This is a genomic window from Cupriavidus metallidurans CH34, from assembly GCF_000196015.1.
GTDB classification, from domain to species: Bacteria; Pseudomonadota; Gammaproteobacteria; order Burkholderiales; family Burkholderiaceae; genus Cupriavidus; species Cupriavidus metallidurans.
In genome coordinates this window covers 1,601,664-1,659,334 of the sequence record NC_007974.2, presented here as the reverse complement: position 1 = coordinate 1,659,334, position 57,671 = coordinate 1,601,664, and the positions used below count along the sequence as shown (strand labels likewise).

Below are 57,671 nucleotides of genomic sequence, written 5' to 3'. Positions count from 1 at the left end.
CCGTGGCGATGGAAATAGACGCGCCGGAGTAGGCCGAGAACAGCAACAGCCAGTTGGCGACGATGGCCAGGCCGCCAGCGACTGCCAGCGCCAGTTGCCGCCGGCTGATTCTGCCGGGACGGAGATAGCTGTCATTTTCAGAAGACGACTGCACCAATTGTCAGGAGTCGATAACACTACATCGGCGAGAGCGAAAACTTCCCGGCTCAGTGCGAGCTAAGTCTGCCTGCGTACCTTCTCCACTGTGCAAATCCCTGCACTCTTCTGGAGAAGCATCATGTACCGCTATACCAAACTTTCCCTTCTGGCCGTCGCCATCGCTGCAACCGGCGCGGTCGCCTACGCCGCCAATGGCGGTATGGAAAACGACGCACTGGCAATCAGCAAGGCCAAGATTCCCCTCACTCAGGCGGTCACCGTCGCCGAGCAGCACGCCAATGGCAAGGCGTCACGCGCCGAGTACGAGAACTCGAAGCAAGGCTGGGTCTACGACGTGGAAGTCGTCAGCGGGGCCAAGGTCTTCGATGTCCGGGTCGATGCCGACAAGGGCACGGTCATCTCGTCTACCGAGGACAAGGCGGATCACGATGATGACCACGACAAGCGGGACTGACTCCCGACAGTATGGCCGGATCGTTTCCCTCGGAGGCGATCCGGCCCGGAGACCTCATGGAATCACTCAACCATACATTTTTTCTCTGGCTCAACGCACCGGAGCATCCCAGTGCTTTGGCTCTGACGTTGGCCACCTTCTTTGCCGAACAGCTCATCTGGGCGGTTCCACTCCTGATCGGCATCGGCTGGCTTCGCGGCGGCGAGCCTACCCGCAAGACGATGCTCGTTGCTAGCGCATCGGGATTGCTGGGCCTGCTCATCAACCAGATCATCGGCCTGGCTTGGTTGCATCCTCGACCTTTCATGATCGGCCTGGGTCACACCCTCATCCCTCATGTTGCCGATTCGTCTTTCCCAAGCGATCACCTGACGCTGTGGTGGGCGGTTGCCTTCAGCCTCGCGCTGCAACGAGGCCCACGAATTGCAGGCGTGACTTTGGCTTTGCTGGGCGTTCCCATTGCCTGGGCGCGCATCTACCTTGGAGTGCACTTCCCATTCGACATGCTCGGGGCCATCGCCGTTGCTGCAATCTGTGCCTGGCTGACGTTACGTGAAGCACACTGGTATCTATTGCCAAGTTATCAACTTTCCACCGGAATCCATCGGCGGCTTTTCAGCGGGTTGATCGCGCTTGGATGGGTGCGCGAGTGAGCCTATGGGCGGGCTAAGTCAGCATGTTCAAACTGCTGGCAAACCATTTCACCCCCGGCAGGAGAACACCATGAACAAATTGCCCACGAGCAGCACCACTGGCTGGCTCAATAAAGTCCCGGAAGTCGCGCTGTCGTTCTGGATCATCAAGATCATGTCCACCACGGTGGGCGAGACGGGAGCCGATTTCCTGGCGGTCAACGCAGGGTGGGGGCAAGGCGTGACTCGAACCGTCATGGCTGCCCTGTTGGCGGCCGCCTTGTTCATGCAGTTGCGCACCCGACGCTATACCCCTTGGATTTACTGGCTGACGGTGGTACTGGTCAGCGTGGTCGGCACCCAGATCACCGATCTGCTGACCGATGGCCTTGGCGTCAGCCTGTACATCAGCACCTCGGCGTTCGCCGTTGCGCTCGCCGCGATCTTCTTCGTCTGGTATCGGATCGAGCGCACCCTGTCCATTCACGACATTGTGACGCGCAGCCGGGAGCTGTTCTATTGGGCTGCCATCCTCTGCACGTTCGCGCTGGGCACGGCTGCTGGCGATTTGGCGACCGAGGCATTGGGCTTGGGCTTTACCTGGGGCGCGGTGGCGTTCGGTGTGCTGATTGGCATCACCTATACCGCCTGGCGCATGGGCGGCAACGCCGTTCTGACCTTCTGGATCGCCTACATATTGACCCGCCCCTTCGGGGCCGCACTCGGCGACTTGCTGACTCAGGCCAAGACCTATGGCGGCCTTGGCATGGGTGCCATGTGGACAAGCGCCTTGTTCCTCACGGTGATCGTCATGCTGGTGGCCGTCGCGCAGATCGGCATGAATGGACGCCGCTCGGCCCAGCTCGTCGAATAACCATCTTCGCTCTACACAAGGAGAAAAACATGCTCATAAAGCACTCAATCGCTCGCCCTGTTGCCGCCATTTCGGCCGCCGTGCTCGTGGTCCTCGCGGCTGGTTGTTCCAAATCTGCCGATCAGAACAACGCAAGCTCGGCATCAACTACACCGGCCCAGACTGTCTCGGCCTTGCAAGTCAAAACTGCATCCAAGCTGGGCGACCTGTCGGCCTTCCGCAGCATCGCCACTGATGTCGCCGCCATCGTTGACAAGGGCGATCTGCCTGCTGCCAAGTCACGCATCAAGGACTTGGAAGTCGCATGGGATTCGGCCGAAGCCGGACTCAAACCGCGCGCGGCAGATGACTGGCATCTGCTCGACAAGGCCATCGACAAGTCGCTTGCGACGCTTCGCGCAGACACGCCAAGCCAGGCTGACTGCAAGGCTGCGATGGATGCCCTGCTGAAAACCTTTAACACGCTCGAAGGAAAGTGAGCGCGCCCCATGAAAACATCCACTGAACACGCGCTGGCCAAGGTGCCCGAAGTCACGCTGGGCTTCTGGCTCATCAAGATTGCCGCCACGACGCTCGGTGAAACTGGCGGTGATGCGGTTTCGATGTCCATGAACCTGGGCTACCTGGTCGGTACAGCCATCTTCGCGGCGATCTTCCTGGCTGCCGTCGTCGCGCAGGTCAAGGCCAAAGGCTTCCATCCCTTCCTGTACTGGACAACCATCATCGCCACGACCACGGTCGGCACGACATTGGCCGATTTTGCGGATCGATCGCTGGGAATCGGGTACGCTGGAGGTTCGAGCTTGCTGCTGGCCTTGCTGCTCGGCTCGCTCTTCGTCTGGCATCGCACCCTCGGCTCCGTGTCGGTGAGCACGGTCAGCTCGCCCAAGGCAGAAGCCTTCTACTGGCTGACGATCATGTTCTCCCAAACGCTGGGCACCGCGTTAGGCGACTGGACAGCCGACACGGCGGGCTTGGGCTACACGGGTGCGGCCGTCGTGTTCGGCGGGCTGCTCGCGCTGGTCGTGGCAGCCTACTACTGGACGAGCGTGTCCCGCACGCTGCTGTTCTGGGCGGCGTTCATCCTGACTCGCCCGCTGGGTGCCGTGGTCGGGGATTTTCTGGACAAGCCACTGAGCGCGGGTGGTCTGGCGTTGAGCCGCTATTCGGCATCGGCCGCACTGTTGGCCTTCATGCTGACTGCGATCCTGCTGTTCAGGCAGAGAGCAGCCAGGACGGCACATTGAACAACGATTGAACGGAGGGGGAATGCGGGTATTGCTTGTCGAAGACGATCCCATGATCGGTGACGCGATCCAGGGCGCATTGAAGGATGCGTCCTACGCCGCCGACTGGGTGAAGGACGGGCAGACGGCGCTCACCACGCTGGGCTGCCAGCATTACGACCTGGTGCTACTCGACCTCGGTCTGCCCGGAAAGGATGGGCTGGAGGTGCTGGCCAGCATCCGAGCCAAGGACAACCCGGTTCCCCTGCTCATCATCACGGCTCGCGATGGTCTGGATGATCGCCTGCGCGGCCTGGATGGCGGGGCCGACGACTATGTGTCCAAGCCCTTTCAGATGGCGGAACTGCTGGCCCGGATGCGCGCCGTCCTGAGGCGCAAAGGTGGCACGGCAGCTCCCGTGCTCAGCAACGGCGTGGTGACGCTTGACCCGGCCACCAAAGAGGCTTGTGCCAATGATGGCCCCCAAGTGCAACTGTCCAACCGCGAGTTCTCGTTACTGCAAGCCTTGCTGGTTCGGCCTGGTGCCATCCTTTCGCGCAGCGAACTGGAGGATCGCATCTATGGCTGGGGGGAAGAAGTCGAAAGCAATGCCGTCGAATATCTAATCCACGCACTGCGGCGCAAGCTCGGTGGCGAGGTCATCAAGAACGTCAGGGGGGTCGGATGGATGGTCTCAAAAGGCGCTTGAACGAATCAGTTCAGCTCAAGCTGTCCTTCACCTTGTCGCTGGCCATCCTCGTGGTGGCCGTTGTGGCGGGCGTATTCTCGTTCCTGTCCGCCTTCGATGAAGCGCACGAACTACAGGACGATGTACTGCGCCAGGTGGCGCAGCTCATGGATCGCCAGCGCTTGTTGCCTGCCGTGCCAACCACCGATATCCGTCTCAAGGATGTCGATGAAGAGTCGCGCGTGATCGTCCAGCGCTTGGGTGAGGTCAGTCCCTCTACGGTAGGCGTGGATGCAGGAGGCGTGCTCCCGCTCCCGGCGACCTTGGCGGATGGATTGCACACGCTGGAAGTTGGTGGCGAGACGTTTCGCGTGCTGGTCAAGACCACGGCGAGCGGCGAACGCATTGCTGTGGCTCAGGAGTCCGGTTTCCGCAATGAAATTGCCCGCGACGGGGCACTGCGCACGGTGATGCCTTTCTTGATTCTCGTGCCGGTGCTGCTGTTGATCGTTGCTGACCTGGTGCGCAAGATGTTCCAGCCCATCGCGGCGCTGTCCAAGGAAATAGACCAGCGGGCAGAGCAGGAACTGCATCCCGTCGAAGACCGCCACCTTCCGGTCGAGGTACGTCCGTTTGTCGTGGCGATCAATCGCCTGCTCGCTCGTGTCAGCCAGTCGATGGAATCTCAGCGCCGCTTTGTGGCGGATGCCGCGCACGAGCTACGTTCGCCGCTGACAGCCATGTCGCTGCAAGCAGAACGGCTCGCGGAAGCGGAAATGTCCAGCGTGGCGCGCGAACGGCTGACGGTTTTGCGCCAAGGGATCGAGCGCGGCCGCAGCCTGCTCGATCAACTCTTGACCTTGGCCAAGGCACAGTCGGCCACCGACCTGCCGAAGTCGCCTGTATCTGTCCAGAGCATCTACCGCCGCGTGCTGGAAGACCTCATGCCGCTGGCCGAGGCCAAGCACATCGACATCGGTGTCGAAGGCGCGCTGGACGCCGAAGTGTGGGCAAGCGAGCTGGACATGATCGCTGTGGTCAAGAACCTAGTCGATAACGCCATCCGCTACACGCCAGAGGGAGGGCGTGTTGATCTTTCTGTGGGTGTTTCGGAAGGGAAGGTCGTACTACGTATTCAGGACAGTGGGCCTGGCATTCCGTTGGCTGAACGGGATCGAGTGTTTGATCCCTTCTACCGCACGCTGGGGAGCGAGCAGATCGGCTCGGGTCTGGGACTATCCATTGTCCAGACGATTGCCAATCGCATCGGTGCTGAAATCCGCCTCGACTTCTCAGATCAAGAGAAGCAAACTGGCTTAAATGTTGCCGTTATCGCTCCCATGCGGTAGCGGTTTGAGAAACGCGGAGGCAGGCTAAATGGTTAATTCGGCGGGGTGGTTTTATTGGGCTTTGCTGTCCGCTATCCTTGCGGCACTGACGGCTATTTTTGCCAAGGTTGGCATTCAGGGAGTTGATTCCGATCTGGCCACCTTGATCCGCACGGCCATCATCATCGTCGTCCTGTCGGCGTTTGTTGCCTACACGGGGAAATGGACCAACCCCTTGGAGTTATCACCCAAGACATGGCTTTTTCTCGGGCTGTCCGGCTTGGCGACAGGGGCATCGTGGGTCTGCTACTTCCGCGCACTCAAGATTGGCGATGCATCCAAGGTTGCGCCAGTGGATAAACTCAGTCTTGTCCTGGTGGCGGTATTTGCTTTCGCCTTTTTGGGCGAACGCCCGTCACTGAGGGAGTGGTCCGGCATTTCGATGGTCGCCGGAGGCGTTCTGTTATTGGCGTTCAAGTGATAACAGGTAGGACATACTGACTCAACCAGTCGTCACGATTCGTCTACAGTAACCGCTGTCCTGTCATCAAATTTGACTGAGCAGTTTCTCGCCATCAAGGCGCAACTCGCCCTTCGGCGAAATGTGCCGATACAAGGTCTGTCTTGTGATGCCCAGTTCCTGACATAGATCGCCGACCTTGGTTTCGGGCTGCCCCATAGCGGCCATCGCCAGCCGCAACTTGGCGGCAGTCATCTTGAAGGGCCGGCCGCCCTTCCTACCGCGCGCCCTCGCCGAAGCCAATCCTGCAATCGTGCGCTCGGTAATCAGTTCGCGCTCGAACTCGGCCAGCGCGGCGAAGATGCCGAAGACCAACTTGCCGGCGGCCGTCGTGGTGTCAATGGCTGCACCGTGCCCAGTCAACACTTTCAGACCGATGCCTCGCCCGGTCAGGTCATGCACGGTGTTGATGAGATGCCGCAGATCGCGCCCGAGCCGGTCAAGTTTCCACACCATCAACGTATCCCCCGGTCGTAGCGCCTTCAGGCAGCTCAACAGGCCGGGACGATCCTCGCGTTTGCCCGACGCTTGATCCTCGTAGAGATGGGCCGGATCGACGCCGGCAGCGATCAGTGCATCACGCTGCAAGTCGGTGGCCTGTGAGCCGTCTGCTTTCGATACCCGCATGTAGCCAATCAGCATCTTGCACCTGTCACATATACGTTCGATTATGTGACAGTGTGCACCGGAAAGTTCTGGTCGTCAAAATTTGTCACTTAACCCGTCATTCTGTCTAAGACATGCAAAGGGTCCATCAGCCTCGTAATGTGACAGAAATTCCGGGGGAATGCCTTCCTTTGCAAAGGTGGCGCGCAACTGTTCCAGGGAAGCGGGATCGCGCCGACCATAGGAAGCCAACGCGAACAGCGAGCGTGCCGTCTCGGGGTCGTGCCGGGCTTCAATGATCGCCTCACTGATAGCTTGGACCGCCCGTTGCCAATGATTGACGGGTTCGGGCTTCGGCGGTTTCGCCGGCAGACCACTGGTGAACCCGGTTTGGAGCTCGGACCAGAACAGCTTTGCATGCTCGCCTGGCGGGCTGATATCCCTCACCTCGATCAAGCTGATTGCCGTTGCCGCCGCCTCCAGCATCTGCAACCGTATTGCCGGGTTCAGGGTTTCATACGGTCGCCACAGACTTTGCCCAGCACGCAGCGGATGCCCGCAGCCTTGCCAGACTTGGCGGAGATACCCCGCGTAGGTTCCGCACGCCGAAAGCGGGGTGTTCAGCTCATCGAGCAGCGTGCGTAGCAGTCGAAACCACAATCCAGCGTGGATGCGTCGGCACGGCAGTTCCACATGGCCGGTCGTCAGTGCCTGCCAGGTACGCCGGTCCATCACTGCAATCGCGTCGCTGGCGGTGCGCGACGCAGTGTCGGCGTTCTCCCAGCCGAGAAACCGCCCAGGCACGCCCCAATAGGATTCCAGCCAGCAGCCATGCAGCGGGCAGCTCAGCATCAGGGGCAGCTTCCATGCAAGCAGTACGGCTTGGTTTGCCGGGTCGTTCAGACAGAGAGGACAGGCGCGATGTATCGGCTGGCTGGGCAGCCAGGCACGCCAGCTCGTGATGGATCGCGTCCTACGGCGGAGTTTCGGCAGCAGCACCGAGAGCTGGAACGCATAGGTTTCCAATGCGTCTGGAATCTGATCATCAAGGCTGTCCAGTAGCCAAGGCACCCAGCCGGCGAAACTCATGCAACGCAGCCGGTCCGGCTCGATGCCGCTCCGCTGGGAGAGCATCGCCAACAGCGCCAGTGGTGGCGCGGTATCCAGGTCATCAACCTGAGCGTGACCAAGATCGTGCTCCAGCAGCTCGGACACCTCCATGTGATAGCAAAGGGCCACGCGGTTGAGCCACGAAGACAAGGCTTCGCCTTCTCTGGGGGCCGGATGCAGTGGCCAGCGTGGCGCTGGCTTCACATCAGTTCCCGCTCGAATTGCCGCCGCCGCTCGCTGGGACCGGTGTAATCGGCCATGCTCAGCGTGCGATGGTTGATCGCTTCCTCGCCGCTCTCCACGGCGACGATGGCCGCCGCCATCAGCAAGTGCGCCAGTTCGCCGATGGTGCCCTCGCTGCGTGTGAGCAGGTAGCGGGCCATGTCCAGCGTGGCAATCGACGAGGGTCGCCGCAGTGGAAGCGAAGCGGCGAAACTGGCCAGCAGTGAGCAGCAATCGTGATTGGCCTCCCATACCGGCAGCATCATCGGCTCGAAGCGATTTTCCAACTGGTCATCGGAGCGGATGGCCAGGTAGGCGTCGCGCGTGCCGACCCCGACCAGTGGGATGCGCAGTTCATTGCCGAGGAAGCGCAGGAGATTGAGGAATTCCCGGCGATTGACGCTGTTACCGGCCAGGACGTTGTGCAACTCGTCGATCACCAGCATGCGCACGCCGACCTTGCGCAGCAGTGCCAGCGCCAGTTGTTCCATTTCTGGCAGCCGTGGGCGCGGTCGCAATGGCGCACCCATCGCCGCGAGCAGCGCGACGTAGAAGCGGATTACCGACGGTTCGGATGGCATCTGCACGACCAGTACCGGAATGTGCTCCTGGTCGGCGTCGGCTCTGGCCGGATGCGTGCGCCGGAACTTCTCGACGATCATCGACTTGCCGTTGTTGGTCGGGCCGACCAGCAGCAGGTTGGGCATGCGTTGCTTGTTTGGCCACGTATACAGGATTTCCAGCCGGTTCAGCGCCTCGACTGCTCGCGGATAGCCGATCCAGCGGTCGGCGCGAAGGCGATGGATGCGTTCGTCCGCCGGGAGACGGGCCAAGCCCTGGGCCGCCGGCAGCAGGTGGGACAAGTCGATGATGGGATATTCTTCCACGGCTACCACTCCTCAATCTGGTCGAACGGTTTGGCCGGCGGCTGGTTGTCTGCCTGCTGCCCATCCATGTCAGCGCCCGGTGGTGGCGTGGTTTTGACAGGCGTTGCCGTTGCCTTGAGATGCTGGCGTCGATCCGCGTCGCGCCGCGCCTTGCGCGTAGCCTTCTGCGCGGTGGTAACGATTTCGCGCATCTGGCCGATCATGCGGAACAACGCCGACTCATCCACCTGTTCGCGCCCTTGCTGCCGCAATTTCGCCAGCGCCTGTCGTTGTTCCCAGAGGGTGACAGCCGGGTGCGACAAGGTACGGTAGGGAATTTCCAGGTAGTGCTGCCCCTCTGGTTCCAGCACCCATATGCGGCTGATGTCGCGCGGGTCGCGCCGGATCAGGAACGCAGGCAAGCGGTCCCGCCGAGCTATCCACGGCTTGAGCGCATCGGCGTAGTAGTGGATGTGGTCGATGACGAAGCCGGTGCGGGTCAGCGTGCGGCGGATGATGGGCAGAAAATCGACCAGAAAAGCCGTAGCGCGAGTGATGACGGTTGGCACGCCGGTCCGCGTGATAGCTTCGGCCCAGCGCGCGGCCGGCGGTTGGAGCAGGCCGTTGTGCACGGAGCCGTGATAGGTGCCGACCGCCAATGTGAGCCAGCGCTCCAGCTCGCGCAGTGTCAGGGCGGCCATCTTCTCGGAGGCGTATTCCCCGCGCTGGTCAGGATTGGAGAAGGTCGTCCCCGGCAATTCGTCGTGGATCATCTGCATCGCCGTGCCGATGATCCGTTCCACGATACCGCCGTAGTGCGGCTGCCCAAGCGGGCGATAGTCCAACCGGATGCCATGCTGCTCGCAGCCACGGCGCAGCGCCTCGCTCTTGAACTCAGCCGCGTTGTCCAAGTAGAGCAGTCTGGGCTTGCCGCTCATCGGCCAATCCATCTCTACGTTCAACCCTTCCAACCAAGGGCGCTTGTCGCAGGCGGCATGCACCAAGCACAAGCCGACCGAGACGGCGGACGGGGCTTCCAGCGTAACGACCATGCCAACCACGCAGCGGGTGAATACGTCGATGGCGAGGGTCAGGTATGGACGGCCAATCGGTTGCCGGTCGCGCTCGTCCACCACGATCAGGTCGATGACTGTGTGGTCGATCTGCACCTGCTCCAGCGGCGCGGAGACGGGTGGCGGAACACCACCAACACCTTGCAGGTCGCGGGCGGCATCTTGTCCTTCCCGGCGGTGAGTGACCTCGCGCGGATCGAGGCCGGCGATCCGCAGAGCCACCGTGTTGCGCGCCGGCACCCGCAGCTTTTGCAGCTTGCACGCCCGCACAACTTCGCGGTGGAACGCCGCCAAGCTACGCTTCTGCTTGGTCAGGAAGCGCTTTTGCAGTAACTCGCGGATGATTCGTTCGACCGACTCCGGCAAGCGGCCTTTACCTTTGCCACCGCTCGACTGCCCAAGAGCCAAGTCAGTGACCAGCCCCGATCCTAGCCGGGCACGGCGGATCAGGACGTAGACCTGCCGCCGGGACAGCCCCAATGCCTGGGCTGCCGCGTCGGCCGCTTCATGCCCAACCGTCTCCGACTGCGCCAACGGCCCAATGATCTCCGCGCGACGACGCGCACGCTCCCATGCCTGTTCTGGCAGGGTGGCCACGCCGTGCTCGGTAATCGGTGCGGTATCGGTCGCCATGCTCATCTCGCTTTGGTGCACACGAGTATTGAGCATAGACGAGTTTCGTGCAGAGGAGTCCTGATATCTGGCTGTCAGGAGCCGTATGCACAAGAGGCTTCAAACCGCGCTGAATGGTGCAGTCGTCTTCTGAAAATGACAACTGAATTGAAGAAGCTGTTGATCGCCAACCGCGGAGAGATTGCATTGCGCGTCCAGCGCGCCGCACGCGACCTGGATATTGGCACCGTCGCGGTGTACTCGCAGGACGACGCGGGCTGCCGCCATCGGATGCTGGCCGACGAAGCGATTGCGCTGGACGGTGCGGGCCCTGCTGCGTACATCGACATCGCGGGAATCATCGCTGCCGCGAAGGCATCGGGCAGCGATGCCGTACACCCGGGCTACGGCTTTCTGAGTGAGCGGGCCGATTTTGCGCAGGCGTGCATCGATGCCGGCATCCGGTTCATCGGACCGACGGTCGAGCATCTCGCGCTGTTCGGCGACAAGGGCCGCGCGCTGCAATTGGCGGCCGAGTGCGACGTGCCGGTCATGCCCGCCACGCATGGCGGCGCGTCCCTGGAGGAGATCGAACGCTTCTTCGATGCACAGGGCGACGCCGGCATTGTCATCAAGGCGGTTGGCGGTGGCGGCGGGCGCGGCATGCGCGTGGTGCGCAGACGCGAGGATCTGGCGGAGGCCTATGCGCGCTGCCGGTCCGAGGCCAGTTCCGCGTTTGGCGTGGATGCGCTGTACGCCGAGCGGCTGGTCAGCCGGGCACGCCATATCGAAGTGCAGATCGCTGGCGACGGCCAGCACGTTATTGCGCTGGGCGAGCGGGACTGCACGCTGCAGCGCCGTTTCCAGAAACTGGTGGAGATTGCCCCGAGCCCGGTGCTCAAGCCGGAGCTGCGCGCGGAGATTATCAAGGCCGCGCTGCGGCTGGCGCGTCGCGTCAACTACCAGAGCCTGGGCACGTTCGAATTTCTGGTCGAGGAAAGCGAGTCGGGCGAGCAGAAGCGCTTCGTCTTTATCGAAGCCAATCCCCGGCTGCAGGTGGAGCACACCATCACCGAGCAGGTGACCGGCGTGGATCTCGTGGCGCTGCAGATCGGGCTGGCCTCCGGGCGGACGCTCGTCGAACTTGGGCTCGATCCGGCTTCGCCGCCGCAACCCCGGGGCTATGCGATCCAGGTGCGCGTCAATGCCGAAATGACCGATGCGCAAGGGCTTGCGCGTCCGGCATTTGGCCGTCTGGAGCGCTTCGAGCCGCCCGCCGGTCCGGATGTGCGGGTGGACTCCCACGGCTACGCCGGCTACGAGCCGTCGCCGAACTTCGACACCCTGCTGGCCAAGCTGATCGTAAGCAGCGCCGCACCCGGGTTCGAAGCTGCCGTGCGCCGGCTGCAGCGCAGTCTCGCGGAATTCCGCATCGTTGGCGTGCCGACCAACCTCAACCTGTTGCGGGCGCTTGCCCAACGCGAGGACTTCCTGACGCAGGACGTCCACACGCGTCTTTTCGAGTCGATCCTGCCGGCGCTGATGGCGTCGGCGGAAACCATCGCCGAAGCCGAGCGCGCGCAGGACGCGCGTTTCGGCGGCGCATCCCATGCAACGCCCGTCCACGCGAGCCACGCGACCCGCGCGCCGGAGGCTGAAGAGGAACTGGAAGAAGGGCTCGTGGCGATCCGCGCGCCGCTGACTGGCCGCGTGGTCGACATCCCGGTGCAACTGGACGAGATCGTCAAGCCTGGGCAGACGGTGGCCGTGCTAGATGCGATGAAGATGGAGCATGCGATTGTCGCGCCGTGCGCGGGCCGTGTGGTCGATCTGCGCCCGGAGAAGGGTGCGCTGGTGTCCGAAGGCCACATGCTGATCGTGCTCGAGCAGGCAGAGGCCGACGGCGTGGCCGTGGATGCCGCGCGGAATGTCGATCCGAATGCGATCCGTGCGGATCTGCAGCGTGTGCTGGACCGGCACGCCTATCTGTATGACGCGGCGCGTCCCGATGCGGTGGCCAAACGCCGTTCGCGCGGGCAGCGCACGGCGCGGGAGAACATCGCCGACCTGTGCGATGGCGACTCCTTCGTGGAATATGGCGCGCTCGCGCTGGCCGCGCAGGCATCCCGCCGCAGCAAGGAAGACCTGATCGTCAACACGCCCGCGGATGGCCTGATCACCGGTATCGGCGAGATCAACCGGGAACTGGTCGCGAAGGAACGGGCGCGCAGCGCGGTGATGGCGTACGACGCCACGGTGCTGGCCGGCACGCAGGGCAAGCGCAATCACATCAAGACGGACCGCATCGTCGAGGTGGCGCTCCGTGACGAACTGCCGCTCGTGCTGTTTGCCGAAGGCGGCGGCGGGCGGCCTGGTGACGTGGATTTTCCGTCCGTCTCCGGCCTGTATCAGCCGTCGTTCGCGGCGTTTGCCGAACTCAGCGGACACGTGCCGGTGGTCGGCATCGTGTCGGGCCGTTGCTTTGCCGGCAATGCCGCGTTCCTGGGCTGCTGCGACGTGATCATTGCCGATCGCTCGGCGAACATCGGCATGGCCGGGCCGGCCATGATCGAGGGCGGTGGCCTTGGCATCTTCCGTCCGGAAGACGTGGGTCCCGCGTCGGTGCAGTTCGCCAATGGCGTGGTCGACGTGCTGGTCGAGAATGAGGCCGAGGCCGTGGTGGTCGCCAAGCACTACCTGTCGATGTTCCAGGGCCGCGTGACGCACTGGAGCGCGCCTGACGCGCTGGCGTTGCGCCAGGTCGTGCCCGAGAACCGCCTGCGCGTGTACGACACCCGCAAGGCCATCGAAGGCATCGCCGACGTCGGCAGCGTGCTGATGCTGCGCGGCGGGTTCGGCGCGGGCATTCACACCGCACTGGCCCGTGTGGAGGGGCAGCCGGTCGGCATCATGGCCAACAACCCGTATCACCTTGGTGGCGCGATCGACGCGGATGCCGCGGACAAGGCAACGCGTTTCATGCAACTCTGCGATGCGCATGGCTTGCCGATCATCTCGCTGATTGATACCCCGGGGTTCATGGTCGGACCCGAGATCGAGGCCCAGGCCCAGGTGCGTCACGTGTCGCGGATGTTCCTGGCTGCTGCCAAGCTGCGCGTGGCGCTGCTGGCCGTCACGCTGCGCAAGGGCTACGGCCTCGGCGCGATGGCGATGGCAGGCGGTGGCTTCCGCTCGGCAAACTTCACGATCTCGTGGCCGACCGGCGAATTCGGTCCGATGGGGCTGGAGGGCGCGGTCAGGCTCGGCTTCAAGAAGGAACTCGAAGCGGTGCCCGATGGCCCGGAGCGCAAGGCGCTGTTCGACAAACTGGTGGCGCAGTCCTACGAGCGTGGCCACGCGATCAACACGGCCGCTGCAGTGGAGATCGATGCCGTGATCGACCCGGCCGAGACGCGCAAATGGATCGCCCAGGGCATTGCCTCGGCCGACGTTCGCAGCCGCAGGGCGCGCCAGTCGTTCGTCGATGCATGGTGAGCGTGGTGATTGTCACTGTGATGAGTGAAACGCGGGCACTGTTCGGCAGGCCCGATCCACGTCCACACGCGAGGGATTCAAGATGAAGGATGCTGCTGCCCCGGCGCCGCTTGCGCTGGGTGGGCTGCGCGTACTCGAGGTCGGCACGGGTCCGGCGCTTGCGTACGCGGGCAAGTTGTTCGCCGATTTCGGCGCCGAAGTCATCAAGGTCGAGCGCCCGGAGGGCGATGTCTGGCGGCAGATGCCGCCGCTGGTTTCCAGTGCCGAAGCGCCGCCGGAGAGCGCGCTCTTCGCCTGGCTGAACACCAACAAGCGCAGCGTGACCGCTGATTCGGCGGATGCCGCTGACCGCGCGTGGCTTGCCCGGCTGGCAAGAACCTGCGATGTCGTTCTCGATGCCCGCGCGCTGACCGAAGGCGTGGGCGTGCTGTCCGCACCCGTCTGGGCCGCGGCCGCAGACGCAGACTGTAAAGGGGGACACGAGCCAATCGAGGTCGCGCTCACGTGGTTCGGTGAAAGCGGGCCATATAGCGAGTTCGCGGGTTCGGAAGCCGTGTGCCGTTGCCTGGCCGGCGCTGTGCACGGAAGCGGTCCGGTGGACGGGCCGCCGCACATGCCGCATGACGTACAGACCGCGATCGTGGGTGGGCTGATGGCGTACTCGGCTGCGGTGGCCGCCCTGATCGGCGGGGCGCAAGGCAGCCGTCGCTATGTGCTGAGCCTGCACGAAGCGGTGTTCAGCGTGGTCGAGATGGAAGCCGGCATGGTGCCCGACAAGCGGCACCCGCTGCGCCGTTTGGGCGTCAACCGCTTCTGCGGCACGCATCCGGCCGGTATCTACGAGACCGCATCGGGCTGGATCGGCATCTTCACGCACACGCTGCCGCAGTGGACGGCGCTGTGCGAAGCCATCGGACGGCCCGAACTGGCCCGCGACCCGCGTTTCGCGAACGGGCAGGAGCGCATGAACCGGGCCGACGAGATCGACGCGATCCTGATCCCGGCGTTCCGCACGCGAACTGCGCAGGAATGGTTCGAGCTGCTCGGGGACATGAAGCATCCCACCGTACTGGTGCCAACGATGCAGGAACTGCTCGGCCAGGCGGTGCACCGGGAGCGTAGGGCGTTCGTGCCGGTACGAATCGGCGGGACGACGTTCGAAGGTCCCGTGGTGCCACTCCGGCTCGACGCAGCCGGTCCGCTGGCCGGTGGCGACGCGCCGCTGAAGGGCGCGGACGATGCGTTCTATCGTGCGTCGGGTCTCGATCATCGACCGCTGCGCCAGTTTCAACGCGCCACCACGGCCAAGGGGCCGCTGGAAGGAATCCGTGTCATCGACCTGACGATGGGCTGGGCCGGGCCGCTTGCATCGCGCACGCTGGCCGATTTCGGCGCCGAGGTCATCAAGGTCGAGAGCACGAGCTACCCCGACTGGTGGCGCGGCGCGAACTTTACCGAGGAGTTCTATCGGGAGCGGTTGTACGAGAAGAACTCGAATTTCAACCTGATGAACCGCAACAAGCAGGGCATCACGCTCGATCTGACGCGCGAGGAGGGCAAGCGGCTGTTGCTCGAACTGGTAGAGGGCGCGGACGCTGTCATCGAGAACTACTCGGCGGAGGTGTTGCCGAAGCTCGGGCTCGACTACGAGGCCTTGCGCGCCCGGAACAAGCGGTTGGTCATGGTGTCGATGCCGGCCTTCGGACTCGGTAACGCGTGGAGCAACACCCGGGCCTACGGCGGCACGCTCGAGCAGGCCAGCGGGCTGCCGCTCTACACCGGACACCCGGATGGGCCGCCCGCCATGACCTCCTATGCCTATGGCGACCCGATTGGCGGGCTGAACGCGGGCGCGGCGATGCTGCTGGCGCTTTTCGCGCAGCAGGCCACGGGCGCGGGGCGGCACGTCAACCTGTCGCAGGTGGAGGCCATGCTGCCGATGGCCGCGCCGTTCATGATCGAGCAGTCGATCTCCGGAGCGGTATCGCCACGCCAGGGCAATCGTCATCCGATGCTGTTTCCGTATGGGTGCTTCCGCTGCGACGGGGACGATGCGTGGGTCGTCCTGTCTGCCACGGACGCACACTGGCCCGCCCTTTGCCGCGTTATCGAGCGCGACGATCTCGCCGCTGATGCGCAACTCGCCAGCGTGTCTGGCCGACGCGCGCGGGGGAGTGAGATCGACGCGGCAATCAGCGCCTGGTGCGCGGGCCGCGATCCCGAGGCTGCGATGCAGACGCTGCAGCACGCCGGTATCCCGGCGGGCGTGGTGCGTCCCATGTCGCAGGTACTTCAGGATGCCCATCTGCACGCACGCGGATTCTGGCGCGACATTGACCGTGCCCATAGCGGGCCGTACCGGGCCACGACCGCCTGGTTCCGCACGGGCAGCGAGCCGCAGGCAATCCGATATGCCGCCCCAACGCTTGGCGAGCACACTGAATCGGTGCTGGCGCGCGTGCTCGCGCTCGGCCCGGCTCAGATCGCGGAACTGGAGCGTATTGGCGTGACAGGGAAAACCGCGCAGCCCAAGGTATCGAAGGGGCGCGCATGACGCAGGAACTCAGCAGGACCACCGAGAACGACATCGAGAACGACAAGGAGACACACATGAAAGAACGCGAAATCACTGCACGCCGCCGCGCCATCAAGGGCGGGATGAAGCTGGTGGCAGCGGCGCTGGCCGTCATGGCAGGGACGATGGCGGCACCGGCTGGCGCGCAGACGGCCACACAGACAGCCAACTGGCCCAACAAGCCGATCCGGATCGTCGTGCCGTTCCCGGCAGGGTCCACCACCGATACCGTCGCGCGCGTGCTGTCGGAGCAGCTCAGCAAGTCGCTGGGGCAGCCGGTCATCGTCGAGAACAAGCCGGGCGCGAACGGCCTGATCGGCGTTGCCGAGGTCGCCAAGTCGCCCGCGGACGGCTATACGCTGCTGGTCACGAACTCGAGCAGCATCACCATCAACCCGCAGGTGTACAAGCGGAGCAACTACAAGCCCAAGGATCTGGCGCCGGTCGCGCTGGTAGTGGAGGCGCCGTTCGTGCTGGTGGCGAACCCCGAGTGGGCAAAGAAGAACAGTATCGGTTCGGTTGGCGATCTGGTTCGCTACGCCACGCGCAATCCGGGCAAGCTTAGCTATGGCTCGGCGGGGCCGGGCAACATCGCGCATCTGAGCTTCGCCATGCTGAACAACCGGGAGAAGATCCAGACCACGCACGTGCCGTACAAATCGGCCTCGCAGGCGGAGATGGCTGTGATCAGCGGTGAACTGGAGACTGCTTTCGACGCGTGGAATGGGCTGCCGCAGATCAAGGCTGGCAAGCTGAAGCCGCTTGCAGTGACATCGCCCAAGCGGATGCCGCAGTTGCCCGACGTGCCGTCGCTGGAGGAAGCCGGTGTCAAGCCGTTCGATGTCAGCTTCTGGCTCGGCATGCTGGCGCCGGCCGGCACGCCGCCGCAGATCGTGCAGAAGCTGTATGAGATCACCAAGGGTGTGGCCAACGATGCCCGCGCAAAGTCGGTTCTGAGTCAGCAGGGTGAAGTGGTCATGATCGACCCGGCGAACTTTGCCAAGCGCGTCGAGAAGGAAGAGGCCAACTGGGCGGTGGTGATCCAGCGCGAGGGCATCACGCTGGACTGACGCGCCGTTGATGTACTGCTGACGCACAACGGGTGACGGGCCAGCCGGGCATGCCAATCGTTCGGCGACGATGGGCATGTCCGGCTGGCTGCGACGCATCGGGGACGAAATCGAGCCCGATTTGATATGTGTCGTACCCGTTCGTTTCATCCTCCAAAGCGGTTGATAGCTATCAACACCTGGATGGAACCAAAAGTGCCTAATCCGGCTTGCGGTCCGCGTCTCGCGGTCCGATCAACAAGACGGAGTCCCCATGAAATCCAGCCGAAGCAGAGTCCTGTCGACGTTTTCGACGGCGACGTTCATAACGGTGCTGTTTGCCGCTACCGTATCCAGTGCGCACGCCGCCGAGCCGCAAGCCGAACCTATCCAGCCCATCGCACCTGCCAAGGTCCAGCACCCGGAACGCGTGGCGCTGGGCGAAAAGCTCTGGTTCGATCCTCGTCTTTCGCGCTCTGGCTTTATCTCGTGCAACTCGTGCCATAACCTCAGCATGGGTGGCTCGGATAACCTCAAGACGTCCATCGGCGACAAGTGGAAGCAGGGCGGCATCAACTCGCCGACCGTCCTGAATTCCAGCCTGAACTTCGTGCAGTTCTGGGATGGCCGGGCGAAAGATTTGCCAGAGCAGGCGCGCGGGCCGATTGCCAATCCAATCGAGATGGCCTTCACGCACGAGTTGGCGGTCGACACGCTCCGATCCATCCCCGGATACGTCGACGAATTTCGCAAGGTCTTCAAGTCGGTCAAGCTGACGATATCCGAGATCACACTGGCCATTGCCGCATTCGAGGAAACGCTGGTCACGCCGAATGCGCGATTCGACAAATGGCTGAAGGGTGACAAGACGGCTATCAACGCGCAGGAGTTGCGCGGCTACCAGTTGTTCAAGGGCTCGGGCTGCGTTGCCTGCCACAACGGCCAGAACATCGGCGGCAACTCGTTCCAGAAGATGGGTCTCGTGGAGCCGTACAAGACCGGGAATCCGTCGGAGGGCCGTGCCGCGGTGACGGGCAAGGACGCTGATCGCTTCAATTTCAAGGTGCCGACCCTGCGCAACGTGGCGCTGACCTACCCGTACTTCCACGATGGCGAGGCGGCCACGCTGAGTCAGGCGGTGGATACGATGGGTCGACTGCAACTGGCACGCAAGTTCACGCCGGAAGAGAACGCCGACATCGTGGCGTTCCTGAAGACGCTGACCGGCGATCAGCCGAAGATCGTGCTGCCGATGCTGCCGCCATCGAGCGACAAGACGCCGAAGTCGAAGCCTTTCGAGTAAGGCGCCGCTGACGGCGCCCGCGCGCGTTGGGGCCCCGTCCCGTCCCCGTCCCCGTCCTCTTTCCCCCTTGGGGGCCCCGCGTCAACGTGCTTGCGCCTCGGCGGGTTTGGCCGCTGCGTCGGACCCCTTGCCGAACCGCGCGGCGAGTTGGTCCTGGACCTTGGCCAGCGCCTCGGCCTGAGCCTTGGCGTCCTGCGCCTCCTTGGCCTTCCTGGCTTCGGCGGCCTGCTGTTGTTCCGGCGTTGGCGGCGGGAGCTTGGCGATGGCCGGTGCGGCCAGCAGGCAGCCGAGAGACAGCGCGAGCGCGCGCAGCGAAGCAGGAACGGACGTGGATTCGTGTTTCATGGGTTTCGTCTCCCTGAGGTGGTTGGGACGCTATCCAGCAGCTTGCGTGCGCGGGTCAGTGTCTGCCGTACTGCATTGTAGCCATCCCATGGATCATGGCGGGCGATCTCGTCGAGCCGCGCGCCGCGCGGCCACTGCCAGTTGTCGAACGGGTGGCACTTGCAATCGCGTATGACACCACCTAATCGCGCAGTGGAGTAGCATACAAATCCCATATTGGTGAACGCCGGGGCGAACTGCTGACGAACGTGGCCGCCATCCCGGGCGCTAGGAGGAAGGCATGTGGCATTCCAGTCCGACGCGGATTGCCCGTCGACGCGTGGCTTCGTTCACCCTCATGCTGGCAGCGGTGCTGCTGCCGGTTGCGGCGTCCGCGGCAGCCGGTGAAGCGTCGGGGCGCCACGTTTATTTCCCGGCGGCGCAGCCAGTCGCTTTGGACGGCTCCAAGCCGCAGGATTCCGTTGTGGCCGGCACACCAGCGCAGGCGGCGGCGCCGTTGGGTGAAGACGAGCGGCGCTACCTGGCCTCCCTGCCTCGGCTGCGCGTGCAATTGCTGACTCAGTGGGCGCCGTTCACCTACGAGGACGAGGATGGTCAGCCCACCGGAATACTGAGCGCCTACCTGGCCTACCTGAGTGAGACCCTGGGCCTGCGTTTCGATGTGAGTTCCGTCGCGGAGCCGGCCGAGTCCGGCCGGTTGAGGGCGGCCGGGCAGATCGATCTCAATCAGTATGTCGAGCCGGCGGAGATGGCGAATCGGCATCTCCCGACCCGTACCCGTGCCGTCGAGTCCTATCCCCTTGTGATCGTTGGACGAACCGATTCCCCGGCCATCGGCGAACTGTCCGAGCTTGCAGGCTTTCGGGTTGCCGTGGCCGCCAAGTCGGTCATGGCCGATCTGGTGCGCGCGGCGGTACCGTCGGCGCCGATCGTGACTGCTGCCTCGCCCGAGGCGGCGCTGGAGATGGTGCGGGACAACAAGGCCGATCTCTACATTGGCAATCTGGCTGCGCTGGATCGCGCTATTCAGAGCCGCTACGTGGGCCAACTCAAGGTTGTGGGCGCTACCAGGCTGCGGCAGCTCATCGGATTCGATGTGCGGCCGGGGCTGGAGCCGCTCGTGCCGCTGATCGATCGCGCCATCGAGGCCATGCCACCGGAGCGGCGACAGGCGATCCGCAATCGATACCTGACCACGACCTATCAGTTCGGTTTGTCGGGTAGCGAAATCCGGCGGCGTGCCGCACCGTACGTGGCGCTGGTCGTCACGGCGCTGGCGCTTCTGGCTCTCGGCTACTGGCGTCAGCGGCGGCAGGTCGCCATCCGCCTGCAGGCCGAGCGCGAACTCCAGCGGGCTCATCGACTGGCCGAGGATGCGAACGCAGCCAAGTCGATCTTTCTGGCGGCGATGAGCCACGAGATGCGGACGCCGTTGTACGGCATGTTGGGTACGCTGGAATTGTTGTCCCTGACCGCGCTGGATGATCGGCAGCGCCAGGACGTCGGGACGATTCAGACGTCGTCGGCCACATTGCTGTCGATCATCGACGATCTGCTGGACTACACCAAGTTCGAGGGCGGGCAGCTCACTCTGGAGTCCGTGGCGTTCGATCCCGTGGAACTGGTGGAGGCCGTAGCTCGATCCCACGCGCCGCTCGCACTGCGCAAGGGATTGGCGCTGACCTGCTATGTGCAGGCCGATCTACCCTGGCTCATCGGCGATCCGGTCCGTGTCAGGCAGGCCCTCGACAATTTTCTAACCAACGCGTTGAAGTTTACGTCGGAAGGGCACGTTGGCATCCGGGCCTTCCGCGCCGCTTCGACGCCCTCGGACGAGACGACGCTGTGTCTGGTGCTGGAAGTCCTCGATACCGGTATCGGCATGTCGCCAGGCACGCAGGCACAACTCTTCGAACCATTCGTTCAGGGTGATGCCACCACGGCCCGGCGTTTCGGTGGGTCGGGCCTCGGCCTTTCGATCTGCAGGAGGCTGGCCCGCCGGATGGGGGCCAGCATTGTCGTCGAGAGCGAGCTTGGGCGCGGCAGCCGCTTTTCCTTTTCCGTGCCCCTGGAGATTGGGGAGGCACGACAGTCGGTCGAACCGGCATTGCCCAATGTCGTCGTCCGGGCGCAGGACCCCGTATGGCGCGCGGATGTCATCGCCATGATCCGCCAGTCAGGAGGAAGGGCAATTGCCTGCCAGGGCGACGCCACCGACCCGGGCACTATCCTGCTGATAGCGGACGAGACGCAGGGCCCCGTGCCGAACGGATACGCCGGAGTGGTCAGGCTCAAGGCAAGTGGGCCGCTGGAGGCCGTGGCAAGGCCCGATGGCCTGGTTGTATCCGCCTATCATCAGGCCGGCATCGTGCGCGCGCTGTGTCGGGCGGCAGGCATCCCGCTGACCAGCACGGCGTCTCCGGTTCAACGTTCGACGCAGATGTTGAAGCTGGATCTGCAGGTGCTGGCGGTGGACGACCATCCGGTCAATCGCCGGCTGATGCAGCAGCAACTAGAACAGCTGGGTTGCCGGACGACCATGGTCAGTAGTGGCGAGGACGCATTGCTTGCTTGCAGGCAGGGCCAATTCGATGCGGTGCTGACCGATGTGCACATGCCAGGGATGGACGGCTATGCACTTGCGCATGCCTTGCGCGCGGACGGCTTCACCATCCCGATCATCGGCGTCACCGCCAGCGTGGCCACCGGAGAGGCCGAGCGCTGCGTGGCATCGGGGATGAACGGACATCTCACCAAGCCTGTTCTGTTGCAGGCCCTTGCCGATAGCCTCAGGCAGGTGTTGCCGGACCGAAGTGAAGCGCTGGCGACGGCAGCCAGGAGCGCCGCCGAACTGCCTCAGGGCGACGTCTCGCAAGATGACCGGTTGCTGCTGATACGCACGGTCTGGGAAGACGCGCGGGCCATCAGGCAGGCTGTCGAGCAGAAGAATCTCGGGACCGTGGCCGAGCGCGCGCATCGCGTTCGCGGCGCCGTCGCGCATTTGCATGACTGGGAGGAGGTGGCGGACCTGTGCAGGGAACTCGAAGCCGTGGCGCGCGACGCGTTCGATGGCGCCAAACAGCTCGCCGATGACCTGGACGGCTACCTGCAGGTGTACCTCGAAGCCGAGTCATAGCTCGCCGATGTGCCGCGCAAGACTTGGCCATTGATGATGATGGCTTGTGGATTTAAGGCTTTCCCTAGGACTCATATCTCGTAGAACTTCTATTATCTCGACATGGCGACCCGGCCATACAAGGGCAATGTGATCCATATATCTCATTCAATCGACCGGGTCCGAAGGGGCAAGATGATTCAGGTACTAATTGCCGACGATCACCCGGTAGTCGTCAATGGCATCCGTAGAGAACTAGGTGACGAGGTTGGGTTTGAAGTCGTTGGCACGGCGCATAGCTCCACCGAGCTGCTGCGTCTGCTCGACACCACCCAGTGCGATGTGCTGGTGACCGACTATTCCATGCCGGGGAGTGCGACTGGCGACGGCTTGCCGATGCTGCAGTTGATTCGCAGGCGCCATCCGGCCGTACGCATTGTCGTGATCACGATGCTCGACAATCCCGCCCTGCTGCGGAACATTCAGAAGGCAGGCATCTCGGTGATCCTGAGCAAGTCCGATCACCTTGGCCATCTCGCCCCCGCGATCCGGGCGGCCTTCGTCGGTATCGCTTATCTGGCGCCTGCGGTGCAGGCGTTGCTCGGCGATGCCAGCGACGACGGCGGCGCGCCGGAGCCAAAGCTCTCGAAGCGGGAACTGGAGGTCGTGCGCAAATGCGCGGCTGGTGTGCCCCTGGTCGAGATCGCCCGGCAGGCCAATCGCAGCAGCAAGACCATCAGCGCCCAGAAGAGCATGGCGATGCGCAAGCTGGGTCTGACATCGGATTACGAGCTTTATCAGTACGCCGTCACCCACGGCATGCTTGCGGCCGCCCAGTAATCGGGCCCGGTCATTGCCGCTGCCACCGCCATTGGCGTAATCGCAGCCGGCACGCGGGTCCTCGGACCCGCTCTTTCTCGCTACTTCTTGCTCCCTCCCGCAGTTCCGTCGACTCTCCGTGTCGGCCATCGCATCACGCACCATTCCGGTGCGGATGCATTGACGTAACCCCGTCACCTGCATGCATTGCGCCCAAATTTAATCGTTGCCTTATAGTCCCGGCCGCTCCCGTGAACCAACATGGATGCAGGCAGATATTGAATCGGGATAGTAGGAAATGAAGAAAGTCAGGCTATGCATCGCAAGTGATCGACCTGCAGTCTGTCAGGCTCTGGCGCGACGTCTTGAGTCCTTGCCGTGCATTGAGCTCGTCGGAAACAGCGGGCGTGCCGAGGAGGTTCTCGCAATCACGCAGCGCGCGGGATGCGACGTCGTGCTTCAGGTCCGGGAGCCGGAATCCGGCCTTGATCAATCCGCACTGTTTCTCCGGCTGGTTGACTCCACGATGGCGCCGCCGGCAACGCTGGTCGTCCAGGCCGATCTGACGCGCCGGGCCGATGTGTTGACGCTGCTCGGCAGCGGTGTAAAGAACATCGTCAGTGCGCTGGATGACGCCGATGCCGTGGCGCAGGCGGTATTGATGGCGCACATGGGCATCGGTTCGCTCTCCCCGCGGGCGATGGACGTGATGTGGGGTTCATGGCGTGCCGCGCCGCGCGCCGTCGACGAGGTTCGCCACAGCGTCGACGAGATTCGCCACAGCCTTTCCCGGCGCGAACTGGAAGTCCTGCGGCTTTACCTGGCCGGCGTGCCGATCTCGAAGATTGCCCGCGACACTGGCCGCAGCGTCAACACGGTCAGCGCGCAGAAGAAGAGTCTGATGCGCAAGATGAATGTGCAAGATCACGTGCAGCTTGTGGCGATGTCGATCCAGTACGGCCTGGTGTAGCACGATGTAGCCTGGCGCGGGCCGTAACGTCCCGCCAGGTTGAAGCGAATGCCAGCCCCGATCGAGGGTTGGCCACCATGGGTACCAAAGCCCCGGGGATAACGCCCCGCTCGGCACTGCGGCCAAACTCGACGGCGCTTGGCAGTGTTCCAGACCCACGACACGACACACCGTATCGCGCAACCATGCGCTGCGGATGGGGGAGCGTGTCGGCCCGAGCCGGAATGCCCCCCAAGTAGTAAGGGAAATCATCATGAGGAAGCTGATCAAAGGAGAGAAGCTGGCCGCGTTGCCATTGAGCATCTCTCAGATCCGCAATCTGGTTTATGTCTTTGTCACCTGCCTGCTGGTGCTGATCGGGCTGTCGTGGTTCGTGTTGCTCAAGTACCGCATGGACGAAGCCGTCGACCGGCAGAAGATCCTGTTCCAGGCACGTGCGGAACAGGTGGAGGCAAATCTGACTGCGGTGCGGAGAATGACGCTGCGCGCGCAAGGCACGCTCGAACGTCTGATCGAGGTTGGCGTCGGTAAGCCTATGGCGCAGACCACCAGTCGCGACTGGATCGACCATCTGCAGAAGCGTGGCGAACGACCGTACGTGGCGTTGCCCATTTCCGCTGGACGGGAGGCGATACCGGCCGATGCCAGCATTGCGCCGCTGGCGAACGTGCTGGCGTTCATGTTGCGCGTGAGCAGTGTCCAGTATCAGGGCCTGGAGAACGTCTGGCTCGTTGACCTCAATGCCGATCGTTTCTATGTCACGCCACGCAATCTGCCGCAAGCCAGGGAGACGCTGCGGAACGACGCGACGTACCAGGCCTTCGTCGAAGGGAGTATTGCGCGATTGCGCAGCCGGAAGCTGCTGGAGCAGTTGAAGGCGGCCCCCGGCCGCGTCGTGATGCTGGAGCCGGGCTACGACTGGGTGTCTCGCACCCCCATCGTTACGGTGGCGACCCTGATCCATGTAGATGGCGAACCGCGCGCCGTGTTTGCGATGGACTTTCCGCTGAGCGCGATCTTTCCCGAGGATGACGACCTTGAGGACGGCTTCTTCGTGCAGACCGCGGAAGGGACGATCCTCCGGCCGGATTCCATGTCCCGGGATCCGCTGCCGCCGGCAGTGAGCCAGGCGCTCGTGAAGCGAGCCCATGTCGCGACGAACTTGCCGACGTTCGTGGGCAGCGGGCTACTACCCAGCGTCATGGTGCTGGACGGTCCGGTGGATCGCTCCGGATGGCGAGCCGTGGAGGTGGTGGAGACCGGCATGCTGTGGGAGAGCCTGCGGCGGAACACGCTTTGGCTGTTCGCGTTGACTGGGCTGACCTGCACCTTGATGCTGGCATGGGTCCGGCTGGTGGACAGACGCATCATGCGGCCTACGCAAACGCAATCATTGCGCCTGCAGGAGAGCGAAGTCCTTGGGCGCACCATCATCGAGTCGACCGGCGTCGGGCTCGTGATCCTCGACAGTACGAACGCCGCGGTGTTGATGGAGAACGATGTCTCCGATCGGATCACGGCTCACGCAAAGCCCGGAGAACTGGCGCGCTTTCACCGCGCGGCCTGCAATGCGCTGGCGGATGGCGAGCGCGGCAATACGGTTGGCCGGCATGGGAAGTTCAACTTCGAGCTGGCGCATACCGATGAAACGGTGAGCTATCTTACCGTCCGTGTGGTCGAGTCAACGTATCAGGGCAAGCCGGCGAAGCTCTGCGCCATGGACGACGTGACCGCCGCCCGGCAGAGCGAATCCACGCTGCTCCAGGCCATCCATGACGCGGATGCGGCGAACCGGGCAAAGTCCGCCTTTCTCGCGACGATGAGCCATGAGATTCGCACGCCGTTGAACGGCATGCTCGGCAGCATCGAACTGCTGGAGGTGAGCGCGCTCGACGCGGCCCAGCGCGACCAGCTGGAGGTCATGCAGCAATCGGCGCAGTCGCTCATCCAGATCATCAACGACGTGCTCGACTTCAGCAAGATCGAGGCCGGGCAGATGGCATTGCAGGCGCGCCCCTGCCAGATCGATAGCCTTGTCGAGGACGTTTGCCGGCGGTTTGCCCCGGATGCGGAGCGCAGGTCGTTGCAGCTACTTTGCGTGATCGATCCCGCGTTGCACGCCCCAATCCTGCTCGACCCACTCAAGACGGAGCAGGTGCTCGGCAATCTCGTCAGCAACGCGATCAAGTTCACGGAGCAGGGAAAGGTTGTGGTCGAGGCTACCACCATGACGGAAGGTGGTAGGGACTGGCTCAAGCTGCGCGTGATCGACACCGGCATTGGTATCGCCATCGAGGATCAGCAGCGCCTGTTCGCGCCATTCGTGCAGGCCGAGCAGTCGGACTCCCGCCGTTTTGGCGGCACGGGGCTGGGGCTCTCCATCTGCAACCGGCTCGTCGGGCTCATGAACGGTTCCATTCGCCTGGTGAGTGAGCCGGGGCTCGGCAGTTGTTTCGATGTGCGCATTCCGATGGAGCCGGTGACGGTCACGCAGCCGGCCGACATCGTGCAGACCGGTCTCTTGAACGATTTGTACATCGCGAACGGCCTGAGTGGTCTGACCGTCGGGCTGTGCAGTCCCTCGCGCGAGACTTACCACGGGATCGAGCACCTGTTGCAGCACTATGGTGCGGTGGTGGTCAGGTTCGATTCCTCGCAGCCGCCCGCCACGCCCGTGGATGTGGTGGTCTGCGAGCACGGGGATATCCATGCCTGTCCCGATGCCGACGTCGTGATCGAGAGCAACGCGTCCCTGTTGCCAGACACGAGTCAGACGCCGATCCGTGCCTCGCGGTACGCGTGGCGCGGCCTGGTTCAGGCGATTCTGACCGCCGCAGGGCTTGAACTCCCGATGCCAGTGCAGCGGCGTGCCGACTCTGCGCAGGGGCATCTCGCGCTCAAGTCGCTGCGCATCCTGCTGGTGGAGGATCATCGCGTCAACCAGGTTGTCATGCGCCGGCTGCTCGAATGGCTCGGGCAGCGGGTGGATGTTGCCGGCGATGGACGGGAAGCGCTGGCGCTGACCGCGAGCCAGTCCTACGACCTGATCCTCACCGACCTCCAGATGCCGTCCATGGATGGATACGAACTTGCGCGGACGATGCGCGAACGTGGGATCACCGTTCCCATCATTGCCGTGACCGCCAGCGTTGGCCCCGACCTGCAGAGTGCGTGCCAGAAGGCCGGCATCAACCGCTGCCTGACCAAGCCGGTACGGCTCGCGGCGCTTCGGGAACTGATCGAGCCCTTGGATGCTTCACCACCCTTGCCGGGTACGGAACCGTCACTAATCCCGAAGGAAGCCATGATGTCCTTGAGCGAGTACCTCGGCGAGGACCTGGCGGAACTGTCGGAGGCGGCGGCCGCAGGCGATACCGTCCGCCTGATGCGCAAGCTTCATGCCCTGGCCGGCGCGCTGGCCACGCTTGGTCATGCGTCGGAGTCCCAGGCATGTCGGTGGCTCGAGCGAACCATCGAGGAGTCCGGTCTTGCGGGCATGGAGGAACAATGGATTGCCCTGCGCACGGCCCTGGAAACGCTGATCGCGCAGTACGCGGGCGTGGATCTCGGGCAGCCCGTCCGCCGCGCGTCGGCTCCCGGGCTGCCCTTGCCCGATCGATAATGTCTGATCGTGACATTAAATATCGCGCCCAAATTTAAGGGGTTTCCAATAGCGTCGTGGGAATTATCCGAGTCATTATTGGAAAAGGTGATGGGGATTTTGTGAATCGATGAAGTTTCTCCGATTCATGGTGACGGCATTCGTTCAGGCGAGGTATCTGTGCTGTCGTGGATAGATTGGCAAGGGTAAAACGTTCGAGAGGTAATAGCAGCATGTCATGGATGCAAGAGATGCACGCCAGACCCCGCGAGTCTGGTAAATCCGAGTGTCCTCAAATGCAGGTCGCCGAGGACACCATGGAATCCTGGTGGGCGCCGGAATTGCTACAGGTGGAAGTGCTACGCAACGCGATAGATTGTGGCGAATTCGTGGCTTGCTATCAGCCGCAGTTCGATCTGGATGGGGGGCATTTGCGCGGAGTAGAAGCGCTCGCGCGCTGGGCGCGTCCCGGCTTCGGCATGATTCCGCCGGCCGCATTCCTGGGGGCGTTGCGTGAGCACGATCTGCTGTCCGAACTGACGATCGTGATGATCTGGCACGCAGCCGCGGCGGTGCGCCGTTGGGAGAAGGGCGGACTTGCGCTTCCGATCTCGATCAATGCGGAGTGGCGCTGCCTGGAAACCGGCAGGCTGCACGTGGCGCTGCGATCCGCCTGCCAGCATTTCGGCATCTCCATGCGTAGCCTGCATGTCGAAGTGTCCGAGCAAACGGAAGTCAATGACCTAATGACGGCGCGGGACGCCATTCGGGCGCTCAGGGCAGAAGGCGTGAGCATCGCGCTGGACGACTTCGGGACGGGCACCACTTCATTGCAGCTGCTTCGCCATATCGAGTGTGACTCGATCAAGCTCGACCAGTCGCTGGTGAAGAACATTGGACGTGACCCGCGCGCCGCATCCCTGCTGGGCAGCGTTATCGGCATGGTGCGCGCAATGGGCCTCAAGGCCATCGCCGAAGGGGTGGAAAACTTCGATGACCTGGAGTGCCTGATCAGACTTGGCTGCCATCAGGCTCAGGGATTTCTGCTGGGAGCGCCGATGCCGGAGGCCCGCCTGGCCCATCAGTTCTTTAAGCGCCAGGTATCGGCGCGCTGGAAACCGGAAATGTGAGGTTTTCGCCGGGTCACGAATAACTGATTCTCATGATTCGGATTTTCTCTATTTGAGCAGGAAACGTCGCTCAATGGGGTTGATGGATTATCTACTGCAGGATTGAATGACATTGCAGCGAATTTTAAGGCTTGCCCTATTTGAGTGCAATGTCGGTTGAACCAATAATGTTGTTGGGGGCCGGCGGAGAATGAGAGGTGGAAAGGAAGTGCATTCTCCGATCCGCGGCAGCATTTTGTTTTCGATCTCTGGCTAGGCCCTCCGTCTATATTTTTGATTCCTGTCTCTTGATAATTCCGATATGAAAACCAAGCTTATTTCCGCCACGATCGTAGCCATCGCCGCCATGGGTGCCCAACTCGCCCATGCCGCGCCGGACGGCACTATCACGTTCAACGGCAACATCACCGCCACGACCTGCAAGATCAACGGTGGCACCGCGCCGGTGAACTTCACGGTCACGATGCCGACCGTTTCGACGACCACGCTGAACGCCCTGGACGCGACCGCCGGCCGCACGGGCTTCCGGATTGCGCTGACGAACTGCACGCCGGCCACGGGCAACGTCCACACGTTCTTCGAGGCAGGTTCCACCGTCAATCTGGGCACTGGTCGACTGATCAACGCTGGCTCGGCCACGGCAGTCGAAATCGAACTGCTGAACAAGGACACCTCGGTCATCACCGTGGGTGCCTCGGATGGCGTTGGTGCCGGTCTGCAGAACTCGAAGTCGGTGCCGATCACCGCTGGCGCCGCCAATCTGGACTACTACGCGCAGTATCACTCGACCTCGGCCGCCGGCTCGGGTGCGGGCGCCGTCAGCTCGACGGTGACGTACGACATTTCCTACAACTAAGCAGTCTGCCGGGATGGCGCCTTGGCGTCTGTCAGGGGGCCATCCGGCTTCAGCACACCGAATTCGCATTAGCTGTCATGAAAACTAGGTCAACGATTCAATCCGCGTTGGCCGCCGGGATGCTTGTATTGGGCCTTACGGGTTCTGCAGCGCACGCCTCGGTGGTCCTGGGCGGCACGCGCGTCATACTCGACGAGAAAGACAAGGAAGCCACGATCCGGGCATCCAATGAAGGCAATACGCCGGCATTGATCCAGACGTGGGTGGACAAGGGCGATCCGAAGGCTTCGCCGACATCCATCGAAGTGCCATTTACGGTGATGCCTCCGGTGGCGCGTATCGATCCGAGCAAGGGGCAGACACTGCGCGTGCTCTACACCGGCGAGCCACTGCCAACGGACAAGGAGTCCGTGTTCTGGCTGAACGTGCTGGAAATCCCCCCGAAAGCCACGGGTGACCTAGCGGAAGCCAATCGTCTGCAACTTGCGTTCCGCACCCGCGTCAAGCTCTTCTACCGACCCACCGGCCTGGTGGGCACCGCAGCGGAAGCTCCGTCGCGCGTGACCTGGCGCATCAAGCCTGCGGGCAAGACACTGGCGCTTGAAGCGACCAATCCGACGGGCTATCACGTCTCGTACGCCGGCATGGATGTGTCCGCGGGAGGCAAGACGGTTCGCAATCAGGAGGGCGGCATGATCGGCCCCGGCGAAACGAAGACGTTTCCTCTCGATGGTGAAGCGGGTTTGGGTGCCAATGGCAGCGTGCACTATCGCGCGATCAATGACTGGGGTGGCCCGATAGAGGGCGATGCTCCGGTAGTCCCGGCCAGTTGATCCATCAGCGCTGGCGCTGACAGCCGGCGTCCGAGGTTTCCTTTCAAGACAGTCCACCGATGCGGGCCGCGTGCTCCGCAGGGGCGGCCGTTTGTCCAAATTCTCCGAGTGGCCATGAAGCCGGTATCAAGAATCCCTCATTCGATCCCAAGTCGCCTGTGTCAGGTGAGCGCAGTCGTGCTCTCGATGTTCGCGGGGGCGGTAGTCACGCCCGCCATGGCCACTTCCACGGACGCGCCGGTGGGCGTGACGATAGCCGCCGTGGAATTTAACGATACCTTTCTTCATAGCCCGGACGGGATGCGGCTGGATATCTCCCGATTCAATCAGGGCAACTTCGCGACCCCAGGCAGCTACCGTGCCGACCTGTATGTCAATGATGCCTGGCTGGGCCGCGCCGAAGTCAACCTTCGCGCGATTGGGGATGACGCGCACAACGTGCAGCCTTGCTTCGATCACGACATGCTCGAACGTATGGGCGTCGATCTCGCCAAGCTGCCGCCAGAGGCAATCGCGCGGCTCCAGGATGGGTCTGGCTGCGAACAGATTCCCGCGCTGATCCCCGCGGCCACCGCGACGTTCGATACTGGAGAGCAACGTCTTGACGTGAGCATCCCGCAGCTCTATATGAGGCGTTCTGCGCGCGGTTATGTCGACCCGAAATACTGGGATAACGGTATTCCCGCCGCGCGGTTGCAGTACAACGCCAATGCCTACCATTCGGATAGCGCCGGGGTCTCGTACACGCAGGGCTTCGTGGGGCTCGACGCAGGTTTGAACCTGGGACCATGGAGGTTCCACCACAACGGCAATCTGTCGTATAGCAGTGGCGGAGGGCAGCCGGGCGCCACGCACTACCAGGCGGTGCAGACCAACCTGCAACGGTCGATTAATGAGATCAAGAGCCAGCTCACGCTGGGCGATGCCTTCACCGATGGCCGGATGTTCGACAGTTTCGGCTTTCGCGGTGTCCAGCTGGCGACCGATGACCGCATGTATCCGGACTCGCAACGCGGATACGCGCCGACGATCCATGGCATCGCCAACAGCAACGCGCGGGTACAGATTCGCCAGAACGGCAACATCATTTACGAAACCACGGTCGCCCCGGGCGCGTTCGAGATCAACGATCTGTATCCAACCGGCTACGGCGGCGACATCGACGTGGTGGTGACCGAAGCCGATGGGTCGCAGCATGTCTCCCGCGTGCCGTTCGCGCCGATGGCCAATGCGCTGCGCCCGGGCGTAACGCGCTATGGCGTGACGGCCGGTCAGTTCCGCAATACCAGCATCTCAAGCAAGCCCGGCGTGTTCCAGGCCACGATCCAACACGGCCTGTCGAACATGTTCACCGCCTACGGTGGCGCGCTGGTGTCCGAGGGCTACTGGTCCGCGCTGGCGGGTCTGGCCATGAGCACGGACTTTGGCGCGATCGGCCTCGATGTCACGCAAGCGTCGACACACCTGACTTCGGAGCCGGATCGTAGCGGGCAAAGCATCCGGCTGTCGTACAGCAAGCTGGTTGCCCCGACCAATACCAACCTGACGCTGGCGGCCTATCGTTACTCGACGCGCGGCTATCTGGGCTTTTCCGACGCGGTGATACTGCGCGATCTCGATTCGCGCGGACTCGGCTTTTCCGCGGTGGGCACGGTGCGTGGCCGGTTGCAGGTGATGCTCAATCAGATGCTTTCGGCGGGATACGGCAGCTTCTATCTGTCGGGATCGACCCAGGACTACTGGAACCGGGATGGCCGGGACACGCAGTTCCAGGCCGGTTACAGCAATATCTACAGGGGTGTCAGCTACGGGATTTCGGCGGCCAGGCAGCTCAGCCTCAATACCGGCAAGTGGGACAACCGCGTGATGCTGACGCTGACGCTGCCGCTCGGCAAGTCACCGTTCGCGCCGTACTCGACGACCAGCCTCCAGAAGGACTCGCAGGGGGCAACTACCTTGCAGGAGACCCTTTCCGGGACGCTCGGCGCCGATCATGCGCTGTCGTACTCGGTCTCCGCCAATCATGCCAGCGGTGGCGACGCGCCTACCAACAACAGCGCCAGCCTCAATGCCTCCTACATATCGAGGATGGCGACGCTATCGGGCAACGTGAGTAAGGGCACGAACTACACGCAGGCGGGCGTGGGCATCTCAGGCGGTGTGGTGGCTTACCAGGGCGGTGTCACGTTCGCCCCGCGCTTCGGCGATACCGTCGCGGTCATCGAGGCCAAGGATGCGGTGGGCGCGCAGGTGCTCAACGATACGGGCCTGCGTATCGATCGATGGGGGCACGCGGTGGTCTCGAATCTGACCCCGTTCTCTCGCAACGAGATCAACCTCGATCCGAAGGGATTACCGCTGAACGTCGAACTGAAGTCGACCATGCAGAACGTTGCCCCGACAGCCGGCGCCGTGGTGAAGGTGCTGTTCGAAACCGATAACCCGGGTCGTGCCGTGGCGCTGCGCATCAAGCTACCAGACGGCAGCCCGTTGCCGTTCGGTGCGGAAGTGCTGGACGACAATGGCCGGTCCTTCGGCACGGTGGCCCAGGGTGGATTGGCGATCCTACGTGGCGTGAAGGACGACAGCGGAACGTTGCTGGCCAAGTGGGGCGCGGGCCCGAAGGATTCGTGCTCGCTGTCCTATGCATTGCCCGGCGTCGACGCGGCTCCTGCCGGGTTGGTACAGGCGGGTGCGGAGTGCCGGCCGAACCCGTGATCGTCGCGGGCCAGGGGCATGGTGAATGGGGTGAGGAACGACGCCGGATAGTCGTGATGCGTCACAGCAGTGGCGCCGAGGTCATGCCGGGCGTCGGTTCTACAAGCGTGGCCGGCATTGGCATTCGCCTGGGAAATTCTGGCGGACAAGCGATGACGAATGCTGCGGTGAATACTGGGATTCAAAATGAGTACTGAAATTGTAAAGAGCGTCTTCAGAAATCTGCCGATTGGCAGGAGCAGTTCCCTTCGGGCGCCAACGTATCGGCACAACAGAACCGGCACCATTTACGGCCTTTTTGTAAGGATACTTGCCGTTCTGGCGTTCGCAATGGGGATGCAATCCACGGCACACGCCTACGCCTGTACGAACACAAGCGGCTTACCGAATGCGATCAGCTATCCGGGCACTGTCGCCGTACCGTCCAGCTTGCTGCCGGGAGATACCATTCCAGGTACGGTACGCGCATTTTCAATGTCGGGAACCTGTACTATTGGCTGGGGTGGGCCCCTGACGATCCAGGTAGGCAGTTCCATCGTTGCGTGCACCCGAGATGGTGGCTCGACGGAAGTCATGCCAGGTGTTTATACGACTGGCATTAGTGGCGTCGGGATGCGGCTGCGCAACAGCTCTGGGACCCCCATCGTCAATGGCTCCGGACAGGCTTGCTTCTCGTCCATTGCGCAGATTGGAGCGGGAGGCAGCTACAACTTCTCCGGCACGTTGGAGTTAGTCAGGATCGCGGGCCCGATTGTCGACGGATCGGTCATGAACAACGCGGCCTGGGTGTTTGGTGTCTATAACACCAACGGTTTGCTCAACATCGACAGCGTCACTGCCAGCCAGATTTATCCGGCTGGTGCCATTACGCTGAAAAGCATCGCCTGTACACCCACTGCTCCGGCGGTGGTGCGGCTCCCGACGATCAATCAGGGGGCACTCTCTGCCGGAACCGCGGGGGCCACGGCATTCGCCATCGGGCTCAGATGCGACGCTAGCGCCCGGGTCGGTATTTCGCTCGATGCCGCTGCCGGATTGAGTGTGATTGATGCGAACAACGGCATATTGAGTGTGCAGACCGGCGGTGCAGGGGGCGTGGGCGTACAGATCGTCGACCAATACCAGGCGCCTGTACGCTTGCAGTCGCGCGTCGATATGGGCACGATCAGCGCCAATGTTCAGAACAGCTTTCCCTTTATGGCGCGCTACATTCGGGTCGGGACCGTAGCGGCAGGTGCCGTGACTTCTGCAATGACCTTCACGTTTGACTACCAGTAGGCCCTGGCGGGGTTAAGTCTTGTCATGACAGGGCTCCGCCCCTCGGTCTTCCCAAGCACACGCTGATGCCGATTCGAACTTGACCTCATATCGCCAGTTAGCGTTGGCGGCTGGCGGGTGATCGGCCAGTTTGGCTAGTTGCGGGGCCAGCGTTGGTGGCAGCGCGGCCCGCCTTGCGCCCTGGGGCAAGGCGGGATCCGTCGCGTGAGCGCTGCGTCCCCTTGGCACGACGAGGCATCAGCCCTGGCTCGCCGTGGCGGCGGCCTCGTCGATGAACGCTGCGATCTCCGCAGGCCGGGAGGCCAGCGATGCATGGCTGGCGTCCAGCGTGATGACCTTCCTGGCGTTGAGCCGGGCGGACATCATGGTCTGGTTGGCCGGCGCAATCATTCTGTCCTCGCTGGAGATCTGGTACCACGATGGCTTGGTCTTCCATGCCGGCACGGCGATGGTGTCGCCGAAGGTGCTGGAAACGGGCGCCTTCTGGGTGACGGCCATGATCAGTGCCTCGTCGGCGGACAGATCCTGGCAGAAGCTCTCATGAAACTTGTCGGCCTTCAGCCACAGATACCCGTCGCTGTCGGGCGCAAGGTTGGGCGCTGCAGCCGGCAGGCATTGCTGCGTGATGCCGCCGGGACTTTCTCCGGCATCCGGGGCGAATGCCGCGATATAGACGAGCCCCACCACATTCGGCTGGTTGCCCGCCTGCGTGATCACAGCGCCACCGTACGAGTGGCCCACCAGCAGCACGGGGCCCGGCTGCTGCGCAATCATCTTTCGGGTACGTTCGGCATCGTCGGCCAGTGAGGTCAGCGGCATCTCGACGGCGTGAAGGGACGTATGCCCCTTGCGTGCAAGCTCGACGATGACTTTGCCCCAGTGGGCGGCGCCTCCCCAGAACCCATGTACCAGAATGATGGTGGGCTTGTTGCTCATGATGGGACTCCTGTCTGTCTACGGTTTTGCTGGCCACCGAGGTCTTCGACGCGCGCGGCCCTTCGGCGGGGGCGAACCGCGCCCGCATCCGGTCCGCGAATTCGGATCCGGAATGCCGGAACAACTATAGAAGCCGGTTACCGATGCATGCCAGCCATCTGCATGAGCAGGCGGAGCACCAGGGCTGCCACGCCCAGCCCGGCCACGCTGCAGGTCCAGATGACCAGAAGCCAGCCAGTCCGGCGCGCCCAGTCAGGTAAGTGCGACATGTCGGGTCTCCTAGTGGTAGCCATCGCCGACGCGGACCTTGCCGCGGAACACGTAGTAGGACCACACCGTGTACATCAGGATGAACGGAATCACGAACAGCGCGCCGACCAGCGCGAAGCCCTGGCTTTGCGGCGGCGCGGCGGCGGCCCAGATCGAGACCGATGGCGGCACGATGTTGGGCCACACACTGATGGCCAGGCCGCTGTATCCCAGGAAAACCAGCCCGAGCGTGAAGAGGAACGGTTGCGCATGGGTGTCCCGGCGCAAGGCACGCAGCAGGAGCACGGCGCACAGCAGCACAAGCAGGGGGACCGGCGCGAACCAGAAGAGGTTGGGCAGGCTGAACCAGCGTTCGGCGATGCGTGGCTGGGCAATCGGCGTCCAGATGCTGATGACCGCGATGATCGCGAGCAGCGCCCACACCAGCCGGGACGTCAGGGCTTTCATCCGGTCGTGCAGCGGGCCCTCGGTCTTCAGGATCAGCCACGTGCCCCCCAGCAGCGTGTAGGCGACGACCACGCCGACGCCGCAGAACAGCGGGAACGGGGCGAGCCATCCCATGGGGCTGCCCACGAAGGCGCCGTCCTTGACGGGCAGGCCATCGACGTAGGCCCCCAGCGCCACCCCCTGGAAGAACGCGGCCACCAGTGATCCGCCCATGAACGACAGATCCCATACCGGGCGTTCGCGGTCGTTGGCCTTGAAGCGGAATTCGAACGCCACGCCACGAAAGATCAGCCCCAGCAGCATCAGAACGATCGGCAGGTAGAGCGCGGACAGGACCACGGAGTAGGCCAGCGGGAACGCCGCCAGCAGGCCCGCGCCGCCCAGCACCAGCCAGGTCTCGTTGCCGTCCCAGACGGGCGCCACCGTGTTCATCATCACATCGCGGTCATGCCGGGCGGGCACGAACGGAAACAGGATGCCGATGCCGAGATCGAAGCCGTCCATCACGACGTACATCATCACGCCGAAGAAGATGATCAGAATCCAGAGCAGAGAGAGATCGATACCCATGATGTCAGCTCCTTGCTTCCGCGGGGTTCAGGCGCGTGTCGTCGTTGATGGCCGATAGCGGTCGCGCGGGTTTGTGGTCCGTTGGCGGTTCGGCATCGGATTCGAACACGTCGCCCTCGGACGGCTTCGGCCCCTTGCGTACCAGCCGCAACATGTAGGCAATGCCCACGCCGAAGACGAAGAAGTACGTAATGACGAACAGCGCCAGCGAGATCGTCAGCTGCGTGCCGCTGTGCGGCGTCGCGGCATCGGCCGTCCGCATCAGGCCATACACCACCCAGGGCTGGCGGCCGATCTCCGTGGTGAACCACCCGGCGAGCAGGGCGACCAATCCTGTGGGACCCATCCAGAGCGCCATGCGCAGGAAGCCGCGATGTTCATACAGCCGCCCGCGCCAGCGCAGCCATTGGCTCCAGAGGCCGAGCAGGATCATCAGCATGCCCAGGCCAACCATCACACGGAAGCTCCAGAACAGGATCGCGGCATTAGGTCGGTCTTGAGGCGGGAAGGATTTCAGGCCCTTGATTTGCCCGTCCAGCGTGTGCGTCAGGATCAGGCTGCCCAAGCGAGGAATGCCGACTGCGAAGCGTGTTTCCTCGCGCTCCATATCCGGCCAGCCGAATACCAGCAACGGCAGCGGCTCGTCGCCGTGCGACTCCCAATGGCCTTCCAGCGCGGCGATCTTCGCGGGCTGATGTTCGAGCGTGTTCAGGCCGTGCATGTCACCCACCACGGCCTGGATGGGGGCGACGATCAGTAGCATTCCCATCGCCATCGACAGCATCTTGCGGATGGCCGGATTGTCGTTGCCGCGCAGCAGATGCCATGCGGCCGATGCAGCGACGAACAGCGCAGTGGAGAGGAAGGCCGCGATGCTCATATGCACCAGGCGATAGGGGAACGACGGATTGAAGATCACGGCGAGCCAGTCGGTCGGCACCACGCGGCCATCGACGATCTCGAATCCCTGCGGGGTCTGCATCCAGCTATTGGACGCCAGAATCCACGTGGCCGAGATCAGCGTGCCCAGTGCCACCATCAGCGTGGCGAAGAAGTGCAGCCCCGGGCCGACCCGCTTCCAGCCAAACAGCATGACGCCGAGGAAGCCCGCTTCGAGGAAGAAGGCCGTCAGCACCTCGTACGCCAGCAGGGGGCCGGTGATGCTGCCCGCGAACTCGGAGAAGAAACTCCAGTTGGTACCGAACTGGTAGGCCATCACCAGTCCGGAGACCACGCCCATGCCGAAGTTCAGCGCGAAGATCTTGGACCAGAAATGATAGAGGTCGCGATAGACGGTGTTCCTGGTGCGTAGCCAGCACCCTTCCAGCACGGCAAGGTAGGACGCCATCCCGATCGTGATGGCCGGAAAAATGATGTGGAACGAGACGGTGAAGCCAAACTGAAACCGCGCCAGATCAAGGGCTTCGAATGCAGACATGGACAAATTCTCCTGGGCTCATCCCAATCCGCGCCTCGCCTGTCTGGCGGCTTGCGACACCGTGAGCCCGTGGCAAATACTCCATACAGTGATAAACTGTATGCGTTTATGTATGGACTGTATGCGTATACTATGCCTCAGGTTCCGGGTTTGCAATGGACGATTGAAGGAAGTCGACGATGAGTGACATGAAAGGCGAACGCCATGTGGAATGGCTGCGCCCGCTGACACCGGGCGCAGGGCCGCGCTACATGCAGATCGCGGATTTGATTGCGCGGGCGGTGCAGACGGGCGAACTCGCCGTCGGCGACCAGATCCCGTCGCAGCGGTGGCTGGCGACGCAGCTCGGGGTGGATCTCACCACGGTGACGCGTGCCTATACGGAGGCACGCAATCGTGGCCTGATCTCGTCGTTCAGCGGGCGTGGCTCGTTCGTCGCGGGCGTTGGCGAGGCGGGCGATGAGATGCGTATCGACCTGTCGATGAACACCCCACCGCAGCCGGCCAGTGGAAGCATGGGTGACGCGCTCAAGTTGGCCATTGACGAAGTGCTGGCACGGCAAGGCATCGAGGCGATGTCCGCCTACCAGGACACGTGGTCCGGCGCCTCGATCGTCCAGGCGGGCAGGGCGTGGCTGCGGCCCGCGGTTGGCGCGATGGCAGGGCAGCAGGAACTGATTGTCTGCGCGGGTACCCAGGCCGCGATCTTCAGCCTTTTGCAGTCGCGCACGCAGCGTGGGGATGCCGTCCTTGCCGAGCCGCTGACCTATCCCGGCTTTCTGCTTACCGCGCAGCAGCTCGGTTTGCGTGTCGTCGCGCTCGAAGTCGACCAGGATGGGGTGTTGCCGGACGCGATCGAACGAAGCCATCGCGAAACCGGCGCGCAGGTGATCTACCTGAATCCGACGCTCCAGAACCCGACTGCGAGCACCATGCCCGAGCACCGGCGCGAGGCCATCGGGGCCATGTTGCGCAAGCTCGGCATGACGCTGATCGAGGACGATCCCTATCGCTACCTGCTCAACGACGCGCCGCCGCCGATCGTCACCTACGAAGGGGGCGAGCGTGCGTACTATCTGACCTCGCTGTCGAAATGCCTCTGGCCGAGCCTGCGCACGTCGTTCGTCCTGTTGCCGCGCCAGCACGATGCCGCAATGCTGCAGGATGCGTTGCGCGCCTCCAGCATGGGGTGTTCGCTATTGCTGACCGCGGTGGCCGAGCACTGGATGCGCAGTGGCCAGGCCAGGCACCTGATGCTCGACATCCAGCGCGAAGTGCGCGCGCGGCAGACGCTGGCGCGCAACCTGTTGCCGAAGGACGTCAACGCACATCCCACCGGCCTGCACTTGTGGATGACGCTGCCGGCCCACTGGAATCGACAGTTGTTCGCGCTCGCGCTCGAGCAGCAGGGCGTGCTGGTGGCCTGCTCGGATGCGTTCAGCGTGGATGCGAATCCCGTGGATGCGGTGCGTCTGTCGGTCGGCGGCGCGCGTAGCCAGACGGATCTGGCTCATGCGTTGCAGCGGATCGCCACGTTGCTGCGGGAGGATCGCCGTCGAGGCGTGCGGGCCATTGTCTAGTTGTGGTCCAGCAGCGCCGGACACCTGTCTGGCGCGTTGCTCCGGAGCCGTGGTCCGTCATCCATACGGGTCTTGGGTGTATGGATGGAAGCGGCGGTATCTGCAGATCTCTCGCCTTTGTCGGGTACGTCACACGGCTGCACCACTGTGCACGCGTTCTTCGGTCGTCCTGCCATATAAATCGATTCATCAACGATGGGGGAATATCGCTCAGTCGCGCGAACTGGTCGCAATCCCTTATTGATGAAACGTTTCATTGTTGTTAGAGTCGTCCCCACAAATAGACAGACAGACGGCGGAGAGCAAGCCACGACCGCCGCGCATAAGGAGACGACGGATGACGATTGACCGCAGGGATGTCCTGTCCGCTACGCATGTGCTTGCCGGTAGAGACATGCCATGACGATTTCGCGCTGGAAGCAGCGGCCTGCTGCATCGAACTGGGGCGATTTCGGTCCCGACGATCAATTGGGGTCCCTGAACTACATCACACCCGACGTGGTGCGCAGGGCGGTGCGGGAAGTCCGCACCGGGCGCAGCCTTTGTCTGAGCCTGCCGCTCGACTATCCGGGTGGCAATGTGCTCAACCCGCGCCGGCATCCGCCACGGCTGCGGCCGACCGAGCGCGATGGCCGGCTCGTTTACAACCTTCCGCTATCGGCATCGGCGCACGAACACACCGATGTGCTGTGCGACGACTCGGTGCTGCTGCACACGCAGTACTCGACGCAATGGGACAGCTTTGCCCACGTCGGCCATCGCTTCGACGTACAGGGCGACGGCAATCCGGTGGCGGTCTACTACAACGGTTTTCGCGCCGGCGTGGACGTGGTGGGGCCGGGCGATCCCGACGGCCGGCCGATGGGCGCCCATCGGCTCGGTATCGAGACCTTCGCGGTCAAGGCGATCCAGTCGCGCGGCGTGCTGGTGGACCTGCTCGCATCGTGTGGCCGCGAGCGTGTGTACGTCGGCTATGACCATTTGATGCGCGCGCTGGACGTGGCGCGCGTCGAAGTCGAGCCCGGCGACATCCTGTGCCTCTACACCGGCTTTGCCGACATGCTGCTGGAAATGGAGCGTCAACCCGATCCCCATTTGCTCGAACGAAGCTGCGCGGTGCTCGACGGCCGCGATGCCAGGCTGCAGCAATGGATCGTCGACCAGCGCATCGCTGCGCTGTGCGCGGACAACTACGCGGTTGAGGGCATTCCCGCCACGGCGGCATCCATGCCCTGCGCGCGCTTGCCGCTGCACGAGCTGTGTCTGTTCCGCTATGGCATTCCGCTCGGTGAACTCTGGTATCTCGCGGAGCTGGCCGCTGCGCTGAAGGCCGAGGGTCGCACGCGTTTCCTGCTGACCGCGCCGCCGTTGCGCCTGCCGGGTGCGGTGGGTTCGCCAGTGACGCCCGTGGCAACGATCTGATTCCCGTTCGACAAGGAACACCATGGATTTATCCAGGCATGGCGGCACGCTGGCCGGCAAGCGCATTCTCGTCGTCGGAGGCGGGCAGGGGGGTGACGAGCAGATGGACGAGCCGGCCGGCAACGGGCGGGCCGCCTGTTGCCTGCTCGCCCGCGAAGGCGCGCATGTTGCCTGCGCGGACCGTTCTGGGGCGGCGGCGCAGCGCACGGTCGCACGCATCGCCGCGGATGGTGGACGCGCCGCTGCCATCGAGGCCGATGTCTCGCGCACGGCAGACATCCACGCGATGATCGACCAGGCCGTCGAGGCGCTGGGCGGTCTGGATGCTCTGGTGCTCAACGTCGGCATCAGCCATCGGCTGCCGCTCGCCCGGCTGACCGAGGAGAGCTGGGATGCTGTCCTCGGCATCAACCTCAAGGCACACATGCTGTGCGTGCAGGTGGCGTTGCCCCGCATGACGGAGGGTGGTGCCATCGTCTTTGTTTCGTCGGTGGCGGCACGTCGGCCGAATGGGCGGAACCCTGCCTATGAAGTCTCGAAGGCAGGCCTTGGCGCGTTATGCCGCGCCGCGGCGCTCGAAGGTCAGCCAAGCGGCATCCGCGCCAACGTGGTCATGCTCGGCCTTATCGACACCCCAATGGGGCGGGCGGCATCGGCTGCGCGGCCGGACCGCACCAGCGCGCCGCTGCCGTTTGGCCGGCAAGGCACCGCGTGGGAGGTGGCGGCAGCGATTCGCTTCCTGGTGTCGGACGAATCGCGCTATGTGAATGCGATCGAACTCCCAGTGGATGGCGGGTTGTCGGCCGGCATCCAGCTTGCACCGCGCGCCTGAACGACTGATCTCGAGGAACAACCGGAGATGACCTTGGTTTCGACCCTGTCGCGGCTTGGCCGCATGATGGCGATGGTTGCACTGTTCACGGCCGCCGCGCCCACGCTCGCGGCCGACAACTGGCCATCGCGCCCCATTCGATTCGTCGTGCCGTTTCCGGCGGGCGGCACGGCCGACCTGATCGGGCGCCTGATCAGTCAGCAGTTGGCGGAGATACTCGGCCAGCCGGTCGTGGTAGAGAACCGTGCCGGCGCCGGCGGCAATATCGGCGCAGCGCTGGTGGCCAGCGCTGCGCCCGATGGTTACACCTTGCTGCAAGGGACGATTGGCACGCATGGCATCAATCCCACGTTATACCGTCATCTGAACTTCGATCCTGCGAGGGACTTCGAGCCCGTGGCGCGCATCTCGTCGGGTACCAACGTGCTGGTTGTGAATCCCAACGTGCCGGTAAAGAGCGTGCAGGAGCTGATCGCGCTGGCGAAGAAGGAGCCGGGCAAACTGATGATGGGGTCGTCGGGCAGCGGCAGCAGCATTCATATGTCGGGCGAGCTGTTCCAGTACATGACCGGAACCAGATTCACGCACGTACCGTATCGCGGTGGCGCGCCGGCAATGACCGACCTGCTCGGCGGGCGTGTGCAACTGATGTTCGATAACTCGCCGACGGCGATTCCGCACATCCAGAAGGGCTCTCTGCGGCCGCTGGCAGTGACCAGCGCCAAGCGTCTGCCGGCGCTGCCCAACGTGCCCACGATGATCGAGGCGGGTGTGCCCGACTACGTGGTGTCGAGCTGGAGTGGCATCTTCGCGCCGGCCGGCACGCCACCCGCCATCGTCGAGAAGCTGAACCAGGCGGTTGCCACCGCGTTCCGTAGCGAGAAGCTGCGCGCGCGCTACGCCGAGGCCGGTATCGAGATCGAAGTCATGACGGTGCCCGAATTCAGGACGTTCGTGCAGAAGGAAATCGCGCGCTGGGCGACCATCGTCAAGGCGTCGGGTGCCAGCGCCGACTAACCGGTCATCGCTTTCCTGCGAGGCGATTCAGTGCCGGGCAACGGGCGCGCACGACTCGCGCAGGATCAGGTCGAACTGGATCAGCGCCTTGCGTGGCGACAGGCTGGCGTCCCCCTTGGCGGCCAGGCGTGAAAGCAGCATCTCCACGGCGTGTGCGGCTACCTCGTCCGTTGGTGTGCGCAGCACGGTCAGCGGCGGATCGTAGGTCTGCGCGAAGTCGGTATCGCCGATACCGATCACCGAGACGTCCTCCGGCACGCGCAGGCCTTGCTTGGCGATCGCGCGCAGCGTGCTGGTGAGCGTGTGGGTGCCCTGGGCAAGGAATGCCGTGGGCGGGTCAGGCAGTTGCAGCAGCCGCGTGACGTCGTCGAAAGCGGAGCTGGTGGGTGTGGGTTCCTGCAGGATCAGGTCCGGTACCGGGAGGCCGGCGGCCTTGAAGGCGGCCTTGTAGCCTTCGATCCGCCGGCGCACCGGGCGGCTCTTGACCTGCCATAGCGCCAGCGCGATGCGCGTATGGCCGAGTTCCACCAGATGATGGATCGCGGCCTTCACGCCGGCCACGTGGTCGAACAGCACGGCATCGGCATCCACTGCCAAGTCGCGGTCGTAGATTACGGCCGGCATCGACAGCCGGCGCACCGCATCGAGCACGCCCGGATGTCGCTCGTTGCCCGGCGCCAGGATAACGCCGTCCATGCCGCGTAACTGGAACGTCTGGATGATGTCGATCTCGCGTTCGGCATCGTTGAGGCCGTTCGCCAGCAGCAGCATGTATCCCTCACGCCGGAAATGTTCCTCGAGCGCGCGGAAGGCGCGTGCGTAGAGCGGGTTGGCCACGTCCGAAAACATGCATCCGATGGTCTTGCTCGTGCGCGAACGCAGCGATTGCGCCGCGTGGTTGGGGCGATACCGCAGTGCCGCGATGGCGCGATCGACGCGCTCGCGCACGTCCGGCGTGACGTTGGCGGCGCCGTTGATCACGCGCGACGCGCTACCGACCGATACACCGGCCAGGGCAGCGACGTCACGGATGCTGATCTGCTTTTCTGCCATGGGATTCCCTGAAGTTGCCAAAGAGTATAACCGACGGCCAGAGTGCTTCGGTCGCGGAGGGAAATGGCAAAACTCCGCTTGATGAAACGTTTCATTGCTGCATATAATCGCCGAACGACAACAGGAGACAGGATCGCAATGACGACACAGGAAGCCCATGTTGGCGGCACCATCGGCGAGATGATCGTTCACGCCATCGACCGGTATCCGGATCGCGTGGCATTCATCGACGGCGATGCCCGCATGACCTACCGCGCGCTCGGCGATCGCATCAGCCAGGCCATTTCCGCGTTTCGCGCGCTAGGTCTCGTGCGTGGCGATTGCGTGGTACAACTGTCGGGCAATCGGCCCGAGGTGTTCATCGTGATGGCGGCCGCCTACCTGATGGGGTTGCGATCGGTGACGCTTCACGCAATGGGGGGTGTTGACGATCACGCCTATATCGTCGACGACGCCGAAGCACGAGTGTTCATGGCCGATCCCGTCTATGCCGAGCGCGCGCTGGCATTGCGCGAGCGCTGCGCGGGTGTGGCGCACTGGTTCGGTCATGCCGACGTGCCGGGATTGCCATCGTTCTGGGACCAGGCGACATCGTTCGCGCCGGCACGGCTGGTGCCGGAAGCGCTGACCACGGACGTGATCCGGCTGGCCTATACCGGCGGCACCACCGGCAAGCCGAAGGGTGTCATGCTCGCCAATCGTTGCGTGTGGATGCAGGCGGTGTTGCTGCTGGCTGCGCGGAGCCTGCCCGATGATCTGCGGCTGCTGTGTCCCACGCCTATTTCACACGGTGCTGGCGCGATGATCGTGCCCACGCTGTGGCGCGGCGGCACCATCATCCTGCAGCACGGGTTCGACGCTGAGCGTTTCATCGATGCCGTGGAAACCCATCGTGCCAGCATGACGTTCCTGGTGCCGACCATGATCTACACGCTGCTCGATCACCCACGTGCGCGCACGGCCGATTTCTCTTCGCTGCAGACGCTTTCCTATGGCGCCTCGCCGATGGCGCCCGCGCGGATCCGCGAGGCCATCGACAGGTTCGGCCCGATCCTGGCGCAAAGCTATGGCCAGACCGAGTGCCCGAGCAACATCCTGCAACTGACGCAGGAGGATCACATGCGCACCGACGTGGACACGTCGACGTCCGCGGGGATGCCATATCCGGGTGTGACGGTGGCCCTGCTGGATGACAACGATGAACCGGTGGCGCCGGGCAGCGTTGGCGAACTCTGCGTGCGCAGCCCGCTCGTGATGGACGGCTACTGGAAGCAGCCGCAGCTGACAGCATTGGCACTGCGCAACGGCTGGCTGCACACGGGGGACATGGCCTACCGTGACCAGTTCGGCTACTACTACCTGGTCGATCGCAAGAAGGACATGATCATCTCGGGCGGATTCAACGTCTATCCGAAGGAGGTCGAGGACGTCCTGACTGGTCATCCAGGCGTAGCGGCCGCTGCGGTGATCGGCGTGCCCGACGCGAAATGGGGCGAGGCGGTCAAGGCCGTCGTGGTGCCGAGGCCGGGCGCCCAGCTCGACGTGGAGGCGCTGCGCGCGCTGGTGCGCCATGCCAAGGGCGCCGTCAATACGCCCAAGACAATCGATTTCGTCGATGCGTTGCCACTGACCGCGCTTGGCAAGCCCGACAAGAAGCAACTGCGCGAACGCTACTGGGGCGGCATGGGCCGCGCCGTCAACTGATAACGGAGACACGCGATGGAACAGATTCCAGATCCACAACCGGCCAGCCGGTCCCTGAAGGGCCGCGTGGCGATCGTGACCGGCGCGGGGTCTCGCGCGGATGGCATCGGCAATGGCCGCGCCGCTGCCATTCTGCTGGCGCGCGATGGCGCCCGCGTGGCGCTGATCGACAGCGTGCGCGAATGGGCTGAGGTGACGCACCGGATGATCGTGGAGGAGGGCGGCGAGGCCGAGGTCATCGCCTGCGACGTGAGTCGTGATGAAGATTGCCGGAGCGCCGTGGCGCGCGCGGTGGAACTCTGGGGGCGCGTCGATATCCTGGTCAACAACGTCGGCATCGGCGGACCGCAAGGCACTGCCGAGGACGTCGATCTCGAAGCGTGGGATCAGGCGCTGCGCATCAACGTGACCTCGATGATGCTGATGGCACGTCATGCGATTCCGCACATGCGCGCGCAAGGCAAGGGTGCGATCGTCAACGTGGCGTCGGTGGCGGGGCTGATCGGCGGGCATCCGAGTCTGCTGTATCCGACCTCGAAGGGCGCGGTGGTCAACATGACACGTGCCATGGCCGCGCATCACGGCGAACAGGGCATCCGCGTCAACTGCGTGGCGCCGGGAATGGTCTACACACCCATGGTTTATGCCAAGGGGATGTCGCCAGAGAAGCGCGAGGCACGCCGCAATCGCTCGTTTCTGCGCACCGAGGGCAGCGGCTGGGATGTCGGGCAGGCCATCCGGTATTTGGTCAGCGACGAGTCTGGCTGGGTGACCGGGGCGGTGTTGCCGGTGGACGCAGGCGCCACGGCGGGCCGGCATTCGTATTGAGGAGAAGGGTGATGTCGAATTTGAATCTGTTGAGCCGCTGGGTGCGATGGACTGTGGGTGCGAGCCTTGCGATGGCCGGTATGGCCAACGCGGCGGACTACCCGACGCGGCCGATCACGCTGGTGGTGCCGTTCGCGGCGGGTGGCATTTCGGACAACCAGTCGCGGCTGATCGCCCGCAAGCTGTCCGATGCGTTGGGCCAGCCGGTGGTGGTGGAGAACCGTCCTGGCGCCAGCGGCATGGTCGGCGCCGAGTATGTCGCGCGTGCGCCGGCGGATGGCTACACGCTCTTCTACGGCACACACGGCACGCAGGCCGCCAATCTGGCGCTGTATCGCAACGCGCGCGTCGATCCGTCGCGCGAGCTGCGGGGCGTGCATTCGCTGTTCCGGCAGTCCGCCATTCTGATGACCAATGCCACATCGCCCTACCGCTCGGTGGCCGATGTCGTGAAGGCCGCCAAGGAGGCGCCCGGCAAGCTCAACTTCGCCTCGGCGGGGCAGGGCACGCAGACGCATCTGGCAGCCGCGCGATTCGAGCAGGCCGCCGGCATCAAGCTGACCCATGTTCCGTACAAGGGCCAGAGCCCGGCCATGGCTGACCTGCTGGGTGGATCGGTCGACATGATGTTCGACTATCCCGAAACCGCGCTGCCGCAAATGCGGGCTGGCAAGCTGCGTGCGCTCGCAGTCAGCGCGGGCAAGCGGCTCGAGGTCATGCCCGACGTGCCGACGATGGCCGAGTCCGGCTATCCGGGTGCGGCATTAGAGGGATGGTCCGGCATCTTCGTGCCGGCGAAGACGCCCGATGACGTCGTCGCGCGGCTTTCGTCCGAACTGGACAAGGCGACCAACGCACCCGACGTGACGGCCTCGATGGCGCGCATCGGCAGTTTTCCGATGGGGCTCGCTGACCGCAAGTTCCAGGCGTTCGTTGAGTCCGAGGTGCCGCGCTGGCGCAAGATCGTGCAGGATTCGGGCGCGCAGCCCGAGTAAGACAGGAGACGTCATGCTGAACAGTGCGATCGGCGGTGGGGATGCCGACCATATCAAGGTGCGCGGTTACGATCTTGTCGATGACCTGATGGACCAGCGGGATTTCATCGACGTGCTGTGCCTGGAGATCCTCGGCGATTTTCCTGACGCCAATCTCAAGCGCATGATCAACATGTTCCTGGTTACGTCGAGCGATCATGGACTGACGCCAAGCGCGCTGTCCACCCGGCTCACGCTGCACGGTGCGCCGGAGTCCCTGCAGGGCGCCGTCGCGGCGGGCATTCTTGGCGCGGGCAGTCGCTTTCTCGGCACGGTGGAGTACAGTGCGCGCTTTCTCGCTGGCGTTGCCACGGACGTCGGCGCGGACTGGACGGCTGAACACATGCGGGCAGCAGCGGAAGCGGCCGTGGCACGCAGTCGCGCCTCGGGCAAGCGTATTCCAGGCATTGGCCATCCGATCCACGTCGGGGGCGATCCGCGCTGCATCAAGCTGCTGAAGGTGGCTGACGAGTGCGGCTACCAAGGGCGCCACTGCGCATTGGCCCAGGAGATCGCGGCAGCGGCCACACGGGCGGCGGGCAAGCCGGTACCGCTCAATGCCACGGGCGCCAAAGGGGCGATCCTGCTGGATATGGGCATGAGCCCGGAATTTGGCAAGGGTCTCACGCTGATCGGGCGCGTGGCAGGGCTGGTGGCCCACGTGATCGAGGAGCGCGAGCATCCGATCGCGCAGGACATCTGGGATATGGCCACGGCGCAAAGCCATCGGTGAGGCCGGGTCGGACACCTTCGCGGGCGGTCGCCGATGCCGGGGCCGACATTTTTATCAGCGCTATGGCAACATGGGGCGTCCTGCGTCAGCGTGCGGCAGCTCTCGATTGCACTGCAACATGACTTGAAAGACGTCCGCGCGCGCGTCTACGATCAAGTCAGGACAGTTCGGCGTTGGCAGGTTTCAGCTCGCATGTGGCGCCGGAGATACGTCTCGCTTGTCAGTCCAACCCTTTGGTCAGGAGGAGTTGCCCATGAGTCCCATGGACCAGCAGACACCGCCCGCGGGCGCATCCGAACGCAGGGCCGCCATCATCGGCAATGTGAACCAGAAGCCCGGCAAGTGCGGGCCGTTCGTGATGGCCGCCGACACCCTGGAAGGCAACAAGGTCGTGGACCCTGCCGGCGACGAGCTCGGCACGATCGACCACATCATGCTGGACATCGTTGGGGGACGGATTGCCTATGCGGTGCTGGCGATGGGCGGGTTCCTCGGCATCGGGGAAAAGCTGCACGCGCTGCCCTGGTCGGCGCTGACCCTCGATACGCGCCGCAAGTGCTTCGTGCTGGGCGTCGAAAAGGAACGTCTCAAGGCGTCGCCGGGTTTCGACAAGGAACACTGGCCCACCATGGCCAACTCCGAGTGGGCCACCAGCATTCACGAGTACTACGGGATCTCTCCGTACTGGGAGAAGGACGGCTACGATCCCTGGGCCTGAGACGGCACCCGCGTGACGAGCAGGTTGGTGACGCCGAGAATGCCCGGCGGCGTTGCCGCGGCCTGCGCGATGCGGCGGGAAAGGTCCGAGTCTTCCACGCGCCCGGTGATGGTCACCTGGCGGTCTACCACGTGCACGGCAACGCCATCGGGCATATCGCCGCCGCACGCCTCGGCAATACACGTGCCGATACGCTCACGTAGTAGTTCATCTTCCTCGTCGGGGCTGGTCCAGGTGGACGCCTGGATTTCGGTCTGCATCATGGCAGTTCCTTGCAGGTGGTGAGGTACGCGTTGTTGGTATTAACGACGTGTCACGGGCCGGCGGCATCCTTGTAGGACACCGCCGGCGGATAGCACCCTGATAGCGCTATAGAGGCGCTATCAAAATGATTCTGGCGTCGTTGCGCGGCCTTGCCGTACTACTTGTACTGTCTGCGGCCGCGCGCCTAGCCAGAACCGCTTCGCTTCATTTTGATAGCGCCTCTTACACTGTAGTCCGAATGCGGGACCACGGCGGTTCCATGGCGGCCGCATCGTGGGCCCGTTGCCGGGGCGCGTCAGAATGCCGCGCTGTAGATCGCGAATGCGTCGGCCTCGGTGACCTCGCGCGGATTGTTGACCAGCAGGCGTGTCTGCAGCATTGCATCGCGGGCCAGACGGCCCAGATCATTTTCCTTGACGCCAACCTCGCGCAATGTGCGCGGGATGCCCGTGGCCAGCACCAGTCCCTCGATATGGGCGATCAGCGCGGCCGTCTTGGTTTCGCAGCTACCGGTGGTGCCCGGCAGTATCACGTCGGCCAGTTCCGCATACAGCTTGCTGGCTGCCGGCGCGTTGAACTTCATGACGTGCGGCAGCACGAGCGCGTTGGAGAGCCCGTGCGCGACATGGAAGATGCCGCCGATCGGATAGGCCAGCGCGTGCACGGCCGCCACCGGCGAATTGGCGAAGGCCTGGCCGGCGAACATCGCGCCGAGCAGCATGGCTTCGCGCGCGCCGTGGTCGTGGCCGTTGTCGCAGGCGAGCATCAGGTTCTGCGACAGCAGTTCCAGCGCGCGCACGGCCAGCATGTCCGAGATCGGGTTCTTCAGATGCGCGCTCGTATAGGCCTCGATCGCGTGCACCATCGCGTCGATACCGGTGGCCGCGGTCGCCGCACGTGGCAGGCCAAGCGTGAGTTCGGCGTCGAGAATGGCGAGGTCGGCCAGAAGCTGCGGCGCCACCACCCCCATCTTGGTGGTCTCTCCCGTGGTGACGATCGACACTGCAGTCACTTCCGAGCCGGTGCCGGCGGTGGTCGGCATCTGCACGAGCGGCAGCCGCGTGCCCGTGACCTTCTTCACGCCGTACATGTCCTTGAGCGACTGCGCGGCAGGAAGCAGCACGGCAATCAGCTTGGCGACGTCCATCGACGATCCGCCGCCGAGCCCGAGTACGACTTCCGCATCGGCCTGCCGCGCGCGCTCGGTGGCCTCGAGCACGATGTGCTCGGGCGGGTCGGCGATCACGTCGTCGATCAGGGTCACCTGCCAGCCGTGCTTGCCCAGGTCATCGAGCGCCGGCGAGAGCAGGCCGCTCTTCGAGAGGAAGCCGTCGGTTACCACGCAGAGGCGTTGCGATTGCGGAAAGGCCTCGCGCAGCAACGCTCCCAGCCGGCGCGCGGCGCCAAGCTCGACGATGACCGTCGGCACGGTCTGGAAACGGAACGGGTTCATGGGGTCTCCGGTGTGTGGTTTTCTGGGTTGTCTTCCCTCTCCCCTGTTAGTGAGCGGGAGAGGGGGGCTCAATCACATCTGCAGGCAAAGATACTTGATCTCGAGGTATTCCTCGATGCCGTGGCGCGAGCCTTCGCGGCCGACGCCGGATTGCTTGATGCCGCCGAACGGTGCCACCTCGTTGGAGATCAGGCCCGTGTTCAGGCCGACCATGCCGTACTCCAGCGCCTCGGCGGTGCGCCATGCGCGCGAGATGTCGCGGGTGTAGAGATAGGCGGCCAGGCCATACTCGGTGGCGTTGGCGGCGGCAACGGCTTCGTCGTCCTGCTTGAAGCGGAACAGCGGTGCCACCGGCCCGAAGATTTCTTCGCGCGCCATGCGCATGTCGGCGGTGGCATTGCCGATCACGGTCGGCGTGTAATACGTTCCGCCGAGCGGGTGCTTGCCGCCACCGGCCAGTACCTTGCCGCCCTTTGACGTGGCATCCTCGACCAGCGAATTCACCTTCTCGATCGCGGCGTCCTCGATCAGCGGGCCGATCACCACGCCTGCCTCGAGCCCGTTGCCGACACGCAGCTGAGCGGTGCGCTCGGCAAACTTAGCGGCGAACGCATCGTAAATGCCGTCCTGGATGTAGAAGCGGTTCGCGCACACGCAGGTCTGGCCGCCGTTGCGGTACTTGGCGACGATCGCGCCTTCCACGGCCGCATCGACGTCGGCATCGTCAAAGACGATGAACGGCGCATTGCCACCGAGTTCGAGCGACAGGCGCTTGATGGTCGGCGCCGACTGAGCCATCAGGATGCGGCCCACTTCCGTCGAGCCCGTGAACGACAGCTTGCGCACGATCGGGCTGGCCGTCAGCACGCCACCAATGTTCCGGGCGTCACCGGTGACAACTTGCAGCACGCCTGCCGGCACGCCGGCGCGATGCGCGAGTTCGGCCAGCGCGAATGCGGACAGCGGCGTCAGTTCGGCCGGCTTGATCACGATCGCGCAGCCAGCGGCCAGCGCCGGCGCCACCTTGCGCGTAATCATCGCGGCCGGGAAGTTCCACGGGGTGATCGCGGCGCACACACCTACCGGCTGGCGCAGCGTGACCAGCCGCTTGTCGGCGGCAGGCGTGGCCAGCACTTCACCGTCCACGCGCTTGGCTTCCTCGGCGAACCACTCGATGAAGCTGGCGGCGTAGGCGATCTCGCCCTTGGCCTCGGCCAGCGGCTTGCCTTGCTCGCGCGTCATCAGGTAGGCCAGGTCGTCGGTATTGGCCAACATCAGGTCGAACCAGCGGCGCAGGATATTGGCGCGCTCCTTGCCGGTCTTTGCCGCCCAGGCTTTCTGGGCGACTTCCGCGGCAGCAACGGCGCGCGTGGTCTCGGCAGCACCCAGGTCGGCCACCCGGGCGATGACCTCGCCAGTGGCCGGGTCCGTGACGTCGAACGTGGCGCCCGAATCGGCGCTGATCCATTGACCGTCGACATAGGCCAGTTGCTTGAACAGCGAAGGGTCCTTGAGTTGCATGGCGAAATCCTCGGGTTGCATTCGTCGGGTTTGCGGCGTTTAATATCGTTCAATAGATTGAACGATATTCGATATGCGGAACGATGGAATATCTTACGCCCTCGTCGGAAAGACCGCCAGAGGGCAAGAACCGTTCCGATAGCAGCCAGCCCATGCCAAAGACAGCCTATGCCATTCCCGCCGCAGATGCGGCGGACGCCGCGCCAGCGCTCAAGTCCACTTCGCCTGCCGTGGTGCGCGCGGTCCAGGTGATGGACGCCGTGGCGGCAGCGCACGAGCCGCTGACGCTGGCCGACCTGACCCGGCTGACCGGCGCGCCCAAGAGTTCACTGCACGGCATGTGCGACACGCTCGTCCAGCTTCAATTGCTCAAGCGCCTGCCGGGCGGAGCGATGGCGCTGGGGCCGCATGTGATGAGCTGGGCCAATGCCTTCCTGTCGCAGACGCAGATCACGGAAGAATTCCGGGCGCTTTGGGACGAGACCGACGCCTTTCACGACGCCACAGTCACGCTGTCGATGCTCGATGGCGCCGAGGTGGTGTACCTGGCCTGCCAGAATGGCGATCGCCCGTTGGGCGTGACCTTCCGCATCGGCATGCGGCTGCCCGCGCCATATACGGCCACGGGCAAGGCCATGCTCAGCACCGTACCGGCGGCGGAAGTCAGAAATCTGTTCGATGGGGGGATGCCCGTGCCGCTGACGCGCGCGAGCGTGGCCACGGTCGCGGCGCTGGTGGATGAGCTCGAACAGGTTCGCGCACTCGGGTACTCGATTGACAACGGTCAGATGCGCGATGGCATGACTTGCTTTGGCGCACCCGTGTTCGACGCCACGCGTTCGCGCGCGGTGGGCGCCATCGCGGTCAGCTACCTGACCAGCGAGATCGATGCGCCGACCGGTAAGCAAATCGGCGGACAAGTCCGTGCGTTGGCCGACCAGCTTTCCGCGCGGCTCGGCGCGGGTCACCTGTCGCGCGCACTGGGCTGATACAGCGGCAAACGCCGGCAAACGCGGCGCGACGCTTTCGTTTCGTTTGCGCCGAGTCAAAGGCCCACCATCAGCGTATCGCTAGCATCCGGGAACTCCCTTTCCGGACCCGATGCGATGAATCCACCCTTGGCGGCGCCCGTGCGCCGCCCTCAACTTGTCGCACCCGCAGGCTCGCTAGCAGCGCTGCGCATGGCGTTGCAGCACGGCGCCGACGCGGTGTATCTGGGCCTGCGCGATGCCACCAACGCGCGCAACTTCGGCGGTCTGAATTTCAGCGAGGACGATATCCGCACCGGTGTGGCCGAGGCCCACGCATGCGGTGCCGAAGTGCTGTTCGCTATCAACACGTTCGCGCAGATGGGCCACGTCGAGCAATGGCACCATGCCGTCGACGCGGCCGCCGCGCTCGGCGCGGATGCGGTCATCATGGCCGACCCCGGTCTGATTGCCTATGCCGCGAAACGCCATCCGTCCCTGCGCATCCACCTTTCCGTGCAGGGCTCCGCCACCCACGCCGATGCAATCGAGCTGATGCGCGAGCAGTTCGGCATCCGGCGCGTCGTGTTGCCGCGAGTGCTCACGGTCACACAGATTGCGAAGCTTGCCCGCCAGACCGATATCGAACTTGAAGTCTTTGGATTCGGCAGCCTCTGCGTGATGGCGGAGGGCCGGTGCCTGCTGTCGTCCTACGCTACCGGCGACTCGCCTAATAACAAGGGCGTCTGCTCTCCGGCCCATGCGGTGCGCTGGGACGAACAGGACGGCACGATGCAGGCGCGACTGTCCGGCATCCTGATCGACAGCTACGCCCCTGGCGAGCCGGCGGGCTATCCGACCCTCTGCAAGGGCCGATTCACGGTCGAAGGCGAGCGCGGCTACGTGCTGGAGGAACCCACCAGTCTCAATGCGGTATCGCTGCTGCCCACTCTGATCGACATTGGCATCGCCGCGATCAAGATCGAAGGCCGGCAGCGCAGCCCGCGCTACGTCGCCGACGTGGTGGGTGTGCTGCGCGCGGCCATCGACGATGCATGCCGCGATCCGAAGCGCTTCGCGCCGCGCCAGGAATGGCAGGCCACGCTGGGACGCCACGCCGAAGGCGACCAGGTCACGCAAGGCGCGTACGAGCGGCCCTGGCGCTGAGCGGCGTCCAACCATCACAAGCCAGGATTCCACATGGCAATGCCCACACAGCAATCTCCCTTGTTTCGAATTTCCCTCGGCCCCTTGCTTTACTACTGGCCACGCGCGACGGTGCTGCAGTTCTACGCGTCGGTCGCGGACAGCCCCGTCGACCGTGTTCATCTCGGCGAAGCCGTCTGCACGCGGCGGCACGAATTGCGCCATGCGGACTGGCTCGAAATCGCGCAGATGTTGCGCGAGGCAGGCAAGCAGGTGGTGTTGTCGACGCCGGTGCTGGTCGAATCCGACAGCGATATCGCAGTCATGCGCCGGGTTTGCGGGCAGGACGACTACCTGGTCGAAGCCAACGACCTTGGCGCGGTGCGCTGCATGGGCGGGCGTCCGTTCGTGGGCGGCCCACACCTGAACGTCTATCAGGGCGACACGCTGGCATGGCTGGCATCGCTTGGCGCGGTAGGTTGCACGGTGCCGGTCGAAATGGATGGCCGCACGATGGCCGCGCTGGCCGCGGCGCGACCGGCGGGTCTTGATCTGGAAGCGCTGGTCTGGGGGCGTATGCCGCTGGCGTTCTCCGCGCGCTGCTTTACCGCACGCCATCACCGTCTGCGTAAGGACGCTTGCGAATTCCGCTGCCTGGACTATCCAGACGGGCTGGTGGCCGACACGGGCGAGGGGCAGGCGTTCTTCACGCTCAACGGCATCCAGACGCAGTCGGCCACTTGCCTCGATCTCTGCGCCGAAGTGTCGCGGATGGCAGAGGCCGGTGTTGGTCTGATGCGTGTCAGCGCCCATTCCACAGGCACTTTCGAAGCGATTGCCCATCTCGATGGCATTCGCCACGGAATGCCGGCGGCGCCGAGTCCGGTCATGCCTGCGGACGCGGCACCCAGTAACGGGTACTGGACGGGCAAGCCGGGCATTCGATGGATTGAGAGCGAGGAGGCTACGGCATGACGATGCTGACCGGATTGATGTCGCGGGTGCACCGGCACATGCCGGCGCCCGCGCGCGCGTTGCCCTTCGTGTTGGCCGTGGAGGCCATGCGCCGCTCGGGATGGCTGGAGCCGCCGGCCGCGCTGAATGGCCATACGTTTCGGCTGACGGTCGAGGATATCGGCTTGGAAGTGCGCTTTCGATGTGTCGATGGCCGGTTTGCGCCGGGGCCATTCGATGGTTCCGCGTCGGACCTGACCTTGCGCGCCAAGGTGGCGGACTACCTGCGCCTGATTAGCGGCGATGCCGACACGGACACGCTGTTTTTCCAGCGCCGCCTGTCGATCAGCGGCGACACTGAACTGGGCCTGGAAGTCAAATACTGGCTGGATGCCGCGCCACGCCCGACGTGGGTAGGGCCATTCGCCGCGCGGTTGTCCGTGCTGTTTCCCGCGCCGGCCACGGCGTCCTGAATGGAATCCTGAATGGAAAAATAAGGCCCGCGCAAGCGGGCGGGCGAGGGCTTAGACCCTCGCCGGTATATTGCCGTAGCGCGTGCCGCGCTGCTTGAAGCAATGGCTGGCACGAAGTACAGCGTGCGGCATGGCGGCTAATCCGCCAATCGCATCGAAGCGCGACAGCGTCATCTCGAGTTCGTGCATCCCGCGTGCGTGCACCATGGCAAAGAGGTTGTATTGCCAGTTTGGCAGGCGTCGTGGGCGTCGGTAGCACAGCGTGACGTGCGGCAGGCTGGCGATGCGCATCCCGATGGCATCGACGCGCGCATCGGGCACATTCCACACGCACATCGCATTGTGCGAATACCCGAATGGCCGATGGTGCAGGATGACGCCAAAGCGGCGGATCACACCGTTCTTGCGCCACCGCTGCAGGCGCTGCAGCGTCTCGGTCAGTGGCAGGCCACAACGTTCGGCCAGCGCGTGATAGGGCTCCGGCGTCAGAGACAGGCCAGGTTCCAGCGCGGTCACCAGACGCCAGTCGCACTCGTCCATCTCGGGCTTGGGCACGGATACTGGTGGTGCTCGCCGGGTTGGTTTGCTGGCTTCCCGGCCCTTGCCGAGTGGAAAACCGAGGTCGATGTGATATTCGCGTTCGAGTGGCAGATCAATCGGCTGGTACCCCACGTCGTCGGCGATGTGGTGCAGCACGGCATCGAGCATCGTGCGATCGCGCGCGCCGGCGACAAACCAGAGGTTGTAGCGGTGACCAGTACGGGCATAGTTGTGACTGATTGCCGGGTCCGCGTTCAGACGTTCGGCCACCTGCTTCATTTCATTGGGCGGCACCGCCAGCGCGGCCAGCGTGCTTGTCCCGATCGAATTGGGGGCGAACACCGCGCCGATGCGGCTGATGCGTCCGTTGCCGAGGTCTCGTGCAAGCAGGCTCAGTACCGTTCGCTCGGAGAGGCCGAGTAGTGATGCCGCGCGTTGATAGGGGCGGGTGTCGAGCGGGAAATCGTGCTGAATGCGGTCGTAGAGTTGGGTGTCATCAAACATGGCGACGATCGGGTCTATCCACTTGGATTGGCCCGGGCGCTAGGTGTCAAAGCCGAAGCATCAAGGCCGATGCCGTGGCCGCGAGTCCGAGGAGGGACCGATGTCGCCCGAGACATGGGGGCATCATCGTGAAGTTCCGCGTAGTCACGGTTGACCGGTGTCAACGGAGGCGGAGATGCCGTGTCCCACGGCCGCAGATGCAAGCGCGCAGCGTACTGGCAGGTGGGAGTCCGAACTTGGGGCGGAGGCGTTCCTGATCTACATTGACCAGTTCCGGCGTCGTGTTATCGGCAGGGCTGCCTAAATCTTGTGCAGTCCAGTGCGGTGCCGTACATAAAGGGCTAGCGCGAACCGCTCGGGCAGGATATCCACAGAACCTGTGGATATCCTCACCGCCCACAGGGTCATACCCGGGACGGGACGGCGCCTCCCGGCTTTCGCTTCATCGTCGGTCAACTGTCATCTTCGTACGTTCTATGCGCCTGAACCGGTCCGCTGCCGTGCTCTGTATCCCCTGCGCTCTCGTGCTGGGCGGTTGCGTGAGCCATTATCGGGTACCGTCCGACGCGCCTTACGCGATGGTGCGGGTGACGACCAGCACCGACGACCGTACGACCTTCAGCGTGTTGGACCCCGCAAGCTGTCCCAAGGCGCCGTGGCCGCTTGTGCTGGCGGGAACCGGAAAGCAACTGGCCGCGATGGGGCGCGACAGAGAGCCGGATATGGTCGGAAGCTCCCCGGAACCGCCGTCACGAACGCGCGAGCGGAAGGTAGCGGTGGATAAGCGGATTTACGTGGCCGTGACGTCG

At 63.9% G+C, this 57,671-nt stretch carries 50 protein-coding genes (2 of these 50 cut by a window edge); 35 read left to right on the top strand and 15 right to left on the bottom strand.

Annotation, left to right across the window (positions count from 1 at the left end):
• Positions 1-154, bottom strand: partial view of a DMT family transporter gene (locus RMET_RS25565; protein WP_011519394.1) — the 5' portion only. 614 nt of this gene lie to the left of the window's left edge; the window shows 154 of its 768 coding nt (coding positions 1-154); it begins with the start codon at positions 152-154; its stop codon lies beyond the left edge, outside the window.
• 123 nt (positions 155-277) lie between these two features.
• On the opposite strand from RMET_RS25565, the gene RMET_RS25560 reads away from it, so the two are divergent.
• The 8 genes from RMET_RS25560 (at position 278) to RMET_RS25525 (ending at position 5,842) form a co-directional block, all read left to right on the top strand.
• Complete coding sequence (locus RMET_RS25560; protein ID WP_011517525.1) at positions 278-613, top strand: PepSY domain-containing protein; 336 nt, start codon at positions 278-280, stop codon at positions 611-613.
• Between the two features lie 56 nt (positions 614-669).
• Positions 670-1,266: an undecaprenyl-diphosphatase gene (locus RMET_RS25555; RefSeq protein ID WP_011517526.1), complete on the top strand. Its 597-nt coding sequence runs from the start codon at positions 670-672 to the stop codon at positions 1,264-1,266.
• A 70-nt stretch (positions 1,267-1,336) separates the two neighbouring features.
• A complete protein-coding gene (locus tag RMET_RS25550) occupies positions 1,337-2,119 on the top strand; it encodes a COG4705 family protein (protein WP_005797951.1) in 783 nt (260 codons plus the stop codon).
• Between the two features lie 29 nt (positions 2,120-2,148).
• The gene (locus RMET_RS25545; RefSeq protein ID WP_005797953.1) at positions 2,149-2,598 is read left to right on the top strand and encodes a hypothetical protein; all 450 of its coding nucleotides are present in this window, start codon (positions 2,149-2,151) and stop codon (positions 2,596-2,598) included.
• Positions 2,599-2,607: 9 nt separating this feature from the next.
• On the top strand, positions 2,608-3,366 hold the full coding sequence (locus RMET_RS25540) for a COG4705 family protein (protein ID WP_005797954.1): 759 nt from the start codon (positions 2,608-2,610) through the stop codon (positions 3,364-3,366).
• Positions 3,367-3,388: 22 nt separating this feature from the next.
• A complete protein-coding gene (locus tag RMET_RS25535; RefSeq protein ID WP_005797956.1) occupies positions 3,389-4,054 on the top strand; it encodes a response regulator transcription factor in 666 nt (221 codons plus the stop codon).
• Positions 4,030-5,382 (top strand): ATP-binding protein, encoded by a 1,353-nt coding sequence (locus tag RMET_RS25530; protein WP_029310059.1) that lies wholly within the window; start codon positions 4,030-4,032, stop codon positions 5,380-5,382. Before RMET_RS25535 ends, RMET_RS25530 begins: the two co-directional genes overlap by 25 nt.
• A gap of 28 nt (positions 5,383-5,410) precedes the next feature.
• A complete protein-coding gene (locus tag RMET_RS25525) occupies positions 5,411-5,842 on the top strand; it encodes an EamA family transporter (RefSeq protein ID WP_005797960.1) in 432 nt (143 codons plus the stop codon).
• Between the two features lie 66 nt (positions 5,843-5,908).
• Here RMET_RS25525 and RMET_RS25520 read toward each other — a convergent pair whose 3' ends face one another.
• From RMET_RS25520 to RMET_RS25505, 4 genes are read right to left on the bottom strand one after another with little or no spacing between them, the layout of a single operon-like run.
• Positions 5,909-6,523 carry a recombinase family protein gene (locus RMET_RS25520; protein WP_011517527.1) on the bottom strand — a complete coding sequence of 205 codons (615 nt, stop codon included), beginning with the start codon at positions 6,521-6,523 and terminating at the stop codon, positions 5,909-5,911.
• A 60-nt stretch (positions 6,524-6,583) separates the two neighbouring features.
• Positions 6,584-7,801, bottom strand: a complete 1,218-nt coding sequence (locus RMET_RS25515) for a TniQ family protein (protein ID WP_011517528.1) — start codon at positions 7,799-7,801, stop codon at positions 6,584-6,586.
• Positions 7,798-8,706: a TniB family NTP-binding protein gene (locus tag RMET_RS25510; protein WP_009687862.1), complete on the bottom strand. Its 909-nt coding sequence runs from the start codon at positions 8,704-8,706 to the stop codon at positions 7,798-7,800. Before RMET_RS25510 ends, RMET_RS25515 begins: the two co-directional genes overlap by 4 nt.
• Before the next feature lie 2 nt (positions 8,707-8,708).
• The gene (locus RMET_RS25505; RefSeq protein ID WP_011875634.1) at positions 8,709-10,391 is read right to left on the bottom strand and encodes a Mu transposase C-terminal domain-containing protein; all 1,683 of its coding nucleotides are present in this window, start codon (positions 10,389-10,391) and stop codon (positions 8,709-8,711) included.
• Positions 10,392-10,538: 147 nt separating this feature from the next.
• On the opposite strand from RMET_RS25505, the gene RMET_RS25500 reads away from it, so the two are divergent.
• The 4 genes from RMET_RS25500 (at position 10,539) to RMET_RS25485 (ending at position 18,792) form a co-directional block, all read left to right on the top strand.
• On the top strand, positions 10,539-13,865 hold the full coding sequence (locus tag RMET_RS25500; RefSeq protein ID WP_029310077.1) for an acetyl-CoA carboxylase family protein: 3,327 nt from the start codon (positions 10,539-10,541) through the stop codon (positions 13,863-13,865).
• A gap of 82 nt (positions 13,866-13,947) precedes the next feature.
• Positions 13,948-16,419 carry a CoA transferase gene (locus RMET_RS25495; protein WP_011519391.1) on the top strand — a complete coding sequence of 824 codons (2,472 nt, stop codon included), beginning with the start codon at positions 13,948-13,950 and terminating at the stop codon, positions 16,417-16,419.
• A 56-nt stretch (positions 16,420-16,475) separates the two neighbouring features.
• The gene (locus RMET_RS25490; RefSeq protein ID WP_049799851.1) at positions 16,476-17,510 is read left to right on the top strand and encodes a Bug family tripartite tricarboxylate transporter substrate binding protein; all 1,035 of its coding nucleotides are present in this window, start codon (positions 16,476-16,478) and stop codon (positions 17,508-17,510) included.
• A 253-nt stretch (positions 17,511-17,763) separates the two neighbouring features.
• The gene (locus RMET_RS25485; protein ID WP_011519389.1) at positions 17,764-18,792 is read left to right on the top strand and encodes a cytochrome-c peroxidase; all 1,029 of its coding nucleotides are present in this window, start codon (positions 17,764-17,766) and stop codon (positions 18,790-18,792) included.
• An 81-nt stretch (positions 18,793-18,873) separates the two neighbouring features.
• On the opposite strand, the gene RMET_RS25480 is transcribed toward RMET_RS25485, so the two are convergent.
• Complete coding sequence (locus tag RMET_RS25480; RefSeq protein WP_029306453.1) at positions 18,874-19,137, bottom strand: hypothetical protein; 264 nt, start codon at positions 19,135-19,137, stop codon at positions 18,874-18,876.
• Between the two features lie 280 nt (positions 19,138-19,417).
• Here RMET_RS25480 and RMET_RS31840 point away from each other — a divergent pair, with 280 nt between their 5' ends.
• The 9 genes from RMET_RS31840 to RMET_RS32880 all read left to right on the top strand — a co-directional run bounded on the left by RMET_RS31840 (position 19,418) and on the right by RMET_RS32880 (position 34,457).
• A complete protein-coding gene (locus tag RMET_RS31840; protein WP_011519388.1) occupies positions 19,418-22,273 on the top strand; it encodes an ATP-binding protein in 2,856 nt (951 codons plus the stop codon).
• Positions 22,274-22,447: 174 nt separating this feature from the next.
• Positions 22,448-23,092, top strand: coding sequence for a response regulator transcription factor (locus tag RMET_RS25470; RefSeq protein ID WP_011519387.1), 645 nt, complete (start codon positions 22,448-22,450; stop codon positions 23,090-23,092).
• Between the two features lie 433 nt (positions 23,093-23,525).
• Positions 23,526-24,041, top strand: coding sequence for a helix-turn-helix transcriptional regulator (locus tag RMET_RS25465; RefSeq protein WP_157139115.1), 516 nt, complete (start codon positions 23,526-23,528; stop codon positions 24,039-24,041).
• A gap of 253 nt (positions 24,042-24,294) precedes the next feature.
• A complete protein-coding gene (locus RMET_RS25460) occupies positions 24,295-27,663 on the top strand; it encodes an ATP-binding protein (protein ID WP_011519385.1) in 3,369 nt (1,122 codons plus the stop codon).
• A 275-nt stretch (positions 27,664-27,938) separates the two neighbouring features.
• Positions 27,939-28,772: an EAL domain-containing protein gene (locus RMET_RS25455; protein WP_029306449.1), complete on the top strand. Its 834-nt coding sequence runs from the start codon at positions 27,939-27,941 to the stop codon at positions 28,770-28,772.
• 301 nt (positions 28,773-29,073) lie between these two features.
• Positions 29,074-29,628: a fimbrial protein gene (locus RMET_RS25450; RefSeq protein WP_011519383.1), complete on the top strand. Its 555-nt coding sequence runs from the start codon at positions 29,074-29,076 to the stop codon at positions 29,626-29,628.
• 77 nt (positions 29,629-29,705) lie between these two features.
• On the top strand, positions 29,706-30,461 hold the full coding sequence (locus RMET_RS25445; RefSeq protein WP_029310074.1) for a fimbria/pilus periplasmic chaperone: 756 nt from the start codon (positions 29,706-29,708) through the stop codon (positions 30,459-30,461).
• A gap of 186 nt (positions 30,462-30,647) precedes the next feature.
• Positions 30,648-33,179 (top strand): fimbria/pilus outer membrane usher protein, encoded by a 2,532-nt coding sequence (locus RMET_RS25440; protein ID WP_231138573.1) that lies wholly within the window; start codon positions 30,648-30,650, stop codon positions 33,177-33,179.
• A 186-nt stretch (positions 33,180-33,365) separates the two neighbouring features.
• Entirely contained in the window at positions 33,366-34,457 is a 1,092-nt protein-coding gene (locus RMET_RS32880) for a fimbrial protein (RefSeq protein ID WP_011519380.1), read from the top strand.
• A 237-nt stretch (positions 34,458-34,694) separates the two neighbouring features.
• On the opposite strand, the gene RMET_RS25430 is transcribed toward RMET_RS32880, so the two are convergent.
• The 4 genes from RMET_RS25430 to RMET_RS25420 all read right to left on the bottom strand — a co-directional run bounded on the left by RMET_RS25430 (position 34,695) and on the right by RMET_RS25420 (position 38,118).
• Positions 34,695-35,393: an alpha/beta hydrolase gene (locus RMET_RS25430; protein WP_011519378.1), complete on the bottom strand. Its 699-nt coding sequence runs from the start codon at positions 35,391-35,393 to the stop codon at positions 34,695-34,697.
• Between the two features lie 137 nt (positions 35,394-35,530).
• Positions 35,531-35,662, bottom strand: a complete 132-nt coding sequence (locus RMET_RS32870) for a DUF2474 domain-containing protein (RefSeq protein WP_080710377.1) — start codon at positions 35,660-35,662, stop codon at positions 35,531-35,533.
• A 10-nt stretch (positions 35,663-35,672) separates the two neighbouring features.
• Positions 35,673-36,680, bottom strand: a complete 1,008-nt coding sequence (gene cydB, locus RMET_RS25425) for a cytochrome d ubiquinol oxidase subunit II (protein WP_011519377.1) — start codon at positions 36,678-36,680, stop codon at positions 35,673-35,675.
• 4 nt (positions 36,681-36,684) lie between these two features.
• A complete protein-coding gene (locus RMET_RS25420; protein WP_011519376.1) occupies positions 36,685-38,118 on the bottom strand; it encodes a cytochrome ubiquinol oxidase subunit I in 1,434 nt (477 codons plus the stop codon).
• Positions 38,119-38,297: 179 nt separating this feature from the next.
• Between RMET_RS25420 and RMET_RS25415 the strand changes: the two genes are divergently transcribed.
• The 4 genes from RMET_RS25415 to RMET_RS25400 all read left to right on the top strand — a co-directional run bounded on the left by RMET_RS25415 (position 38,298) and on the right by RMET_RS25400 (position 42,969).
• A complete protein-coding gene (locus RMET_RS25415) occupies positions 38,298-39,698 on the top strand; it encodes an aminotransferase-like domain-containing protein (RefSeq protein WP_011519375.1) in 1,401 nt (466 codons plus the stop codon).
• A gap of 399 nt (positions 39,699-40,097) precedes the next feature.
• Complete coding sequence (locus tag RMET_RS25410; protein ID WP_011519374.1) at positions 40,098-41,120, top strand: cyclase family protein; 1,023 nt, start codon at positions 40,098-40,100, stop codon at positions 41,118-41,120.
• A gap of 22 nt (positions 41,121-41,142) precedes the next feature.
• Positions 41,143-41,952 carry an SDR family NAD(P)-dependent oxidoreductase gene (locus RMET_RS25405; RefSeq protein ID WP_011519373.1) on the top strand — a complete coding sequence of 270 codons (810 nt, stop codon included), beginning with the start codon at positions 41,143-41,145 and terminating at the stop codon, positions 41,950-41,952.
• A gap of 27 nt (positions 41,953-41,979) precedes the next feature.
• Positions 41,980-42,969 carry a Bug family tripartite tricarboxylate transporter substrate binding protein gene (locus RMET_RS25400; protein WP_011519372.1) on the top strand — a complete coding sequence of 330 codons (990 nt, stop codon included), beginning with the start codon at positions 41,980-41,982 and terminating at the stop codon, positions 42,967-42,969.
• Positions 42,970-42,996: 27 nt separating this feature from the next.
• Here RMET_RS25400 and RMET_RS25395 read toward each other — a convergent pair whose 3' ends face one another.
• Positions 42,997-44,022 (bottom strand): LacI family DNA-binding transcriptional regulator, encoded by a 1,026-nt coding sequence (locus RMET_RS25395; RefSeq protein WP_011519371.1) that lies wholly within the window; start codon positions 44,020-44,022, stop codon positions 42,997-42,999.
• 138 nt (positions 44,023-44,160) lie between these two features.
• Here RMET_RS25395 and RMET_RS25390 point away from each other — a divergent pair, with 138 nt between their 5' ends.
• From RMET_RS25390 to RMET_RS25370, 5 genes are all read left to right on the top strand, one after another.
• Positions 44,161-45,726 carry an AMP-binding protein gene (locus RMET_RS25390; RefSeq protein ID WP_011519370.1) on the top strand — a complete coding sequence of 522 codons (1,566 nt, stop codon included), beginning with the start codon at positions 44,161-44,163 and terminating at the stop codon, positions 45,724-45,726.
• A gap of 15 nt (positions 45,727-45,741) precedes the next feature.
• A complete protein-coding gene (locus tag RMET_RS25385; protein ID WP_011519369.1) occupies positions 45,742-46,554 on the top strand; it encodes an SDR family NAD(P)-dependent oxidoreductase in 813 nt (270 codons plus the stop codon).
• A gap of 11 nt (positions 46,555-46,565) precedes the next feature.
• Positions 46,566-47,549 (top strand): Bug family tripartite tricarboxylate transporter substrate binding protein, encoded by a 984-nt coding sequence (locus RMET_RS25380; protein ID WP_011519368.1) that lies wholly within the window; start codon positions 46,566-46,568, stop codon positions 47,547-47,549.
• 13 nt (positions 47,550-47,562) lie between these two features.
• A complete protein-coding gene (locus tag RMET_RS25375; protein WP_011519367.1) occupies positions 47,563-48,321 on the top strand; it encodes a citryl-CoA lyase in 759 nt (252 codons plus the stop codon).
• Between the two features lie 253 nt (positions 48,322-48,574).
• On the top strand, positions 48,575-49,039 hold the full coding sequence (locus RMET_RS25370) for a PRC-barrel domain-containing protein (RefSeq protein ID WP_011519366.1): 465 nt from the start codon (positions 48,575-48,577) through the stop codon (positions 49,037-49,039).
• Here RMET_RS25370 and RMET_RS25365 read toward each other — a convergent pair.
• From RMET_RS25365 to RMET_RS25355, 3 genes are all read right to left on the bottom strand, one after another.
• On the bottom strand, positions 49,021-49,302 hold the full coding sequence (locus tag RMET_RS25365; RefSeq protein ID WP_008651028.1) for a BON domain-containing protein: 282 nt from the start codon (positions 49,300-49,302) through the stop codon (positions 49,021-49,023). The two genes, RMET_RS25370 and RMET_RS25365, sit on opposite strands and share 19 nt — an antisense overlap.
• Before the next feature lie 296 nt (positions 49,303-49,598).
• Positions 49,599-50,756 carry an iron-containing alcohol dehydrogenase gene (locus RMET_RS25360; RefSeq protein WP_011519365.1) on the bottom strand — a complete coding sequence of 386 codons (1,158 nt, stop codon included), beginning with the start codon at positions 50,754-50,756 and terminating at the stop codon, positions 49,599-49,601.
• 72 nt (positions 50,757-50,828) lie between these two features.
• Positions 50,829-52,277 carry an NAD-dependent succinate-semialdehyde dehydrogenase gene (locus tag RMET_RS25355; protein WP_011519364.1) on the bottom strand — a complete coding sequence of 483 codons (1,449 nt, stop codon included), beginning with the start codon at positions 52,275-52,277 and terminating at the stop codon, positions 50,829-50,831.
• Between the two features lie 152 nt (positions 52,278-52,429).
• On the opposite strand from RMET_RS25355, the gene RMET_RS25350 reads away from it, so the two are divergent.
• From RMET_RS25350 to ubiT, 4 genes are all read left to right on the top strand, one after another.
• On the top strand, positions 52,430-53,266 hold the full coding sequence (locus RMET_RS25350) for an IclR family transcriptional regulator (protein WP_080710390.1): 837 nt from the start codon (positions 52,430-52,432) through the stop codon (positions 53,264-53,266).
• Between the two features lie 117 nt (positions 53,267-53,383).
• Positions 53,384-54,412 carry a ubiquinone anaerobic biosynthesis protein UbiU gene (gene ubiU, locus RMET_RS25345; protein WP_011519362.1) on the top strand — a complete coding sequence of 343 codons (1,029 nt, stop codon included), beginning with the start codon at positions 53,384-53,386 and terminating at the stop codon, positions 54,410-54,412.
• A 33-nt stretch (positions 54,413-54,445) separates the two neighbouring features.
• Complete coding sequence (locus RMET_RS25340) at positions 54,446-55,366, top strand: U32 family peptidase (RefSeq protein WP_011519361.1); 921 nt, start codon at positions 54,446-54,448, stop codon at positions 55,364-55,366.
• On the top strand, positions 55,363-55,818 hold the full coding sequence (gene ubiT, locus RMET_RS25335) for a ubiquinone anaerobic biosynthesis accessory factor UbiT (protein WP_011519360.1): 456 nt from the start codon (positions 55,363-55,365) through the stop codon (positions 55,816-55,818). The genes RMET_RS25340 and ubiT overlap by 4 nt, the downstream gene beginning before the upstream one ends.
• A 51-nt stretch (positions 55,819-55,869) precedes the next feature.
• Here the strand turns inward: ubiT and ahbB are convergent, their stop codons facing one another.
• Positions 55,870-56,862 carry a siroheme decarboxylase subunit beta gene (gene ahbB, locus RMET_RS25330; protein ID WP_011519359.1) on the bottom strand — a complete coding sequence of 331 codons (993 nt, stop codon included), beginning with the start codon at positions 56,860-56,862 and terminating at the stop codon, positions 55,870-55,872.
• Between the two features lie 539 nt (positions 56,863-57,401).
• Here ahbB and RMET_RS33745 point away from each other — a divergent pair.
• Positions 57,402-57,671, top strand: the 5' portion of a protein-coding gene (locus RMET_RS33745) for a hypothetical protein (RefSeq protein WP_224444281.1). 231 nt of this gene lie beyond the right edge of the window; only the first 270 of its 501 coding nucleotides appear in the window; the start codon lies at positions 57,402-57,404; its stop codon lies off the right edge, out of view.

What these genes read in the sequence shown, in the direction of transcription:
- RMET_RS25560 (WP_011517525.1), top strand. Translation starts at nt 278, where the DNA reads ATGTACCGCTATACCAAACTTTCCCTTCTGGCCGTCGCCATCGCTGCA.
- RMET_RS25555 (WP_011517526.1), top strand. Translation starts at nt 670, where the DNA reads ATGGAATCACTCAACCATACATTTTTTCTCTGGCTCAACGCACCGGAG.
- RMET_RS25550 (WP_005797951.1), top strand. Translation starts at nt 1,337, where the DNA reads ATGAACAAATTGCCCACGAGCAGCACCACTGGCTGGCTCAATAAAGTC.
- RMET_RS25545 (WP_005797953.1), top strand. Translation starts at nt 2,149, where the DNA reads ATGCTCATAAAGCACTCAATCGCTCGCCCTGTTGCCGCCATTTCGGCC.
- RMET_RS25540 (WP_005797954.1), top strand. Translation starts at nt 2,608, where the DNA reads ATGAAAACATCCACTGAACACGCGCTGGCCAAGGTGCCCGAAGTCACG.
- RMET_RS25535 (WP_005797956.1), top strand. Translation starts at nt 3,389, where the DNA reads ATGCGGGTATTGCTTGTCGAAGACGATCCCATGATCGGTGACGCGATC.
- RMET_RS25530 (WP_029310059.1), top strand. Translation starts at nt 4,030, where the DNA reads ATGGATGGTCTCAAAAGGCGCTTGAACGAATCAGTTCAGCTCAAGCTG.
- RMET_RS25525 (WP_005797960.1), top strand. Translation starts at nt 5,411, where the DNA reads ATGGTTAATTCGGCGGGGTGGTTTTATTGGGCTTTGCTGTCCGCTATC.
- RMET_RS25520 (WP_011517527.1), bottom strand. Translation starts at nt 6,523, where the DNA reads ATGCTGATTGGCTACATGCGGGTATCGAAAGCAGACGGCTCACAGGCC.
- RMET_RS25505 (WP_011875634.1), bottom strand. Translation starts at nt 10,391, where the DNA reads ATGGCGACCGATACCGCACCGATTACCGAGCACGGCGTGGCCACCCTG.
- RMET_RS25495 (WP_011519391.1), top strand. Translation starts at nt 13,948, where the DNA reads ATGAAGGATGCTGCTGCCCCGGCGCCGCTTGCGCTGGGTGGGCTGCGC.
- RMET_RS25490 (WP_049799851.1), top strand. Translation starts at nt 16,476, where the DNA reads ATGAAAGAACGCGAAATCACTGCACGCCGCCGCGCCATCAAGGGCGGG.
- RMET_RS25485 (WP_011519389.1), top strand. Translation starts at nt 17,764, where the DNA reads ATGAAATCCAGCCGAAGCAGAGTCCTGTCGACGTTTTCGACGGCGACG.
- RMET_RS25480 (WP_029306453.1), bottom strand. Translation starts at nt 19,137, where the DNA reads ATGAAACACGAATCCACGTCCGTTCCTGCTTCGCTGCGCGCGCTCGCG.
- RMET_RS31840 (WP_011519388.1), top strand. Translation starts at nt 19,418, where the DNA reads ATGTGGCATTCCAGTCCGACGCGGATTGCCCGTCGACGCGTGGCTTCG.
- RMET_RS25470 (WP_011519387.1), top strand. Translation starts at nt 22,448, where the DNA reads ATGATTCAGGTACTAATTGCCGACGATCACCCGGTAGTCGTCAATGGC.
- RMET_RS25460 (WP_011519385.1), top strand. Translation starts at nt 24,295, where the DNA reads ATGAGGAAGCTGATCAAAGGAGAGAAGCTGGCCGCGTTGCCATTGAGC.
- RMET_RS25455 (WP_029306449.1), top strand. Translation starts at nt 27,939, where the DNA reads ATGCAGGTCGCCGAGGACACCATGGAATCCTGGTGGGCGCCGGAATTG.
- RMET_RS25450 (WP_011519383.1), top strand. Translation starts at nt 29,074, where the DNA reads ATGAAAACCAAGCTTATTTCCGCCACGATCGTAGCCATCGCCGCCATG.
- RMET_RS25445 (WP_029310074.1), top strand. Translation starts at nt 29,706, where the DNA reads ATGAAAACTAGGTCAACGATTCAATCCGCGTTGGCCGCCGGGATGCTT.
- RMET_RS25440 (WP_231138573.1), top strand. Translation starts at nt 30,648, where the DNA reads ATGTTCGCGGGGGCGGTAGTCACGCCCGCCATGGCCACTTCCACGGAC.
- RMET_RS32880 (WP_011519380.1), top strand. Translation starts at nt 33,366, where the DNA reads ATGAGTACTGAAATTGTAAAGAGCGTCTTCAGAAATCTGCCGATTGGC.
- RMET_RS25430 (WP_011519378.1), bottom strand. Translation starts at nt 35,393, where the DNA reads ATGAGCAACAAGCCCACCATCATTCTGGTACATGGGTTCTGGGGAGGC.
- RMET_RS32870 (WP_080710377.1), bottom strand. Translation starts at nt 35,662, where the DNA reads ATGTCGCACTTACCTGACTGGGCGCGCCGGACTGGCTGGCTTCTGGTC.
- cydB (WP_011519377.1), bottom strand. Translation starts at nt 36,680, where the DNA reads ATGGGTATCGATCTCTCTCTGCTCTGGATTCTGATCATCTTCTTCGGC.
- RMET_RS25420 (WP_011519376.1), bottom strand. Translation starts at nt 38,118, where the DNA reads ATGTCTGCATTCGAAGCCCTTGATCTGGCGCGGTTTCAGTTTGGCTTC.
- RMET_RS25415 (WP_011519375.1), top strand. Translation starts at nt 38,298, where the DNA reads ATGAGTGACATGAAAGGCGAACGCCATGTGGAATGGCTGCGCCCGCTG.
- RMET_RS25410 (WP_011519374.1), top strand. Translation starts at nt 40,098, where the DNA reads ATGACGATTTCGCGCTGGAAGCAGCGGCCTGCTGCATCGAACTGGGGC.
- RMET_RS25405 (WP_011519373.1), top strand. Translation starts at nt 41,143, where the DNA reads ATGGATTTATCCAGGCATGGCGGCACGCTGGCCGGCAAGCGCATTCTC.
- RMET_RS25400 (WP_011519372.1), top strand. Translation starts at nt 41,980, where the DNA reads ATGACCTTGGTTTCGACCCTGTCGCGGCTTGGCCGCATGATGGCGATG.
- RMET_RS25395 (WP_011519371.1), bottom strand. Translation starts at nt 44,022, where the DNA reads ATGGCAGAAAAGCAGATCAGCATCCGTGACGTCGCTGCCCTGGCCGGT.
- RMET_RS25390 (WP_011519370.1), top strand. Translation starts at nt 44,161, where the DNA reads ATGACGACACAGGAAGCCCATGTTGGCGGCACCATCGGCGAGATGATC.
- RMET_RS25385 (WP_011519369.1), top strand. Translation starts at nt 45,742, where the DNA reads ATGGAACAGATTCCAGATCCACAACCGGCCAGCCGGTCCCTGAAGGGC.
- RMET_RS25380 (WP_011519368.1), top strand. Translation starts at nt 46,566, where the DNA reads ATGTCGAATTTGAATCTGTTGAGCCGCTGGGTGCGATGGACTGTGGGT.
- RMET_RS25375 (WP_011519367.1), top strand. Translation starts at nt 47,563, where the DNA reads ATGCTGAACAGTGCGATCGGCGGTGGGGATGCCGACCATATCAAGGTG.
- RMET_RS25370 (WP_011519366.1), top strand. Translation starts at nt 48,575, where the DNA reads ATGAGTCCCATGGACCAGCAGACACCGCCCGCGGGCGCATCCGAACGC.
- RMET_RS25365 (WP_008651028.1), bottom strand. Translation starts at nt 49,302, where the DNA reads ATGATGCAGACCGAAATCCAGGCGTCCACCTGGACCAGCCCCGACGAG.
- RMET_RS25360 (WP_011519365.1), bottom strand. Translation starts at nt 50,756, where the DNA reads ATGAACCCGTTCCGTTTCCAGACCGTGCCGACGGTCATCGTCGAGCTT.
- RMET_RS25355 (WP_011519364.1), bottom strand. Translation starts at nt 52,277, where the DNA reads ATGCAACTCAAGGACCCTTCGCTGTTCAAGCAACTGGCCTATGTCGAC.
- RMET_RS25350 (WP_080710390.1), top strand. Translation starts at nt 52,430, where the DNA reads ATGCCAAAGACAGCCTATGCCATTCCCGCCGCAGATGCGGCGGACGCC.
- ubiU (WP_011519362.1), top strand. Translation starts at nt 53,384, where the DNA reads ATGAATCCACCCTTGGCGGCGCCCGTGCGCCGCCCTCAACTTGTCGCA.
- RMET_RS25340 (WP_011519361.1), top strand. Translation starts at nt 54,446, where the DNA reads ATGGCAATGCCCACACAGCAATCTCCCTTGTTTCGAATTTCCCTCGGC.
- ubiT (WP_011519360.1), top strand. Translation starts at nt 55,363, where the DNA reads ATGACGATGCTGACCGGATTGATGTCGCGGGTGCACCGGCACATGCCG.
- ahbB (WP_011519359.1), bottom strand. Translation starts at nt 56,862, where the DNA reads ATGTTTGATGACACCCAACTCTACGACCGCATTCAGCACGATTTCCCG.